Source organism: Halomonas sp. DP3Y7-2 (genome assembly GCF_019800795.1).
In the GTDB taxonomy this organism is placed as follows: domain Bacteria; phylum Pseudomonadota; class Gammaproteobacteria; order Pseudomonadales; family Halomonadaceae; genus Halomonas; species Halomonas litopenaei_A.
Window position 1 is genome coordinate 230,687 of the sequence record NZ_JAHVKJ010000011.1, and the last position, 57,671, is coordinate 288,357.

Below are 57,671 nucleotides of genomic sequence, written 5' to 3' on the forward strand. Positions count from 1 at the left end.
GTGGGACAGCTCGACATCGGGATACTCTGGTGCCAGACGCTCCATGACCTCACGCCACAGAATGGTGACTTCCAGCACGTTGGCCTTGTCCACGCTGCACAGTTTCTTGCCGCGCTTCTGAGCCATCTCGAACGCGACACGCCCGATGCGCTCGATCTCGCTTTCGCTGTACACATAGGTATTGAAACCGACCCGCTCACCGCCACGTTCTTCGACACCACGGGGCTGACCGAAGTAGATCCCGCCCGTCAGTTCACGCACGATCATGATGTCGAGCCCAGACACAACGTCAGGCTTGAGCGTTGAGGCTTCTGCCAGCTGCGGATACAGGATCGCGGGGCGCAGGTTGCCGAACAGGCCCAGCTCCTTGCGCAGGCCCAAGAGCCCCTTCTCCGGGCGCTTGCTGAGGTCCTCGATGGTATCCCACTGAGGGCCTCCCACCGCCCCCAGCAGAATGGCGTCGGCCTGTCGCGCCTTGGACAGCGTCTCGTCAGGCAGCGGCACCCCATGCACGTCATAGGCACCACCACCCACCAGCCCCTGCTCGACCTCGACGTCCAGCCCTTTCGCCTTCAGGGCGTCCAGCACGCGAGTGGCCTGGGCGGTAATTTCCGGTCCGATGCCATCACCGGGAAGGACAAGAATCTTGCGGGTCATAACCATGTATTCCTGAGACAGTGCAAACAGTCACCCGGCCTGCTCCAGGCCGGGCGGTAAATCGCCTAGGCCTTGGCGGGCTCGCGGAACAGCCACGGACGAGCGGCCCGATGGCGAGACTCAAAGGCCGCGATGGCGTCTTCATCCTGGAGGGTGATGCCAATGTCATCCAGCCCTTCAAGCAGACAGTGCTTACGGAACGCATCTACCTCGAACTCGAGAATCTCGCCACTGGGTGTCGTCACCCGCTGGTGCTCAAGATCCACATCGAGGCAGTACCCCTCGTTGGCGTGCACTTCAGCAAACAGACGATCCACCTGATCTTCACTCAACGTGATCAACAGGATGCCGTTCTTGAAGGCATTGTTGTAGAAGATATCGGCAAAGCTCGGCGCGATGACAACGCGGAAGCCGAAGTCCTCCAGCGCCCAGGGCGCATGCTCGCGCGAACTCCCGCAACCAAAGTTACGGCGCGCAAGCAACACCTTGGCCCCCTGGTAGCGCGGCTGATTGAGCACGAAGTCCGGATTCAAGGGACGCTGACTGACGTCCTGACCCGGCTGCCCTTCGTCCAGGTAGCGCAGTTCGTCAAACAAGTTGACGCCAAAGCCGGTGCGCTTGATCGACTTGAGAAACTGCTTGGGAATAATCAGGTCGGTGTCGACATTGGCGCGATCCATTGGCGCCACCAGACCTTCGAGGCGTTCGAACTTTTGCATGGCTCAGGCCTCCTGGCGAGCGGTAGTGGAATCAAAGCTGCGCACGTCGACAAAGTGTCCGGCGATCGCAGCGGCGGCGGCCATGGCCGGGCTCACCAGGTGGGTGCGACCGCCATACCCTTGGCGACCTTCGAAGTTACGGTTGGAGGTGGAGGCACAATGCTCTCCCGCACCCAGCTTGTCGGCATTCATCGCCAGGCACATGGAACAGCCGGGCTCGCGCCATTCAAATCCCGCCTCGATAAATACCTTGTCGAGACCTTCCTGTTCGGCCTGACGTTTCACCAGACCGGAGCCGGGCACGACCATGGCCAGCTGAACGCTGTCCGCCACCTTGCGGCCACGGGCCACCTTGGCCGCTTCGCGCAAATCCTCGATGCGCGAGTTGGTGCAGGAGCCGATGAATACCTTGTCGAGCCGGATATCGGTAATCTTCTGACGTGGCGCAAGGCCCATGTATTCCAGCGCACGGGTGATGCCGGTGCGTGCGGTGTCGTCTGCCGCCTGAGCGGGATCCGGCACCTCGCCACTGACTCCGGTCACCATTTCCGGGCTGGTACCCCAGCTGACCTGAGGCTCGATGCTCTCGGCGGCGATGGTCACTACCTTGTCGAAAGCGGCATCGGCATCAGACACCAGCTGGCGCCAGTCAGCCACCGCTGCCTCCCACTGCTCGGCGGTAGGTGCGAAGGGACGTCCGGCGAGATAGTCGATGGTGGTATCGTCGACGGCAATCAGCCCAACCCGTGCTCCTGCCTCGATGGCCATATTGCAGACTGTCATGCGCCCTTCCATGGTCAGGCTCTGGATCGCACTACCCGCAAACTCGATCGCATACCCGGTACCGCCAGCGGTGCCGATCTCGCCGATGATGGCAAGCACCACGTCCTTGGCGGTGACGCCCTGACCCAAGGTGCCCTCGACACGCACCTGCATGTTCTTCATCTTCTGCGCCAGCAGACACTGGGTCGCCAGCACGTGCTCGACCTCAGAGGTACCGATCCCGTGGGCGAGCGCGGCAAAGGCGCCATGGGTGGCCGTGTGAGAGTCACCACACACCACGGTCATGCCGGGCAGGGTTGCACCCTGCTCAGGGCCGACCACATGCACGATGCCTTGACGCGGATCATTGATGCGGAATTCCTCGATGCCAAACGCATCGCAGTTGTCATCCAGCGTCTGGACCTGGATCAACGACACTGGATCCTTGATCCCGGTATTGCCCTCGGCCCGTTCTTTTACGGTCGTTGGCACGTTGTGATCGGGGGTTGCCAGGTTGGCATCCAGGCGCCAGGGCTGGCGACCGGCGATCCTGAGCCCCTCGAACGCCTGGGGCGAGGTCACCTCGTGGAGCAGCTGCCGATCAATGTAGATCAGCGCCGTGCCGTCGTCGCGCTCTTTCACCAAGTGCTGCTGCCACAACTTGTCGTAAAGCGTCTGGCCTGCCATGCGGAATCTCCTGCCTCAAGTCCTGCCTCGAGCGTTTGCGTCAAGGTCTGTCTAAGCGTTGCGGAGGCTTGCCACGGACCGCCATGTCGGCTGGCTCGGCATCCGTGTGTCATGCCTCTCTGCGTGCTGCCACGGTGTAAGGGTATCGCTGATCTTTCTAGTGCCACTGCCCAGTGGCTTGTGCTGTGACCGGGTCGTGTCATCGCCACCAGGTGCCCTGCCGGGTCATTCTGCCGGGTCATTCTACCGGGCTATCCGGGCACGTCGCGCTGGCGATAGGACGAGTCTCGCGCCACTCGCCAATAAAATCAATTCATGTTATTTATTCAAACGATTCCTGTATGGAATACATCTTTTTCTGGAGCCCGTCATGGATACGCAAAGTCTGCAGGCGTTCCTGGCGGTGGCGGACAGCGGCAGCTTCTCTCGCGCCGCGGAACAGCTGCATCTGACGCAGCCGGCTGTCAGCAAGCGCATCGCCACCCTGGAAACCCTGACCCGTGCGCGCCTGTTCGACCGTATCGGCAGGCGCGTCAGCCTGACCGAAGCGGGACGCCTGCTATTGCCCAGGGCGCGCCAGATCCTGGTCATGGTCGACGACAGTCGCCGGGCGCTTGGCAATCTTACCGGCGATGTCTCGGGCGCCCTGATTCTAGCGACCAGCCATCACATTGGCCTTCACCGCTTGCCGCCTATTCTGGAGGACTACGTCAGGCGTTTTCCCAAGGTGCGGCTGGACCTGCGCTTTCTGGACTCGGAACAGGCCTATCAGGGCGTGCTGGACGGCGACATCGAGGTCGCACTGGTCACGCTGTCTGCCGCGCCAGACAGCCAGCTGCATGCTCGCCAACTGTGGACGGACGAGCTGAGCTTTGTCGCGTCTCCTGAACATCCGCTGTCTCGAGAGCACCCGCTGGACCTGGCGTCCCTGGCACGCCACGACGCACTTCTGCCGGGCCCGCTGACCTTCACCCGGCAGCTGATCCTCGAGCGGCTGGCCGCCCATGGCCTGGTGCCTACCGTAGGACAGTCGACCAACTATCTGGAAACGCTGAAAATGATGGCTACCGCTGGGCTAGGCTGGACCCTCTTGCCGGACTCCATGGTCAGGCGCGAGATTGTCGATGGACGGCTCGTTAGACTGATGCCAGACGCCCAGCCTATCCATCGTCCCCTCGGCTACCTGACCCACCGGGACCGGACGCTCTCCAATGCGGCCCGCTCACTGCTGGAGCTGTTCGACACGCATGCAGAAACGCCTGCTGCCGCTGCCGATTGACACCTGATCGTCGTAAGGTGCCTCGCTTCATGACAGCGCACCTTGCCAACAGACCTAACTCGCCAGCAGACCGAACTCGTCACTCGACCCACTTCGCCACTCGACCCAACAGGACCACCAACGCCAAAGGGACTCAGGCATGCACACCTCATCCGCCGCGAACACGCCTCCGCTGCCCCCCTTGCGCCATCGCCTGGCGGCGCTACTGCTGCTTACCGGCTTGGCCATGCAGGTTGCGAGCATGCTGGCGCCATGGCTGCCGAGCGTGAGCGTCAGCCTCCCGTTCTGGCTCGCCAGCGCCCTGCTATGGCCGGATATCCCTCGGCGAAACCAGTGGCAGGCGGGTGTTCTGGCGCTACTCGGCGTCCTCTTTCTGGCCGTGGCAATGACGCTGTTCGATGCGCGCCCAGCGCTGATGACGTTGCTGGACGGTAACGCCTTCGTGGTGGCCATGTTGACCGGCGTCAGCTTCATCGCGCTGATCGGACGCCCGCCAACGCGCGAGCCCACAAGTCAGCCCGTCACGGGTCGCAGGGGGTTGATCGGGACCTGGCTAGGGGTCCATCTGCTCGGTGGCATCCTCAATCTGTCCACCGTCTTCATGGTCGGTGATCGCCTTGAACGGCGCGGCCCTTTGTCGGAGCCTCAACTGCTTGGGCTCAACCGTGGATTGTCCAGCGCAGCGCTGTGGTCACCCTTCTTCGCCGCCATGGGTGTCGTGCTGTCCCTGGCGCCGTCACTCCAGTACACCACCCTGCTCAGCGTTGGCCTTCCGCTGGCCTTCGCTGGAGGGCTCTACAGCGTGATTGAACTGTCACGTCGCTTCGACGTGTCGACGGTGCCAGGCTTCTCACTATCCCCTGCTAGCCTGTTGATGCCGGCCGTCATCGCCGCCCTGGTCATGTTGTTCCACTTCGTCGTGACACCGTCACTGACGATCGTCAGCATCATCACCTTTCTTATGCCCCTACTGGCTATCGTGACGAATCTTGCACGGGGACTGAGCGTGGCCCGCGAACGCATGGTCCGGCACTTCCACTACCGACTGCCGGGCATGCGCGGGGAGATCACCCTGTTTCTCTGCGCCGGTCTGTTGACCAAGGGACTGTCGGTACTGGTGGATGCGGCAACGGCGGGCAACTGGACGCTCTTCCCGGAGTTTGGCGCGCTCGCCGCGGCCTCAAGCTACCTGGCCATCGTCATCAGCGCGATCGCTGGCCTGCACCCGATCATTGGCGTGTCGGTACTGGCCTCCATGCTGGAACTGGACGGCCCCCACCAGACCCTATTTGGCTTTGTCGCGCTTGCCTCCTGGGCCGTAGGCACCAGCGTCGGCCCACTGTCGGGCATCAACCTCTCGCTGCAGGGACGCTACGGGGTCAGCGGTTACCGCATGATGCGACACAACTTGCGTTACGCGCTGGTCATGTCACTGCTGGTGCTGGCCGCCATCGCCTGGCTCGGCCACGCTGTGGCGGCCTGAGCCCGGTCCAGGTCGCAAGGGCGCGCATTCACTCAGCGAAGGGGCCGACGCCCCTTCGCCCAAGCATTGTCACCCGACACCCGTACGCCTCAGGCAGCGCGCACGAAATAGCGATGCCCGCATTGGTGGCATGGTTCAATGCGCGTGACGCCGTGCAGCTCGACCGCCGCATCGCAGTGCACGCAGGACATCCGTCCCGGCGCGGCAAGTTCGCCCGCCGTATAGTCGGCACGGGACGCCTCCAGGTCGTCTTCAAGCCTCTCGCGCTCGATGACGCTGCGGTCGGCAATGGACAACAGCGAATCCACCACCTTTCTCGACAGAATGGTCAGGTCAATCCCCAACCAGCTGGCGACCCCCTCTCCCCCGGCGGCCAGGTAGCGGCGCATGTCTCTCAAGTCACGCTCGACCCAGGCTCGCAGCAGCGCCAGCTCATCCTTGGTGTATTCCTCAAGCTCTGCCTCGAATTCGACCGCGTCGTCCAGATCCTTCTGCAGGTTGTCCCAGGTCAGGTCCTCGGCGCCTTCCTTGAGGCGCGCAAGCATCCGCTCATAGCCGTCCCTCAGCCGATGCTCTCCTGGATTGGAATGCTGTTCACTCATGACCGTATCCTCCTTGAGATGAACGTTGCTGCCCGGGCTTACCAGGCGCAACACAAGCGGCCCACCATAGCCGGACCCCAGGCAGCTGGGGTATCCTTGCGTGCATCATTGCCGCGCCGGTGGTCGCCGCGCTAACTGTTGATTCTGCACAACCCTGCCACCGGACGATACCCACACCCTGCGCGCCGCCTTGGGCGCGCCTTGATTGCAAGGTACTCGAAGACCGCGATGGACGCCCAGTACAAGCCCCACGAAATCGAACGCGACGCTCAGACATTCTGGAACGACAATCAGTGCTTCAAGGCACTAGAGGACGCGAACCGGGAAAAGTTCTACTGCCTGTCGATGTTCCCCTACCCCAGCGGCAAGCTGCACATGGGGCATGTACGCAACTACACCATCGGCGACGTGGTAACACGCTTCCAGCGCATGCAAGGCAAGAATGTGATGCAGCCTATGGGCTGGGACGCCTTTGGCATGCCCGCCGAAAACGCCGCGATCAAGAACCAGGTCCCCCCCGCCAAGTGGACCTACGAGAACATCGACTATATGCGGGCACAGCTCAAGGCGCTGGGCTTCGCCTACGACTGGGACCGCGAGTTCGCCACCTGCGACAGCGACTACTATCGCTGGGAGCAGTGGTTCTTCACCAAGCTGGTCGAGAAGGGCCTGGTCTACAAGAAGATGTCCACCGTCAACTGGGATCCGGTCGATCAGACGGTCCTGGCCAACGAACAGGTCATCGATGGCTGCGGTTGGCGCTCCGGCGCGCCGGTCGAGCGCAAGGAAATCCCGCTGTGGTTCCTCAAGATCACCGACTACGCAGATGAATTGCTGGCAGACCTCGACAAGGTCGAGTGGCCTGAGCAGGTCAAGACCATGCAGCGCAACTGGATCGGCAAGTCCCGCGGCGTGGAGCTGGCCTTCGATGTGGCTGGCGACGACCCGCTGCGCGTCTACACCACCCGTCCTGACACGCTGATGGGGGTGACCTACGTGGCCGTGGCCGCCGGTCACCCGCTGGCCATCAAGGCAGCCAGCGACAAGCCCGAACTGGCCGCCTTTATCGAAGAGTGTGCCCAAGGGGGAACGTCCGAGGCCGAGCTTGCCACCATGGAAAAGCGTGGCATGGCCACAGGCTACGAGGCGATTCATCCGCTGACCGGCGATCGCGTGCCGGTATACGTGGCCAACTTTGTGCTGATGGAGTACGGCACCGGCGCCGTCATGGCCGTGCCTGGCCACGACCAGCGCGACTGGGAGTTCGCGACCAAGTACCAGCTGCCGATCCGCGCGGTGATTGCCGACGCTGACGGCAACGCCCCCGACCTGTCCGCAGGCGCCTGGGTCGAGCACGGCCCCCTGATCAACTCTGGTGAGTTCGACGGCCTCGACTTCCAGGCCGCCTTCGATGCCATCGCCGCTCGCCTCGAGCAGGAGGGTCGTGGCAACGTCAAGACCAACTACCGCCTGCGCGACTGGGGCGTCGCTCGTCAGCGCTACTGGGGCGCCCCGATTCCGGTCAAGTACGGTCCTGAAGGCCAGACCGTGCCGCTCACCGATGACGAACTGCCGGTCGCCTTGCCGCTGGAAGTCACCGTGGACGCGTCAGGCTCGCCGCTCAAGAAGATGCCCGCCTTCAGCGACCTGGGCGACGGCTGGACCCGGGAAACCGACACCTTCGACACCTTCATGGAGTCGTCCTGGTACTACGCCCGTTTCTGCTGTGCCGACAACACCGAGGCCATGCTGGATGAACGGGCCAATTACTGGCTGCCTGTCGATCTCTACATCGGCGGCATCGAACACGCCATCCTGCACCTGCTGTACGCGCGCTTCTTCCATAAGCTGATGCGCGACTTTGGCCTGGTCGACTCAGACGAGCCGTTCCAGCGCCTGCTGACCCAGGGCATGGTCATCGCAGAAACCTTCTATCGGCCCCAGTCCAACGGTGGCAAGGAATGGTTCAACCCGGCCGACGTCGAGGTCAAGCGTGACGACAAGGGCCGTCCGCTTAGCGCCACCCTGATCAGCGACGGGCAGCCGGTAGAGATGGGCGGCATCGAAAAGATGTCCAAATCGAAGAACAATGGTGTCGATCCCCAGGCCATGATCGATCGCTTCGGGGCCGACACGGTGCGCCTGTTCATGATGTTCGCCGCACCACCGGAGCAGTCGCTGGAGTGGTCCGACTCTGGCGTTGAGGGCGCACACCGCTTCCTCAAGCGCCTGTGGCGCCAGGTCTCCGAACACCTGGACGCCGGTGCGCCAGGCACGCTTGACCAGGCCACTCTTGAGACGCTCGATGACACCCAGCGGGAACTGCGTCGCAAGACCCACGAAACGATCAAGAAGGCCGGTGACGACATTGGTCGTCGCACCACCTTCAACACCGCCATCGCCGCGGTCATGGAGCTGAGCAACGCGCTCGCCAAGTTCAACGACACCTCCCCGGCCGGCCTGGCTGTGGAGCGGGAGGCCATCGAGGCCTGTGTGTTGCTGCTGGCGCCGATCACCCCCCATGCTTGCCACGCCCTGTGGCAGACACTGGGCCACGAAGGCGCCGTCATCGACGCCAGCTGGCCTGAAGTGGACGACAGCGCCCTCGCTCGCGACAGTATCGAGCTGGTGGTACAGGTCAACGGAAAGCTGCGAGCGCGCCTGGAAGTGCCCGCAGACGCCGACAAGGCCCAGGTTGAAGCCCTGGCGCTGGCCAACGACAACGTGCAGCGTCACGTGGATGGGAAGACGTTGCGCAAGGTCATCGTCGTGCCTGGCAAGCTGGTGAATATCGTTGCCAATTGAATGCACTGGCTCCGTCCTGCACGGGGCTCAACGCTAAATGCAGACCGCCGGGGCATCCGCCCCGGCTTCTCCGTATCGCGACAAGGAGTTCACATGCAACGACGCGACTTCCTCGGCCTGGCTCTGGCCTCAGGCGCAGGACTTTTGTTGGCCGGTTGCGGTTTTCACCTCAGGGGCGTCGGCGGCGAGGTGCTGGCACTCGACAGCCTGGCGCTGGAAGGTGCCGACACTGACTTTGCCAAGCAGTTGGCCTCGCGCCTTGAAAACCTCGGCACTCGCATCGACGCCGATGCCCCGCTGCGCCTCAACCTGGGTGGGGAAGATATCATCACCCGTCAGGTGGGTGTGCTGGATACCGGCTCACAGGACCAGGAGCTTGTCCTGCGAGTGCCATACTCCATCCAGCGAGCCAGCGACGGCGCCTACGTGGCGGACCGCCAGGCGGTGGAAGTGATCCAGGAGTTCTCGATCACCGACGACAACCTGCTGTCCCAGGACGAACTGCGTAACGATGCTCTCGAGGATGCCCGCCGCGAGGCCGTGCGTCAGATGATTGATCGCCTGCGCGCCATCCAGGAAATCTGAGTCGTTCATGAAGGTTTTCGCCGACAAGCTGCCTGACGCCCTGGCAAAATCCATTCCCCCGGTGATCATCGTCGCCGGGGATGAACCTCTGCAGCATATGGAAGCCTGTGACCTGGTACGAGCCAAGGCCAAGGACAGCGGCGTCGAGGAACGCGACGTGCTCCACGTGGAAGCCAATTTCGCCTGGGGTCGGCTGATCGAATCTGCTGCCAGCATGTCGCTGTTTGCCTCGCACAAGCTGATCGAGTTGCGTCTCGGCAGCGCCAAGCCCGGTCAGGAAGGTGGCAAGGCGCTGAAGGAGTACGCGGAGCAGGCCCAGGGCAGTGACAACATACTGCTGGTCAGCTGTGCCAAGCTCGATGCCAGAGAGCAGAAAAGCGCCTGGTTCAAGGCCCTCGACAAGCTGGGTCTGTTTGTACCGGTGTGGCCGGTTGATGCCTCCCGTCTAGGTTTCTGGCTCAGGGACCGCGCCCAGCGACACGGCCTGTCCATGTCAATGGACGCCGCCCGGCTGCTGGGCGAGCGCACCGAAGGTAACTTGCTGGCAGCAGACCAGGAGCTGCAGAAGCTCGCCCTGATCCTGCCCGCCGGCACACAGATATCGCCACGGGAGGTGGCTGGAGGGGTCGAAAGCAGCGCCCGCTACGACGTATTCACCCTGGTGGATGCCTGTCTCAAGGCAGAACGTGAACGCGTGCTGCGGATCCTGGCTGGCCTGGCGGCCGAGGGCACTGAACCCCCCATCATCCTGTGGGCCCTGACCCGGGAAATTCGCACGCTCCTCTCCCTGCATCAGCACCTCGATCAGGGCCAGAGCTTCGAACACGCCTGCAAGGCGCAGAAGCCCCCCATCTTTGACCGTCGACGACCCGCCTATCAGGAAGCGATTCGACGATTGCCGCTGAAACGTCTTCACAAGCTGCTGATGTTCGCTCAGCGCCTTGACCTGGCCATCAAGGGCGCCGCAGACCTGCCCCTGGAGCAAGGCATTCAGGACCTTACCCTGACGCTGGCCGGCGGACGTGGCCTACTGGCCGAAATGCCCTGGGCCTACCGGGTAGCGCAGTAGTCGTTTGCGGGCACCTCTACGCTGCCAGACGACTGACAGATCGTCTGGCTGGTCGGCTGACAGATCTGCTGACCGTTCTGTTGCCAGGGCCGTCGATGCTGACAGCGGGCCTGCCCGCTGCATCAGTGCTGGTGGTAGCGACGGTGATGGGTACTGACGTCGCCGCTGGGGCTACAGGTTCAGGCCCAGAAGAGGTAGTGGCCCGCAGCGTGGCACAGAAGGCGTAGACTGAGGCAATTCCCGCTTCCCTCTTGCCCACTGAACAGCGGTCCGCCAGCGTATGAACTCTCCCGCCCCCTCCCTCAAGCGGGCCGTCATCATGCCCCTGACCATCGCCGCCACCCTGGTCCTGGCGATGGCCGCTCTACTGCTGATCTGGCACCTCGGCGAAAATCGACAGCTGCTGGGGGCCAACCACAATGCCTTGATGGTCGACGTCGCCAGGGCCCAAGAAGAAGCGATCCGGCTACGGGCGTTGCTCAATATTCGCGATAGTGACGACGTCAGCTACTTCGAGGAAATGCAAAAGGTGGTGGTCCTGGTTGGGCATCGGCTGCATCGACTCGGTGACTCCATGTCCATGGTCGCCGCCCCCCAGGATGACGACTTCTCCCTCCACGTCTCAAGCTTGAGCGATCAACTCAGTGAGGCCGATGGGCTACAGCAACGTCTGGCCCAGGCGTTGTCTCATCCGCCGGAGCCGCTGACACCAGATACCCTCAAGGCACACACCCTGACGCCGGAAACCCTGATGCTGGCCGAGCGCCTGGAGCTGGCGCTGGAAGATATCTACACCGAGCTGGACAAACGCCTGCACGCGAGTGGCGCCCACCTGATCGAAACCAATCGCGACCTGGCGCTGGCCGTCATTTTACTGGTCTGCATGGTGCTGGCGGTTAGCATGGGACTCCTCATCACCTGCCTGCGGCTGCGACGCTACAGCCACTCGCTGCGCCAGCTGGCCATGACCGACGAACTGACGCAGCTCAGCAATCGCCGCCAGTGGTTGGGTCAGGTGCACCGGCAGCTCGCCATGCGTCAACCACCGGATAGCCCCGTGGCACTGCTGCTTCTCGACCTCGACCACTTCAAACAGGTCAACGATACCTTCGGACACCCCACGGGGGACAATGTCCTGGCGGCCTTTGGCATCATGCTCAAACGCCTGGCTCGCCGCGGAGACCTGGCGGCGCGTCTTGGTGGCGAGGAATTTGGCCTGCTGCTCGCCAACAGCAATGCCCACAGCGCCGAGGTAGTGGCTGAACGCATTCGCTGCGAGACCGAACGATTTACCCTGCCCGAACCTGCCCACCGCATGCAGCTGACCGTCAGCATCGGGATTGCGGTGTCTGGCCATCGCGACGACGACTTCGGCACCTTGTATCGACGTGCTGATCAAGCTCTGTACAGCGCCAAACAGGAAGGCAGAAACTGCGTTCGCCTGGGCTAGCGTGCCGCCGCTGTCAGCAATGACGACCGCTTTACCTTGACGGGGGCATGACGGACTCCGCTTTGCCACGCTGAGCACAGACTGGCGTTGCCTGGGCGTGGAATTCATCCTTCCTAGCCACATGAAAAAACTGGTGCATCTTGGTTATACTCCCCCTGTCGCGCGATATCGACGCACAGGAGGTTCGTCGCTATCGGTCGCCATCACAGAACGCTCAACAAGACACCCAGCCCTACAAGGAAGCCGCTATGACCCTTACACTTCGCCGACTGCTGTGTACTGCCCTGATGGTCTGCCTGACCCTTGGCACCGCCAGCGCCAGTGCCGCCACTGCCGTCTCAATGGCCTCGACCAGCGACGTGCTGGCAAGCCAGCAGACACAAGATGCCCGCGAGCGCATCCACAGCGTGCTGGCCCGTGACGATGTCCGCCAGCAGCTGGAGCTGCAGGGTGTCGATCCTGCCGATGTCGAACAGCGTGTCGCCGCCCTGTCCGATCAGGAAGCCCAGCAAATGGCTGACCAGCTTGACCAGATGCCTGCCGGCGCCAGCGTTATCGGTGTGCTGTTTGCGGTTTTCGTGATCTTGCTGGTCACTGACATCCTCGGCCTGACAGACGTCTATCCGTTCACGCGGTAAGCCCATGTCTGTCTCGCACGTGATCATGTCGAGCGCCCGCCTGGCGGGCGCTCTTGCGTTGTTGGCTGTGCTCTCAGGCTGTGCCGCTGCACCCGACCTGGATACCAGCCGCACGCAATCACTGTCGGCCCAGCGACTGCTGGACGACGTTCCCTTTCACCCCCAGCGTGACTACCAGTGCGGACCGGCGACCCTGGCCATGTCGCTCAACCATACTGGCGTCGATGTCAGCGTCGACGATCTGATCCCGGATATCTACGTTCCGGCTCGCAAGGGCAGCTACCAGCCGGAAATGCTGGCCGCAACGCGGCGCCATGGGCGCATCCCCTTTGTGCTGGCACCGCGCCTGGAGTCTCTGCTTGAGGAAGTCGACGCCGGGCGTCCCGTGGTGGTGCTCCAGAACCTGTCACTACCCGCCTTTCCTCTGTGGCACTTCGCCATCGTCAATGGCTACGATCTGAATCAGCAGGTGCTGCGACTACGCACGGGCGTAACGCGCCAGGACAGTACCGAGTTTGGGCGTTTTGACGCCACCTGGCAGCGTTCCGATCGCTGGGCCTTCGTTGCCCTGCCGCCAGGCCAGCTGCCGGTTTCCCTCTCGGCCAGCGAGGCGATCCAGGCCACCTCCGATTTTGAACGTGTGCAGGGCGCTGGCAATGCGTTACCGGCCTGGGAGGCCGTCGTGGAGCGTTTCCCGGACGCGGCCATGGCGCGCTTTGGCCAAGCGAACGCCTATCACGCGCAAGGCCGGTTGGAAGATGCCGTCGATGCCTGGAGGGCTGCGACGCAATACGACCCGGAGCTCGCCCCCGCCTGGCTCAACCTGGGTCTCACCCTGGCCTCTCAAGATGAACCTCAGGAGGCGGTACAGGCGCTGCAGCGGGCGGCAGCATTGCCAGGACCCTGGCAGGCCAGCGCACAGGAGGCACTGATCGAGCTGGAGGGCACACCATGATGCGCTACGACATCGTCATCAAGCGCGTCTACCAGTCCCCGGCGGAAAACGACGGCGCGCGGGTATTGGTCGACCGGCTCTGGCCCCGAGGATGTCGACGGGAGTCACTGGCGCTGACCGACTGGTATCGAGAGGCCTCCCCCAGCCAGGCTCTGCGACGCCAGTACCATCAAGGCGAGATCAGCCGTGCGGTGTTCGAGATCCGCTATCGCGGCGAGCTACGGGACCACCCGCATAAACTGCTGCCGCTGATGCGACTGGCACGCCGCGGGCGCCTGACGCTGCTGACGGCCACCCGTGAACTCGACGCTTCCTATCTGGCGCAGCTGCGCGAGCGCCTGCTGGAAGCCCTGCAGCAGGAAGACAGGGAAGACCTCGAGCCAGCGTCGCCGCCATGCATGGCCCACTTGCTTGGCGACAACGACTAGCCGGCACCCGCTCAGCCCATGCGGGGCGAACCCCGCCTGCAGGGGCATCCCGTAGACCCAAAAAAAGGTGCCTGTTGGCACCTTTTCTGGTCATGGCCGCTGGCGTCAGAAGACTCGGTTCAAACCATTCTGAGCTGCCACCCGGTAGGCCTCGGCCATCGTCGGGTAGTTGAACGTGGTGCTGACGAAGTACTTCAGCGTGTTCGCCTCACCTTCCTGCTGCATGATGGCCTGGCCAATGTGCACGATCTCCGACGCCTGGTCACCAAAGCAATGAATGCCGTAGATCTCGAGAGTGTCCTGATCGAACAGGATCTTCAACATCCCCACCGTATCTCCGGTGATCTGCGCACGAGCGGTATCCTTGAAAAAGGCGTGTCCCACCTCGTAGGGCACCTTGGCTTCTGTCAGCTCTCGCTCGGAACGGCCAAAGGAGCTGATTTCCGGAATGGTATAGATACCGGTAGGCACCTCGGTCACATAGCGGAAATCCCGATCCAGCAGCTCGTCGCAGGCATTCAGCCCCTGGTCATAAGCCGCGCTGGCAAGACTCGGCCAGCCCACCACGTCGCCCGCTGCATAGATGTGCGGTAGCGCCGTGCGATAGTGTTCATCGACCTGCAACTGTCCACGACCATTCGCGGTGAGACCAATGTTCTCAAGCCCCAGCTGGTCGGTATTCCCGGTGCGTCCGTTGGCCCACAGGAAGGCGTCCGCGCGCAACCGCTTGCCTGACTTCAGGTGAACGGTGACCCCATGCTCGTCACCCTCGACGCGCTCGTACTCTTCGTTATGACGAATCAACACACCATGCTTGCGCAGGTGGTAGGACAGCGCATCACTGATTTCATCGTCCAGAAACGACAGCAGGCTGCCGCGGTTATTGATCAGGTCCACCTTGAGCCCAAGGCCGGAAAAGATCGACGCGTATTCACAGCCGATAACTCCAGCGCCAAAGATAATCAGCGTGCGCGGCGTATGCTGAAGGCTGAGTATGGTGTCCGAGCAGTAGATCCGCGGGTGTCGAAAATCGATATCCGCCGGGCGGTAAGGACGTGACCCAGTGGCGATGATCACCTTGTCGGCGATCAGTTCTTCCTGGTTGTCTCCCTGCCCGCGCACCGTCAAGGTATGCTCGTCCTTGAAGCGGGCAATGCCGTGATACAGATCGATGCGGTTACGCGCGTAGAAGTTGGTACGCATCGCCACCTGCTGATCGATCGTCACCCGGGAACGTTCGCGGACCTTGGGAAAGGAAAACCAGCGGGGTTCACCGATGTCGCGAAACATCGTATTGGTGTTGAACGACATGATCTGGCGAACCTGATGACGCAGCGCCTTGGACGGGATGGTGCCCCAATGGGTGCAGTTACCGCCCACGCGCGCCTGCTTCTCGATCACTGCCACTCGCTTACCGTGCTTCGCGGCGTTGATCGCGGCGCTTTCGCCGGCGGGGCCTGTACCGATCACCACTACGTCGTAGTTGTGCACTGCCATCGTGTCATCCTTATCCTGGAAAAGTCCCTCGACCGTACAAGGGACAGCATCATCATGCAGACGGCGCCCACAGGGCGCCGTCACGGTCAGGCAAACCAAAGCATGCGTCACGCATACCGGTAGGCGCAGGCTTCTCGCTGCAACGCCTTATCGGCGGGTGGCGTCGTAGCCCAGATCAAGCCCGCGATTCTCATCGGAGCGGCGACGTGCGCTGGCGGCGCGCTTCTTCGACTCCTCCTCACACACGTCGTCCTTACCGCCACAAATCTCGCAGCCATCCTTGAGGCCAAGCTGGTTAAGCCCGCCGCAGGAGCCGGCGATCGGCTTGCGTCCAAGGATGACGCCGATGGCCATGGCGCCGATAATCAGCAACATGGCGCCAAATACGATCAGGTAGGTGGTCATACGAGTGTCCTCTTGATGGAACGACAGGCCTGCCGAAGTGAGTAGCACACAGCTGCGTGAACCTTGCACCGCATCGGTCTGGGATCAGCCTTCACATGCTCGGCACACGGGACCTGCCCCAGCAACACGACCGACCGCCCTGAAGCCGTCGAGTCGCACGCCCTGTCGACCAAAGGATTATGCCAGATTTATCCTCTGGGCAGAAACCGTCATGGCGCCTACTGCCCTTTCCGTTCTTTCATGGCACTTTCACGGCGCCTCCAAGACACTTTCCCAGCGTCACCGGGACCGATAAACGAAAACCTCGCCACGAGGGCGAGGTTTTCGACATGCCATGGTAGGCAAGGCATCAGCCGCCAAAGTCATCCAGCATGATGTTCTCGGGCTCGACACCCAAGTCCAGCAGCATCTTGATGACAGAAGCGTTCATCATGGGGGGCCCACACATGTAGTACTCGCAATCCTCAGGCGCCGGATGGTCCTTGAGGTACATGTCGTAGAGCACGTTATGGATGAAGCCGGTCGGCCCCTCCCAGTTATCCTCGGGCTGGGGATCTGACAATGCCAGATGCCAGTCGAAGTTGTCGTGCTCTTCAGCCAGCTTGTCGTATTCTTCGTTGTAGAACGTTTCACGCCAGGAGCGTGCACCGTACCAGAACGTCATCTTGCGCTTGGTATCAAGACGCTTGAGCTGGTCGAAGATGTGGCTGCGCATCGGTGCCATGCCGGCACCACCGCCGATGAAGACCATCTCGGCGTCAGTGTCCTTGGCGAAGAACTCACCGAACGGCCCCATCACCGTCACCTTGTCACCAGGCTTGAGACTGAACACGTAAGTGGACATCAGGCCGGGCGGGTGACTGGAATTGGGGGGCGGCGTGGCGATCCGGATATTGAACTTGAGAATGCCCTTCTCTTCCGGATAGTTGGCCATTGAGTAGGCGCGAATGACCTCCTCAGTGTTCTTGTGGGAGACGTTGAACAGGCCAAACTTCTCCCAGTCACCACGGTACTCTTCCTCGATATCGAAGTCGGAGAACTTGATATCGTAGGCAGGAGCCACCAGCTGCACATAGCCGCCAGCGCGGAAGGCGACTTCCTCGCCCTCAGGCAGCTTGAGGTTCAGCTCCTTGATGAAGGTGGCGACGTTGGGGTTCTCGATGACCTCGCATTCCCACTTCTTGACGCCGAAGACCTCTTCAGGGACCTGGATCTTCATGTCCTGCTTGACCGGCACCTGGCAGGACAGACGCCAGCCCACCTTCTTCTCACGCAGGGTGAAGTGACTCTCTTCCGTGGGCAGGATGGAACCGCCCCCTTCTTCGACGCGGCACTTGCACTGGGCACAGGAGCCACCGCCGCCGCAGGCGGAAGAAAGGAAGATGCCGTTGGCTGCCAAGGTGTTGAGCAGCTTGCCGCCGGCCTGGGTGGTCAGGGTGTTCTCGGGATCGTCGTTGATCTCGATGGTCACATCGCCCGAGCTCACGAGCTTGGAGCGGGCCGCCAGAATCACCGCCGTCAGACTGATGACGATGACGGTGAACATGACGACGCCGAGCACGATGACTGTTGTATCAACCATGTCGGTTTCCTATTGCTAGCGTTCGGAACCGAGAAGAGTGCTCTGGCACCCTTCCCGTCTCACTCAGAGCTGGATGCCGGAGAAGGACATGAAGCCCAGGGACATCAGACCCACGGTAATGAAGGTGATGCCCAGCCCCTGCAACGAGGCAGGCACGTCACTGTACTTCAGCTTCTCACGAATTCCAGCCAGCGCAGTAATGGCAAGTGCCCAGCCAACACCAGCGCCCAGGCCATAGACCACGGACTCGCCGAAGTTGTAGCTACGCTCGACCATGAACAGGGTGCCACCGAGGATGGCGCAGTTCACGGTGATCAGCGGCAGGAAGACGCCAAGCGCGTTGTAGAGCGAGGGCACGAACTTGTCCAGGAACATCTCGAGGATCTGCACCAGAGCGGCGATAACGCCAATGTAGGACAGCAGACCCAGGAAGGTCAGATCGATGTTCTCGGCACCGGCGATACCGGTCCAGGACAGGGCTCCCTCCGCCAGCAGGTACTTCAGGATCAGATTGTTGACCGGAACGGTGATGGTCAGAACCGCGACCACCGCGATGCCCAGGCCAATGGCAGAGGACACCTTCTTCGATACCGCCATGAAGGTACACATGCCCAGGAAGAACGCCAGGGCCATGTTCTCGACGAAGACCGAGGCAACGAAAAGGCTCAGATAGTGTTCCATCTTACACGGCCTCCTTCGGCTGGGTGTTTTCCTTCATCACGAACTCGTTGTCCTCGACCTGCTCCGGGTTCAGGCTACGCAGCACCCAGATAATCAGACCAATGATGAAGAAGGCAGACGGCGGCAGCAGCAGCAGGCCGTTCGGTACGTACCAGCCACCGTTCTGCACGGTCTCGAGGATGGTCACGCCAAACAGGCTGCCGGAACCGAACAGCTCACGGAAGAAGCCGACCGTCATCAGGATGAAGCCGTAACCAAGACCGTTACCCACGCCATCCAGGAACGACAGCGCAGGCGTGTTGGTCATGGCAAAGCCTTCAGCGCGACCCATCACGATGCAGTTGGTGATGATCAGGCCAACAAAGACCGACAGCTGCTTGGACATCTCATAGGCAAACGCCTTGAGGATCTGGTCCACCACGATGACCAGCGACGCAATGATGGTCATCTGCACGATGATACGGATAGAGGACGGAATATGATTCCGAATCAGCGAGACGAACATGCTGGAGAATGCCGTCACGAAGATAACCGCCAGACTCATGACCAGAGATACGCTGAGACTGGAGGTCACCGCCAGCGCCGAGCAGATGCCAAGGATCTGCAGGGCGATGGGGTTGTTCTTGAAGATCGGCGTCAGGATAACGCCCTTGGTTGTCGGTGCGGACATCGTCAGACTCCTTCGCTGTCGTCAGAGGGGCTGGCGCTGGCAGTCGCCTGGCTGTCACCACCTTCGCGGAAGTGCTCCAGGTAGGGGCCAAAGCCTTCTTCGCCCAGCCAGAATTGCACCAGATGCGTCACCCCACGGCTGGTCAGGGAAGCACCGGACAGTGCGTCGACCTCAGTGGAATCGCTGGCGCCACCCTTCACCAGCTCGATGGCCGGATCCATGGAGTCGCTGGAGGCGTAGATTTCCTTGCCTTCCCACTGCGCTTTCCAGCGCGGGTTGTCGACCTCACCACCCAGTCCGGGTGTCTCGGAGTGGGAATAGAAGGTGATGCCACCGATGGTATTGCCATCGCCCTGCACGGACAGGTAACCACGCATCAGGCCCCACAGGCCCTGACCGCGGATCGGCAGCACGATCTGCTCGGGGTTCTCCTCGTCACCGACCAGGTAGACGGTAGAGTACTTTTCCTGACGACCGATGCCTGCGACGTCACGCTCGCCGGACAGGGTGCGCGACTGTGCAGGATCCTTGGCCGCCTGGAAGCCGTCGTAGGTCTCGGGGTCGACCGCGTCGGTATACTCACCGGTTTCCAGGTCGACGACCTTGGCGGTCACGGCCTGGGAGAACTCCTTGCCGACGTCCATCCCGGGCTCGTAAAGGTCCGCCACGGCCAGGATGTTGGACTTGCGGTCCAGCTCCTGGTTGCGTTCCTGACGCGCCTTGAGCCCCACTGCCGCCGTCGACACGATGATCGAGCAAACGATACACAGGGAGAAGGCGACCGTAAGGATCTTCTTGATGGAATTGTTGCCTTGTGCCATCAGGTGGTCTCCTCAGCCACAACCGCCGTGCGCTTGACGCGACGCTTGATGTTGGCCTGAACAAAGAAGTGATCGATCAGCGGGGCAAACAGGTTGGCAAACAGAATCGCCAGCATGATGCCTTCCGGGAAGGCCGGGTTGACCACGCGAATCAGGACCGTCATCACACCGATCAGGGCACCGAACAGGAAGCGACCCGGGTTGGTCATGGACGCAGACACAGGGTCAGTGGCCATGAACACCATGCCGAAGGCAAAGCCGCCCACCACCAGATGCCAGTACCAGGGCATCGCAAACATGGCGTTGGTGTCGGAGCCGATCAGGTTGAGAATCGAGCTCATCGCCACCATCCCCAGGAACACCCCGAGCACGATGCGCCAGGAGGCAATTCGCATGCCCAGCAACACAACGGCACCGATCAGGATCGCCAGGGTCGAGGTCTCACCCACCGAACCAGGGATGAAGCCGAGGAAGGCGTCCCACCAGCTGAACTGATCCTGCAGGGCTGCCATGCCGCTCTGATAGGCCGTGGACAGTGCAGTGGCACCGGTATAGCCGTCTGCCGCGACCCAAACCGAGTCACCAGAGATCTGGGCCGGATAGGCGAAGTAGAGGAAGGCACGACCGGTCAGCGCCGGGTTGAGGAAGTTCTTGCCGGTACCGCCGAAGATTTCCTTGCCGATCACCACACCGAAGGTGATGCCCAGTGCGACCTGCCACAGGGGAATGGTGGCCGGAAGAATCAGGGCGTAGAGCACGGAGGTGACGAAGAAGCCTTCGTTGACCTCATGGCCGCGCTTGATCGCGAACAGCACTTCCCAGAAGCCACCGATGGCAAACGTCACCAGGTAGATGGGCAGGAAGTAGGTCGCACCCAGCACGAAGTTCGACCACAGGCTGCCTGCGTCATGACCACCCGCCAGGGTCAGCAGGATCATTTCGCGCCAGCCACCCATGGAGTCGTAGCCCGCGGCAATCGCTTCGTTGGCCTGCCAGCCGGCGTTCCACATGCCGAAGAACATGGCCGGGAAGGTGCAGAACCAGACGGTGATCATGATGCGCTTGAGGTCAATACCGTCGCGCACGTGAGCCGTGGTCTTGGTCACGCTGGGGGGAGAATAGAAAATCGTGTCTACCGCCTCGTAGAGCGGATAGAACTTCTCGTATTTGCCGCCCTTGTGGAAGTGCGGCTCGAGATTGTCGAGTGTCTGTCGAATACCCATCATCAGGCCTCTTTCTCGATCATGGTGAGGTTGTCACGCAGGATGGGACCGTACTCGTACTTGCCCGGGCACACATAGGTGCACAGCGCCAGGTCTTCTTCATCCAGCTCCAGACACCCCAGCTGCATGGCAGTCTCGATGTCACCGACGATCAGCGAACGCAGCAGCTGCGTGGGCATGATGTCCAGCGGCATGATCTTCTCGTAAGCACCTACCGGTACCATCGCGCGCTCGGAGCCGTTGGTAGAGGTAGTCGGTGCATAGTTGCTCAGCCCCTTGAGGCTGGAGAGGTAGATCCCGAGCACCGAGTGACGGTTGCCACCTGGGGACAGCCAGCCCATGAAGGCACGCTTGTTACCCTCTTCCAGCAGGCTCAGCTGGGTGTGGAAACGGCCCAGGTAGCGCAGGCTGCCCTCGGCAGTAAAGCCAGAGAACACACCACCGCTGATCACCCGGGTGTCGTCCGGAGACTTCACTTCATGATCGAGCAGCTCATCGGTGCTGGCGCCCAGGCGCGTGCGTACCAGACGCGGACGTTCTGCACGCGGACCTGCGACGGCCACCACACGACTCATGTCCAGCTTGCCTTCTGCAAACAGCTTGCCGAACGCAATCACGTCCTGATAGCCGATGTGCCAGACGCGACGCTGCAGCGACACCGGGGACAGGAAATGGATATGGGTACCGACCAGACCAGCCGGGTGGGGACCAGCAAAGCTCTCGTGCTTGACGCCCTTGACCTTGGTGCCAGGAATCTGCGCGTCCGTTGCGGTGCACAGGAACACCTGGCCCTTGGTCAGGCGCGACAGCACCGTCAGGCCATCTTCGAAGGCTTGCGCCTGCTCGTTGATGACCACGGCCGGATCGGCAGCCAGCGGCTGGGTATCCACCGCGGTGACAAAGATATCGGTAGGCTCAGCATCCAGCGCCGGAGTCCGCGAGAACGGGCGAGTTCGCAACGCGGTCCACAGGCCGGATTCCACCAATTGGTCGACCACCGTCTGACGTTCCAACGACGCCAGCACATCACGCCCATGGGCCGTGAAGGTTTCGGCTTCTTCGCTCTCGTCGACCTTGATCACCACCGACAGCAGCTTGCGTTTCTCACCGCGGTTGATCGCCACCACTTCACCGGCCGCCGGAGAAGTGAAGCGTACACCGTCGATCTTCTTGTCGGTAAACAGGAGTTGGCCCAGCTTGACCTTGTCCCCCTCCTTGACCTCCATAGTCGGCTTCATGCCGATATAGTCGGTGCCCAGGAGCGCCACGTGGCGCACCGGTCGCGCATCCTCGATACGCTGCTCCGGTGCTCCCGTGATGGGGAGATCCAGGCCTTTCTTGACTTCGATCATAGACTCGCCCAGTTGATGGATCGTAGATAATGGACGGAGGTTCGGTGGAAATGAGAGGAATTCTTGTTATTGACCACGCATCACCAGTCACGCCGAGGCGACATCGAACCACCCCGAAAAATCCCCAGCATTATAAAGACAAGCCAGTGAATTGACCACATGATCGAACGTAGCAGAAATGACTGTTTCGGCAGATCAGGGCCCCGACAGAAAGAAAAAACCCCTTGCCAAACAAGGTTGGCAAGGGGTTATTGAGATACCTAAAAACGGGCCGTTCCGCCCGCGCGACGCGGCTTAGGCGTGGCTGCGCGGCAGCTTGCAGAAGGACACGTTGGAAATCTGCTGCAGGATACGAATGACCTGGCAGCTGTAGCCAAACTCGTTGTCGTACCACACATAGACCACCGCATGACGGCCCTGGGCGATGGTGGCCTTGGCATCGACGATGCCCGCATGGCGATTGCCGACGAAGTCTGTGGACACGACTTCTGGAGAGTCGACGTAGTCGATCTGCTTCTGGAAAGCAGAATCGATAGACATGCGACGCAAGTAGTCGTTGAGCGACGCGGCATCGGTCTCGCGCTTGAGCGACAGGTTGAGAATCGCCATCGACACATTCGGCGTCGGCACCCGGATGGCGTTGCCGGTCAGCTTGCCACCCAACTCGGGCAGCGCCTTGGCCACTGCCTTGGCGGCACCGGTCTCGGTCAGCACCATGTTCAACGGAGCACTGCGCCCGCGACGGTCACCCTTGTGATAGTTATCAATCAGGTTCTGGTCGTTGGTGTAGGAGTGAACGGTCTCCACGTGACCATGCTCGATGCCGTACTCGTCATTCATCACCTTCAGCACCGGCACGATGGCGTTGGTGGTGCAGGAAGCGGCCGAGATGATGCGATCATCGGCAGTGATATCGGAGTGGTTGATGCCGTAGACGATATTCTTGAGGTCACCCTTGCCCGGCGCGGTCAGCAGCGCCTTGGACACTCCCTTGCACTGCAGGTGCTGGCCGAGGCCGGCCTCATCGCGCCAGATGCCGGTGTTGTCCACGACGACCGCATTGTTGATACCGTAAGCGGTGTAGTCGACATCACTCGGTGAGTCAGCGTAGATCACCTGGATGACGTTGCCGTTGGCGGTCAGGGTGCGAGATTCAGCGCAGACACTGATGGTGCCATCGAACGGACCATGGACGCTGTCGCGGCGCAGCAGGCTGGCACGCTTCTCCAGATCCTTGGCGATATCGCCGCGCCCACGCACCACGATGGCCTTGAGCCGCAGCAGGTTGCCGCCGCCGGCCTTCTCGATCAGTACGCGCGCCAGAATGCGACCAATGCGACCGAAGCCGTACAGCACCACGTCCTTGGGTTCGCCGTTACCCGCATCCGGGTCGTGGCTGTCGACGATGTCGGCCAGCTGCTCGCGCATAAAGGCCAGGGCGTCACCACCACCCTGCTTCTTGAACGCCACCCCGAGCTTGCCCACGTCAACGTGCGCCGGCCCCAGGTTGAGCTGGGTCATCGCCTGAACCAGCGGGAAGGTGTCCTGAACCGACAGCTCAGTCCCTTCAATCTTCCGCACGAAGCGATGATCCTTGAGAATTCTGATCACGCTACGGTTGAACAGGGAGCGACCGAACATGGTCGTCACCACGTTGTTGCGACGATACAGGCTGCCAATCAGCGGGATCATCTGCTCGGCCACGGCCTGGTTGTCGTGCCACTCCTGGAAGACGATGTCGGGTTGCTGGCTCACGAGAGACCTCTAAGTCTGTTGGGAAACCCGAGTATTATCTGCGCCCCCATGAGGCGGGGCAATGCCTGTATGGTCGCACTCCATGTAGGCTCGTTACAGAAATCCCAGTTTGACTACACGACCAAGATGGGGCTGGTATGATGCCTGCTCGCCCACTGAACGCCAGCGAAACGACACCGTCTATGCCTACCTTTTCGCCGCTTGACCCGCCGTTGCCTCAAGGAGTTCGCGACACCCTGTTCCTGACGACGCCTCCAGGCAGCGCTGCCGCGCTTGCCCTGGCGCGACTGGCCTCTCGGGAGCCGCTACTGGTGGTCACTCAGGACACCGCTGAAGCGCTGAGACTCGAACAGGAGCTGGCCTTCTTCGCTGACGTGCCGGTACTGCCCTTTCCCGATTGGGAAACCTTGCCCTACGACAGCTTCTCGCCACACCAGGACATCGTCTCCTCGCGACTGCGAACCCTGAGACAGCTTCAGGATGGCGTGCACGGCATCGTGCTGGTCCCCATCAATACGCTGATGCAGCGCCTGCCGCCGGTCGACTACATTGCTGGCCGCGTACTGACACTGGAAGTGGGCGCCACTCTGGAGCGAGAGGCGTTTCGAGAAACCTTGTCCCGTGCAGGCTATCGCGCGGTCGAGACCGTCTTCGAGCCTGGCGAGTATGCCCTGCGCGGTGCCTTGATCGACCTCTTCCCCATGGGCGCGGAACATCCCCTGCGCATCGATCTGTTCGACAATGAGATCGATACGCTGCGCAGCTTTGATCCAGACACCCAGCGCAGCCTCGACAAGGTAGAACGCATCGAGCTTCTACCTGCTCACGAATATTCGCTGTCGCGCTCTGCCATTGCCTGTTTTCGCGAGGGCTTCGAGACGCTTTTCGACGTCGACCCGCGCCAATGCCCGCTATACGTCGATGCCCTCAAGGGCATTCCGTCGGCGGGACTAGAGCAATATCTGCCGTTGTTCTTCGAGACAACGGCTTCCCTGTTCGACCACCTGCCGGACGGCACCCACGTGGTCATGATGGCTGGCTGCCGCGACGCTGCTCAGCACCACTGGCAGTCCATCAGCAGTCGCTATGAAAACCTCGGCGTGGACCCCACCCGTCCGCTGTTGCCACCCCATCGAGCCTTTATTCCCGAGGCAGAGCTGTTTGCGCTGATCAAGGCCCACCCACGGATCGAACTGACCGACGCCACCGATCACCCCCATGCCCATCGCTGCCAGGCCCAGGCCGCACCCGACGTCGCCATCAACGCGCGCGCCAAGGAGCCACTGGCCGCACTAAAGCGTTTTCTCGAACAGCACTCGCAACAGCGCGTGCTGTTCGTGGCCGAGTCACGCGGTCGCCGGGAAGCCCTGGAAGACACCCTGGCGCCGGTCACCGGTGCGCTGCCGGCAAGCACCGGCTTCCTGGAATTCCTCGATGGCGACATGGCACTCGCCATCGCTGAAGGTCAGCTCGCCAACGGGCTGCTGCTCGAGCAACCGGCGCTGACCGTCATCACCGAGACCGAGCTGTTCGGTGACGTGGTGCGCCAGACCCGGCGTCAGGCCAAGGCGACGGACGACAATGAGCTCGCGGTCCGCCACCTGTCCGAACTCAAGGCAGGCGCGCCAGTGGTCCACCAGGCCCATGGCGTCGGCCGCTATCGTGGACTGGAAACCCTGGAGGCAGGCGGCCAGGCCGCCGAATTTGTCAGCCTCGAATACGCCGACGGCGCCAAGCTCTATGTGCCGGTCGACAGCCTGCATCTGATCTCCCGCTATGCCGGCGCCGACGATGAGCTGGCCCCCCTGCACCGCCTGGGCTCGGAGCAGTGGGACAAGGCCAAGCGCAAGGCCGCCGAGAAGATTCGCGATACCGCGGCAGAACTGCTCGACATCTATGCCCGGAGAGAGGCCCGCGAAGGCTTTGCCTGCGCGCCCCCGGATGACGAGTACGCCCGCTTCGTGGCCAACTTCCCGTTCGAGGAGACGCCGGACCAGCGGGTGACCATTCAGGCGGTGATTCAAGACATGACCGCGCCACGCCCCATGGACCGTGTGGTCTGCGGCGACGTCGGCTTCGGCAAGACAGAGGTGGCCATGCGCGCCGCCTTCCTGGCCGTCCAGTCAGAACGGCAGGTGGTGGTGCTGGTGCCCACCACGCTGCTGGCCCGCCAGCACTACGAGAACTTCCGCGACCGCTTCGCCGATACTGCTGTCGATATCGAGCTACTGTCTCGCTTTACCAGCAGCGGCGGTCAGACCGAGACCTTCAAGCGTATCCGAGAGGGCAAGGTCGACATCGTCATCGGCACCCACAAGCTGCTGTCCCGTCAGCTCGATTTCCCTCAGCTCGGCCTGGTCATCATCGATGAGGAACACCGCTTCGGCGTCGCTCAGAAGGAGCGCCTGAAGAGCCTGCGCGCCGAGGTCGATGTATTGACCATGACCGCCACCCCCATCCCCCGCACCCTGAACATGGCCATGAGCGGCATTCGCGATCTGTCGATCATCGCGACGCCCCCTGCCCGACGACTATCGGTGAAGACCTTCGTCCAGCAGCGCGAGGAAGCCGTCATCAAGGAAGCGTTGCTGCGTGAAATCCTGCGCGGTGGCCAGGTCTACTACCTGCACAACGAAGTGAAGACCATCGAGACCGCTGCCGAGAAGGTCCGAGAACTGGTGCCGGAAGCTCGCGTCGCGGTGGCTCACGGCCAGCTGCCGGAACGTTCGTTGGAGCGCGTGATGTCCGACTTCTATCACAAGCGCTTCAACGTCCTGGTGTGCTCGACCATCATCGAAACTGGCATCGACGTACCCAGCGCCAACACCATCATCATCGAACGCGCCGACAAGTTCGGCCTGGCCCAACTCCACCAGCTGCGTGGCCGGGTTGGCCGCAGTCACCACCAGGCCTACGCCTACCTGCTGGCCCCTCCCCCGCGTTCGATGACACGGGACGCGGTAAAGCGCCTGGAAGCCATTGGCCAGGCCGAGGATCTGGGCGCTGGCTTCACCCTGGCCAGCCACGACATGGAAATCCGTGGCGCGGGCGAGTTGTTGGGTGACGAGCAGAGCGGTCAGATGGAAGCGGTTGGCTACAGCCTCTACATGGAAATGCTGGACCGCGCCGTCACGGCCATACGCGAGGGTCGCACGCCCAACATTGAGTCACCCCTTCAGGACGGCGTGGAAGTCAGCCTCAACTTGCCTGCGCTGATTCCCGACGACTACCTGCATGACGTGCAGCAACGCCTGGTCATGTACAAGCGCATTGCCAACGCCAGCAATGAGGCGGAACTCAAGGAACTGCGGGTCGAAATGATCGATCGCTTTGGCCTGCTGCCGGGGCCGGTCAAGACACTGCTGCGCCAGACCCACCTGCGACAACGCGCTGAACGACTGGGCATCACTCGCCTGGAAGCCGGCGCCGAGCGCGGCAGGATCCTGTTTGGCGGCCAGACCGCCGTGGACCCCCTGACCCTGGTCGAGCTCATCCAAAGCGACCCCCAGAGGTATCGACTCGAGGGTGCTGACACGCTTCGCTTCAGCGTCGACATGGCTGACGAAGAGGCACGCTTCGAAGCGATCGAAGCCCTGCTCGAACGGCTCAACCGAAAGGCTCAGGCCGCCTGACATTTGCTCTGTAAAGACTGGCGCAAAGACGCATTAGCGGGCAATCTATAGCTATCGACACACTGCCACCTGTGGCCGGGTGATCCCCGGCCCTCACACAACATCGAGACTGTTGCAATGACTTCGATTTCACTTCGCCGACCGTTAGCTCGCGCCGCCACCCTGTGTGGCCTGCTCGGCGTGCTGGCGACTCCTCTGGTGGCGGCGGACGAACTGCCCAGGGGACACTACCTGCTGCCCGAAGACGGGGACCTTATCGGCGAGGTCTACACCGTGGAAGCGGACGAAGACGACACCCTCATCGATATTGGTCACGACCATGGCATTGGCTTCAATGCAATCACTCGCGCCAATCCCGACGTCAGTATCTGGTATCCCGGAGAAGGCACCGAGGTCGTCATTCCCGCCCAGTTCATCCTGCCCGACGCACCGCGCACGGGCATCGTGGTGAACGTCGCCGAGATGCGCCTCTACTACTATCCTCCGGCCAAGGAGGGAGAACCGCGCACGGTCCAGACCTACCCGATCGCCGTCGGGCGCATGGACTGGAAAACGCCGCTGGGCTCTACCACCATCACCGAGATGGTCAAGAATCCTTCCTGGTACCCGCCCGCCTCCATTCGCCGCGAGCACGCTGAAGCCGGCAACCCGCTCCCCGGCGTGGTACCGCCAGGTCCGGAAAACCCCATGGGCACCCGCAAGATGCGCCTAGGTATTCCTGGCTACCTGATCCACGGCACCAACAAGCCTGAAGGCGTGGGCATGCGCGTCACCCACGGCTGCATTCGCATGCTGCCTGATGACGTCGAGAACCTGTTTGACCAGGTCTCCGTCGGTACGCGTGTACGCCTGGTCAACGAGCCTCTCAAGCTTGGCTGGTCTGATGAGCACCTGTATGTGCAGGCGTATCCCTATCTGGACGAGGAAGAAGGCGCGCCCATTGAGGACATGACTGCCGCCATCGAAGAAGTGGAATCCGCCGTCGAGGACAAGGATTACAGCGTCGACTTTGCACGCCTGAGAGCCGCCATGGAGACCCCCAGCGGACTGCCCGTAGCGATGCAGGCGACAGCACCGGAACGCCCGACTCCCCTGCCTGGCAGTCTTTACGACCACATCGAACTGGTCGCTGGAGAACCCCCGCTGCTTAGCCAGGCAAGCCAGGGAGAGTAAAACCTCCGCTCCCTGCATGTCCGTCCAAAGGCGCCCTTGTGGCGCCTTTTTTTCGCTCTCATCAGGCTCGGTCATCTGAGCAAAGTGACCGACAGAGTTGGGTCCCACGCGGCTGCTATTGCATCTGTCATGAGATCGAACAGCCGCGGCGACTTGCGCACCTGAGACGCGGATAAGGCCTGGCGCGCAGGGACATCAGAGCCATTTTCGTCAGCGTTCACCTAGGCCAGCGGCGCTTTAGTGAGCGCGCTACACCTGCCCCTTTCAGCCTGCCAGTGGCCCATTGAGCAGCCCCCGTTAACGCCACCACATGGCGCCGAGCCGCGCCTACCAGCGCCTGCAGGTATGACGTTGATGCAGGAGGTCCTGCGCCAGCACGCAGGTCCCAAAACGGCCATTGCCATCGTCGATCAAGGTATTTGCCGCTGCTGCATGCCTTCACCATGCAGAGCCGTGACACTGACCCAAAAACGACTGAGGCCCAACCTTTCGGTTGGGCCTCAGCCTATCGCTTCACGACCTGGCGGACGGACAATGTCCGCACCGTTCAGGTCATCCCCCGAGGGGGCAAGGAAACGATTACTTGCGCATGGAGCGCTCGAACATGCGGTTCATCTCTTCACGGTTCTGCTGAGACAGCTGCAGAGCCGCTTGAGCGTCACGCTGTGCCTGGTTGGCAGTGTTCTGAGCCTGAGTGGCGATGCTGCGAGCTTCAGCAGCGTCGGCCTGAGCGGACTCAGCAGTCATGCGAACTTCTTCCAGAGCGCTGGAGGAAGCACAGCCAGCCAGAACGGCCAGAGAAGCGGCGGCGGCGGTCAGCTTCAGGGTAGTCTTCAGAGTCATGGTGTTCTCCTTGAGTCTTCCTTGGTACTGCGATAATGACGTCTACATGCCCCTTGGGGGAATGCATCCATCAGGCTTCCTGCAAAGGCAGGCCTTTCTTGCAGCGACTTGTGCTGCTAAGCACAGGAGTCAAACGCTGTTTTATAATACACAACGGCGCTTGTCCATAGTCTTGAACGTCCCTAGTCCACAGTCTTGAACGTCCCTAGCGCCCCTAAAGACTAGCGGATGACGACGCGAGTGCCAACACCAATCAGGCCAGAGAGTTCTCGAATTTCCTGATTGGTCACGGCGACACATCCGTTGGTCCAGTCAAAGTTGCGGTGAATATCCATATCTCCATCGCCGACACCGTGTATCCCGATATAGCCACCGAGAACCGTCTGCTGCGGAGGGCTGCGATGCCGCCGATAGTAGTCGAAATACTCGTCGTAGTCTTGCTGAGAGTAGAGCCCCGACTCAAGCGCCATTCTCGCATGGGTCGGGGTGGGATAGTCCAGCCCGATGAAGATGTCGAATTTGCTGTCGAAATTGAAGCGATCGACGTGGAATTCCCCACGCGGCGTCGTCTTGTCACCCATCACTCGCTGTGATTTTGCACCACCCCTACCCACCGATATCGGCGAGTAGCGGGCCAGTTCCACCCCACCACGATAGACCGTGAGACGTGACTCCTGATTGTCGATGAGCACCCACACCTCACTCGAGGAATCGGGCACGATGGCTCGCCTAAGCTGATCCTCGACCATATCGAAGCTGGCAAGGACTGCGGTGGGGAGTAGCAGCCAGGCACCAAGTATCATTTGGATAAAACGACGACGATGACCCCGCTGGAACATGACAAGACTCACTGTGTGTAAAAGAAATGATTGGTGACTGAGTGTAAACCACGCTCTGCGAGGCATCATCAACTATCTGGCAGACACTAGTGCGCCATGGACAACCAGGACATCCCCTGCCTATTCATCTCAGGCCCGGCGTCTCCCTTTGGCGACACATCGCCTTTACCATTCCTCACTCGTCTGCCTTAGCGTCGCTATCTCTGCCTTTGCCATCGTTAGACAATCTCTCAAATCCTGTCGGAGATCGCGCCGACCGCCGACAGCAATAACGCCAGGAGGCCCCACGGAAGTTCCCTGACTTGCTCCCCCATCACTCTCCAGCGCGTCCAGATATGAGATCAATCGACCTAACCAACTGTCACGATCATTGGCGAGCTCACGCAAACGACGAACTTCCGCTATGTCGGGATAACGATCGCCCACCAGCATCGTATGCCAGTCGTGCTCGACCAGGTGAGCATGCTCGCTGACATCACGCAGCAGTGCATCCAGCGCCAAACCAAATAGCGCCAGCGCGCCCTCCTCGCAGGCGCGCCGGTGGGCGTCTTGGTGCTCATCGTCCCGGACTGGTGTCGCAAGCAGCAACTCCACCTGGTACAGCAACTGGTTGGTACGCGCTCTGGGGGTCACTTGCGCTTGTCCTCGACCTGCCATGAGGAGCCGTCCCAGCTTGCCTTCCATCCGCTGGCCTTGCCGTTATCACCATCCGTCATCACGAACTGCTCCTTGAGCTTGCGTGAAAAACGGATCTGCGCGGGGCGGCCATCGGGGTCCTGCTCGGGCGCGCTAAGAAGGTAGTGATACTTCTCGGGCAACTCCTCGGCGTGAGGCTTCAGCTCCTTGACCAACGGCGGGCGCGTTTCGCGATTCTTGGGAAACTTGCTCGCCGCGAGGAACAGGCCACTCGCACCATCGCGCAGCACATAATGGTCCTCGACCTTCTGACACGCCAGCTCGGGCATCGGGATGGGATCCATCTTTGGCGGTGCGACTTCCCCGTTGCGCAGCAGCTTGCGAGTATTCTTGCAGCTGTCATTGGTGCAGCCGAAGTACTTGCCGAAGCGCCCCGACTTGAGCTGCATCTCGGAGCCACACTTGTCACACTCGATGACAGGACCATCATAGCCCTTGATCCGGAACTTGCCTTCCTCGATCTTGTAGCCTTCGCAGTCCGGGCTGTTACCGCAGATATGCAGCTTGCGGCCCTCGTCGATCAGGTAGCTGTCCATGGCGGTGGCACACAGCGGACAGCGCTCCTTGGCGCGCAACGCGTCGGTTTCCGCCTCTTCACCCGCGTCGGCCGCTACGGCCTCTTCACCGGGAAGCAGGTCGATCGTGGTCTTGCAGCGCTCCTTCGGCGGCAGGTTATACCCACTGCAGCCAAGGAAGACGCCGGTGGACGCGGTACGGATCTGCATCTTGCGCCCACAGCTGGGACAGTCGATGTCCGTCGGCACGGGCTGGTTGGGACGCATGCCGTCCTCACTTTCCGCCTTCGCCAACTCCTCACGAAACTCCTGATAGAACGCATCCAGCAGCTCGCGCCAGCTGCGCTCGCCCTCGGCAATCTCGTCGAGACTATCCTCCATGCGCGCGGTGAAGGAGTAATCCATCAGGTCAGGGAAGGACTCCTTGAGACGCTCGGTGACAATGTCACCCAGCTTCTCGGCATAGAAGCGCCGATTCTCCAGCTTCACGTAGCCGCGATCCTGAATGGTCGAGATGATCGCCGCGTAGGTCGACGGACGACCGATGCCGCGTTTCTCGAGCTCCTTGACCAGACTCGCCTCGGTGTAGCGTGCCGGCGGCTTGGTAAAGTGCTGCTTCGGGTCGAGGGCGTCCAACGCCATCGGCGTACCCTCACCCAGGTCAGGCAAGGCCTGATCGTCTTCCTTGCGCCCCATGGGCGTCATGACGCGGGTATAGCCGTCAAACTTGAGCACACGACCCTTGGCCTTGAGCTCGTAACCGTCCACCGCCACGGTCAGCGTCGACGACAAGTACTCGGCAGGGGTCATCTGACAGGCCACAAACTGACGCCAGATCAGCTCATACAGACGCTCTGCATCGCGCTCCATGCCAGCAAGGTCGGTAGACCTGCGAGTCACCTCGGAGGGGCGAATCGCTTCGTGGGCCTCCTGGGCCCCTTCCTTGCTCGAGTAGCGATTCGGCGCCTCGGGCAGGTAACGATCACCATATTCGCTGCCGATGTACTCGCGCACGCTTTCCACCGCGTCTCTGGACAAGTTGGTCGAGTCCGTACGCATATAGGTGATGTAGCCCGCCTCGTAGAGCCGCTGAGCCAGCGTCATGGTCTTCTTCACCGAGAAGCCCAGGCGACCACTGGCAGCCTGCTGCAGGGTCGAGGTGATAAAAGGCGCGTTCGGCTTGGAACGGGTGGGCTTGTCTTCACGGGCCGAGATGGCAAGGGTTGCCTTGCGCAGCGCAGCGATCCGCTTTTCGGTCTCTGCCTCACTGGTGGGGCGAAACGCCTTGCCGTCCTGACGCACCAGCTCGAAGCGAATCGCCTCGCCCTCTGGCGTCACCAGATCAGCATGCACATCCCAGAACTCCTCCGGCACGAAGGCCCGGATCTCGCTCTCACGCTCGCTGATCAGTCGCATGGCGACGGATTGAACGCGCCCTGCCGACAGGCCTCGCGCCACCTTGGCCCACAGCAGCGGGGACAGCATGAAGCCCACCACCCGGTCGAGGAAGCGCCGTGCCTGCTGGGCTTCGACTCGCGGGATATTCAGGCTTCCCGGATCGGTAAACGCCTCCTGGATGGCATTCTTGGTGATCTCGTTGAACACCACTCGACGATAGCGTTGCTCATCCCCTCCGATGGTCTCGCGAAGGTGCCAGGCAATGGCTTCTCCTTCGCGATCAAGGTCGGTCGCGAGATAGACGGTATCGGCTTTCTCAGCCAGCTTCTTGAGCTCGGCAACGACCTTTTCCTTGCCTGGCAGCACCTCATAATTGGCCTGCCAGCCATTGTCAGGATCGATACCCATACGCCGGATGAGCTGCGTATGCGCCTTCTGGCGCTGATACACCGCCTTCTCCTCCGCCGACATCTTGCGTGTCGCGGCCGCCTGGCGAGCCCGCTCCTTAGGATCGGAGGCCGCCTTGCCAGAGCCGCTGGTCGGCAGGTCACGGATGTGGCCCACACTCGACTTCACGATGAAATCGTTGCCGAGATATTTATTGATCGTCTTGGCCTTGGCAGGCGACTCGACGATGACCAGAGACTTGCCCATAGTACTCCACGAAAGTCAGGGCGCCGCGCTCCTTGGCGTACGCCAGTATGTAACATACCCGCCGAAGCTTGACGGGGAAAAATGCGCTTACCCTAACCCAGTGCCGAACATCGCGCCAGTCACATCGACGGTTGCCCCTGGAACAGTGCTGGTCGTGTCACGGATCACGCGGCGCCTTCTGTACGGCGCCCGACTCGCATGGGCAAGAGACTAGCCTTAACCCCGTCGTCCGACAAGCAGCGGCCACATAACGACCTTGCCCCCGCTGGGCGGGGGCAAGGACATAGCGAGAATACGCCACAGGGCCGATCGAACGTGGCAATCAGCGCAGCGCCATAGTCACGAGCGCCGCGTCTGTCCCCGCGAGCGACTGGTCGAGCGCCGACGCGAAGCCGCAGGTGTCGCCTCTGCGCCCTCGGGCTTGGCCGCCCCCGCAGGCTCTGACGTCGTTGCAGCAGCTCCAGCGCTGTCGGACTTCGTGCTGTCCGCCTTCGTGCCGGACGCCGAGGTACCGGCGCCTGAACCACTGGACATCCTGGCGTCGCCGGACACCTCGGGAGCACTGGATGCCTTGGTAGCGCTGGACGCCTCGGAAGCGCTGGACGACTTCGCCGTGCTCGGCTCTTTGGAGGCGCTGGGCGCCTCGGAAGCACTGGATGCCTTGGTAGCGCTGGACGTCTTGGAGGCAGTGGATGCCTTGGTAGCGCTGGACGCCTTGGTAGCGCTGGACGCCTTGGTAGCGCTGGACGCCTTGGTAGCGCTGGACGCCTTGGTAGCGCTGGACGCCTTGGTAGCGCTGGACGCCTTCGAAGCAGTGGATGCCTTGGGAGCGCTAGTGGCCTTGGAAGCACTGGATGCCTTGGATGCGCTAGATGCCTTGGACGCGCTGGGCGGCTTGCCACTGCCGCTGGTGTTTCCACCCGCACCGCCATCAGAGGATGACGACCGTGTTGACCTGCGACGGCTGGCCGGCCTCGCCTTGAGGAACAACGACTTGATTCGCTCAAAGCGAGCGGCCGCGTGCTCGCTCAAGTCACCGCTGGCCGCCAGAACGTGCTCCATATGCTCGATATGGCTGTCAATTTCCTTGGCATCAAGGCCCTCAAGCAACGCAGGCACTGCCTCAAGGGCGGCTTCACGATCCTGTTTCAGAATGAAGAACTGATCGCGCATCAAGTGCTTGAAGTCCTGCAGCTGAAGCTCGGGCTCCAGCTCGCTCCGGGAGGCTTGCAGCCGGCGGAAATTACGTCCATCGGTGGCCGGAGCACCGCCAAGGACGAAGATGATCGACCTCATGACCGCTTCATGAGCTCCACCACGGGCGACCTGAGCACGGATTTCGTCGCGACGACGCTGGATGAAACGACGGCGTTCAGGTTCGGCGCCCGGCAGCCTTCGATCCGCGTCCACGGCACCGCGCAAGCCGACCAGAGACTGCAACAGGGGCTGGCCATAGATATCCAGAAATGCCTTCTCGATGGAACGGTCACGCAGCACACGCCAGGCATCAAGACTACGGGAGATCAGGCTTGAACCGATGTCTTCGTACACCCGGAAAACGTTGTCGTCGCTAAGCGCACGGCGACGTTCGCGCACCATTTCTGCCAACACCGGCAGTGGCGCCATCAGCGGGTTGCGGTCCGACAGCAGGCGATAGCCCATGCGATTGGGATGCATCCGACGCATCCAATGGGCAGACTCCGGCGTGGAAAGCGCCCGAATCCACGGCTGCAGGAACTGACGGTACAGACCAAGATTGATCTCGGACACTCTGGCCACCGTCGCAAAGCGACGATCATCCTGAGGCTGAGGCTTGACGACCTCGTCCAGGTCATCCAGGTCACGGGTAGAGAACTCAAGCAGGTAATCGCGCTCGATAAGCTCCGCATCAGGACGGTCGCTGGCCTTGGATACCGTGGTCTCATACAGCCCTGGCGGCAAGACGTCGATGTAGTCCATGTTGGCCGTGAACTCGGCGTGCTCCTTGCGCGACACGCTGCCCGAGACAAAGATGCCGAGGTGACCCGTCTTGTCGTGCACGCAGTAGACAATGGTCTGCTCGTTGGCAATGATGTCGTCGACACCGCCATACAGATCACGCACCCACCCCAACGCCTGGGGTGGCGGCGTAATGTCATCACCCTGGGAGCAGAACACGATCACCGGGGAGCGCACGTTGCGCAGATCAATGCGACGACCGTCTGACGTCACCAGCTGCGCCGTCGACAGCCGATTACCGACGAACAGATTATCGACGATGTACTGGATCTCCTCTCCCCCCAGTACCACGTGTCCGCCCCACCAGCGTTCGAACTGAAGATAGCGTTCGGCTTCGGTATCGACATGGGCATATAGGTGGTATTGCTTGTCCCACCAGGTGTTGGCCGGGTTGAGCCGCTCGAAATTCTGTACCAGCCAGGCACCATCGAACACCCCATCCCCCATGTCCGACAGCATGTGGGTCGCCCAGCTGCCTCCGGTCATGCCGCCGGTATAGCGCATCGGCGCCTTGCCGCGCTCACCGGCCCAGTAGGACAGTGGAGCCCCGGCAATCAGGATCGGCCCAAACACTTCCGGCTCCAGCGCGGCGGCCATCATGATCTGCCAGCCAGCCTGGCAGTTGCCGACCACCATCGGCTTCTCGCTGTCAGGGTGAAGCTCGTTGACGTGGCGCAGGAAGGTGACCTCGGCCTCGACCACATCCTCGACCCGCTGCCCCGGAATCGGGTACGGCATAAAGGCGATGAAGTAGCACGGATGGCCAGCCCGCAGCGCCACGCCAATCTCGCTGTCAGGCTTGAAGCCACCGATCCCCGGGCCATGCCCTGCACGGGGGTCGACCACCACGAAAGGACGTGCGAGCTCATCCGTTTCGACGCCTTCCGGGGGATGCACGCGCAGTAACTCATAGTTGACGGGACGTGGCAGCTCTTCCCCGAGCATGACGATGTCGGTATCGAAACCGAGCACCGAGGGACGGGTCTTTTCGATATGCTCGAGGTACTCGTTGCCGCGCTGCCGCATCACATCCCAATAGAGGATGCTGCGCTCGACGCTATCGCGCCAGTAATCGGCGGCGGCGCGTCCGAAACCAAAGGGATCGAGCAACGGTGCAAAGGGTTCCGCCATCGCGAACAGCGGCGCGGCAGCGCCAGGCATCAACGCATTCATAGGGACTCCTGGGGTTGCGTGACGCGCAGGAGGCGATCCGTGCGCCTGCGCACTTGTTGCACTGCAATATAGCGCATTCCCCCTGGGACTGCGAAGCCCCCGCACCATGCCACGGCACATAAGGTAGGAGTAGGCGCAAAAACACGTAAGCTAAAACGCACAATGCCCGGCATTACCGGGCATTGCTTTCATCTAACGCTGCGCATCGAACCGTTACTTGACCTCGATGCCATGGGCCTGCTGGTCGGCGTGATAGGACGACCGCACCAGAGGACCAGACGCCACGTGGGTGAAGCCCATGGCTCGACCTTGCTCGGCAAACCAGTCAAAGGTCGCCGGCGGGACCCAACGGTCCACTGGCAGGTGATTGCGAGACGGCTGCATGTACTGACCCAGCGTCAGCATATCGACATTGTGGGCTCGCAGATCCTTCATGACCTCGATCACCTGCTCGTCGGCTTCACCCACCCCGAGCATCAGGCCAGACTTGGTCATGACCTCCGGACGGCGCTCCTTGTAGCCCTTGAGCAGATCCAGAGACCACTGGTAGTCGGCACCAGGGCGCACCTTGCGATACAGGCTGGGCACCGTCTCCAGGTTGTGATTGAAGACGTTGGGCGGCGTGGTTTCGAGGATCTCCAGCGCGACCTCCATACGTCCCCTGAAGTCCGGCACCAGCACTTCGATCTCGATGCTCGGGCTGTCGCGGCGAATCTCGCGAATACAGTCAGCGAAATGCTGGGCACCGCCATCGCGCAGGTCGTCACGGTCAACCGAGGTCACTACCACGTACTTCAGTCGCATCTCGGCGATCGCCTCGGCGAGCTCTCGCGGCTCACGGTCATTCAAGGCATTGGGCCTGCCGTGGGCAACATCACAGAACGGACAACGACGGGTGCAGATGTCGCCCATGATCATGAAGGTGGCGGTGCCCCCGTGGAAGCACTCCCCCAGGTTGGGGCAAGACGCTTCTTCGCAGACCGTGTGCAGGCCGTGGCGACGCAGCGTGTCCTTGATGCGGGTGACTTCCTTGGATACCGGCATGCGTACCCGAAGCCAGTCGGGCTTGCGCGGGATCTCCTCGGTGGGAATCACCTTCACCGGAATCCGGGCCACCTTCTCGGCACCACGCAGCTTGACACCTCTTTCGCTGCGAGCACTTTTCTTGGCCTTGGCGGCGGCGGCCGCCGCCTGGATGGCGGAGCTGTCAGTCATGTCTCTATCCTGTGGAAGATCGCCGTCACGACTCCAGGGCGATCAATCAAAATGTTGGCCGTGGAAAGCCTCTGGCTGACCAGAACGCTCAACCAGTTCACGTTGCCCCAGCCGAAGGGCCAAGGCATCCAATAGTCGCTGCGCCTCGAGCCTGGCATCCACGTCAGTAGACGTCAGGTCGGCGAGCCGGGTCATCTCTAGCCCCGCATAGCCGCAGGGATTGATGAAGCTGAACGGCGTCAAATCCAGGTCCAGATTGACGGCGATGCCGTGAAAACTCGCGCCACGCCGAATCCTCAACCCCAGGGAGGCAATCTTGCGCTCCCCGACGTAGACACCGGGTGCATCTGGCCGGGCATGAGCCTCAATGCCATGCTGCCCCAGGGCATCGACAACGCTGTCTTCCAACGCGCTTACCAGGTCCCTGACCCCCAGTCGCGCGCGCTTGACGTCGATCAGGGGATACAGCACCAACTGACCCGGTCCATGGTAGGTAATCTGACCACCACGGTCCGTCTCCACCAAGGGGATCTCGCTGGGCATCAGCAGATGCTCTGCCTTGCCGGCCTGTCCCTGAGTGAACACCGGGGGATGCTGGACCACCCAGATCTGGTCGGGCGTCGTGCCGTCCCGCTGATCGGTCAGCTCACGCATTGCTTGCCATACGGGCTGGTAGGGCACTAGCCCAAGATGATAGACCTCGATGGGCTCCATCACACCACCATGTGCACGCGACCGGTCGCCTTGAGCTCCTCGAACAGCGCATTGAGCTGGGTTTCACCCGTGGCACGCAGGGTCAAGCGCACAGACTGAAAACGTCCGTTGCGGCTATCGATGACCTCGAGGCTGTTCCCGGTAAAACTCGGATCATGCTTGAGCACGATCTGACTCACCGTCGCGGCAAAGTCTTCAGACGCATCACCGACCACCTTGATCGGGTAGTCACAGGGAAACGTGATGGTCACATCTGTCGGATCAGGCCCAGCTTGTGAGCGAAGATCCCGGAAGGTTCGATCGTTCATCCGATGACCCTTTGAGTGGATACCCGACTATTCTACTCAACCTTGGCGACTCGACCAAGCCAGGCGACTCGACCAAGCCGTGCGCATCGCACCCGGCTGCCCCCTCGTCGGCGGCGGACTCTGCCCGCTCACCGATCGGGTCACCTGCTCGATCGCGACAGCTTCAGTCGAACCAGCCACCCACCAGGTCACTGAAGAAACGCTGAACCTTGTCGATCATGCGCTTGAAGAAGCCACCCTCCTCGACCGCCTCCAGGGCCACCAGGTCGCGCTCGCCAACCACTTCGTCGCCCAGTCGCACTTCCATGGTGCCAACCCGCTGCCCCGCAGCAATCGGCGCCACCAGGCCGCTGTCGATGTCCAGGCGCGCAGTCAGCTCTCCATTGCGGTTACGCGGCACGGTCATGTAGACGCCATTGTCGACGCCTACCTTGAGCTCATTGGTCGCACCTTCCCAGACACGCGGGGTATTGAGCACCGCGCCACGATCATAGAGTTTCAGGGTCTCGTAATAGCGGAAACCGTAGCTCAACAGCTTTTGCGTTTCCTGTGCCCTCGCTTCATCGGAGTTGGTACCCATCACCACAGAAATCAGGCGCATGTCATCGCGCTTGCCCGACGACACCAGGCAGTAGCCGGCTTCTTCGGTCCAGCCCGTCTTCAGGCCATCGACGCTCGGATCGCGCCACAGCAGGCGGTTGCGGTTCGGCTGTTCGATACCGTTGTAGGTAAAGTGCTTCTGGCTATAGATCGCGTAGTGTTCCGGGTAGTCCAGAATGATGTGACGGGCCAGACGCATCAGGTCACGGGCAGACGAGTAATGGTTTTCGCCGGGCAGACCGGTGGCATTCTCGTAGTGGGTATTTTCCATGCCCAACTGGGTGGCATGCTGGTTCATCAGGTCGGCGAATGGCTCCTCACCGCCGGCCAGATACTCGGCCATGGCAACGCTGGCGTCGTTGCCGGAGACGATGACGATCCCGTGCAGCAGCTCTTCTACCGGCACCCGGGTGCCGACCTCGACGAACATCTTGGAACCGCCGGTGCGCCACGCCTTCTCGCTGATAGGCACCATGTCATCGCCCTGGATATTACCGCGGTCGAGTTCACGTTCGACCAGGTAGGCGGTCATCAGCTTGGTCAGGCTGGCCGGCGGCAGACGCTGATCAGAGTTGTGTTCAGCCAACACGCGACCACTGTTGGCGTCGATCAGAATCCAGGACTTTGCAGCGAGCTGCGGCGGAGCAGGAATCATGACCTGGGGCTCGGGCATGTCCGGCGTGGGAGCGTCAGGCTGCTGGGCACTGGTCAAGGGAGCCACCAGGGCCGCACACACAAAAGCAACTGGCAAATAGCGGCGAGAAAGAGATGACTTGAAAATCATGGTGAACGTCTCGTTACAACAGTCGGGGAAAGCGGCGTTAAACGTCGCCGCACAATTTTAATCACACATCGATACCCGCGAACTTCACCGTGGCGCCGGCTTAACGGCGCCCACGGCTAGCGCCCATCGACGACAAAGGTCTGCTCAAAACCGGCCTGACGCAAGCGTTCTCTGATCGGCTCCGCCTGGCCTCGACTGGCCAACGGCCCAACCTGCACCTTGTGCAGGCCAGCGTCACTGGCCACCCGCACATCCTGGTTCAAGCGCTGCTCCAGGTCTGACTTGAGGTCTCGAGCGCTGGTCGCGGAACCCAATGCCGCCACCTGAATGTAGACACCCTCGGCAGCACCCGCACTCGCCGGCGCTGGGGCCTCTTGTCGGGCACCACGCTGAGCTACCGCGGGAGCCTGTGCCGCAGAGCGGGACGGCGTCGCAGCTGGCGGTGCTGATGTTTGCTGAGCTGATGTTTGCCGAGCCTGGGCTTGGGACGCAACAGCCCCGGACGACGCCTCAGCACCACGCCCACCGTTGGCCTGCCACTGACCAGCATCGATGGCACTGACGCGCACTCGACCAGTGCCATTATCGAGGATGTCCAGGCGCGCTGCCGCCGCATAGGACAGGTCGATCTCGCGGTCATCATGAAACGGGCCGCGGTCATTGACCCGCACGATGACCGAGCGACCGTTATCCAGATTGGTCACGCGAGCAAAGGTCGGCAGCGGCAGTGACTTGTGGGCGGCGGTCATCTTGTACATGTCATAGATTTCGCCGTTGGAGGTGGCATAGCCATGGAACTTCTGGCCGTACCAGGAGGCTGTGCCTTCGCGCTGATACCCGCTCGGGTCGTCCATCACGTGATAGGTCTTGCCCCACACCTCATAGGTCGACCGGTTGCCTGCACGGGAGCGCGGCTCATTGCGCGGTACCGCGTCCGGCACCTGACTGACATCAGGTGGGCTTTGAGGATACGCATCACCACTCATGGCGTAGCGGCCCCCACTGGAACTGGGCGCCTCACTCTGGGTGGCCGCCCCGTCCGCACTTGGCGCATTGCCGGGACCACCGCTGGCACACCCTCCCAGGGCGACCAACAGCGACATGGTGGGCAGCAAGCGCGATCGCAGGCTCATGTGGTCGCCTCCAGCTCCAGCGCATTCCACCACTGGCGCTTTCCCAGGTCACGCACCTGGGCGATGGCCTCGGCAAGCTCGGTCACCGCCATGGCGTACAGATGGCTGTGATTGTACCGGGTGATCACGTAAAAATTGGTATCGGCAAGGCGATAGCGCACGCTGCCATCTTCGCTGTCGAGTGCCAGCGGAATCACCTTGCGATCGCCCGCCAGTGGCTCCTGCGGGCGAATGCCCTGGGCTTCCAGTGCGGAGACCTGCACGTAAGGGCGCTGGGTACGATTGAAATTGATCGCAGCAGGTGTGGTCGCAGGACCCTGCGCTTCCCAGTACACCTCGCCGCCGGGCTGCCAACGGTGCTCGGCAAAGTAGTTGCCAACGCTCCCAATGGCATCGACGGGGTCGGTCCACAGGTTGCGATGCCCATCGCCGTCAAAGTCCACGGCGTAGGCTTGATAGCTGGTAGGAATAAACTGGGGATAGCCCATGGCACCGGCATAGGAGCCTTTCAGGCTGCCAGGATCCACGCCCTGCTCGTAGGCGATATCGAGAAAGGCCTCCAGCTCGCCCTCGAAGAACTCTCCCCGACGCGGATGGTGGAAGGCCAGCGTCGACAAGGAGTCCAGCACTCGGTGGTCGCCAGTAATCCTGCCATAGCGGGTCTCGACGCCAATGATGGCAGCGATGACCTCCGGTGGAACTCCGTAGCGCTGCTCGGCCCGCTCAAAGGCATCAAGATGGGTCTCGATAAAGGCGGCACCCTCGTTGATGCGCTCCTCTCCGAGGAAGATATTGCGATAGCGCTCCCAGGTCATATGATGCTCGGCGGCACCACTCATGGCTTCGAGCACCGACGGCTGGAACTGCGCGCTGGCCATGGTCTGCTCAAGCCATTCCCGGGAGATCCCCTGCCGCTCCAGGCGTCCCATCATGTCGTTGACGTCGGGGGTCGCGAAGTCCTGAGCCGCCGCCGACAGCGACAGCGTCGCAAGCAGGCCGCCCAACACGCTGCCCAGCCAGCCACGGCGTGTCGCACCAACGCCTTCCCTTCCCTGGATCAGGGGTACTGTCATCAATCTTCTCCCTTGGAACACGCCGTGTCGCCTGCCAGCACTATCGCAAATGCGATGGCGAACAGGGTGGCGACGGCTGTCGCACGCCCATGTGCGCTCTCTGGCGGCGATCTGGCATGAACCCGTAAGCCTGTTCATCGACGCTATCGAGGCAGCAGTCGACGGTGTGCATTGACCGCCATGAGAATACCGAAACCGGCCATCAAGGTCACGCTGGACGTCCCTCCGTAACTGACCAGAGGAAGCGGCACGCCGACCACGGGAAGAATCCCGCTGACCATGCCGATGTTCACAAACACATAGATGAAGAACGTCAACATGATGCCACCGCCCAGCAAGCGGCCAAAGGTGTCTTGCGCCGCGCCAGCGAGCCACAGCCCCCGCGCAACAATCAGCAGGTAGAGCACCAGAAAGGCCAGCATGCCTACCAGGCCGAATTCCTCACCCAGCACCGCGACGATAAAGTCCGTATGTCGCTCCGGCAGAAACTCGAGCTGCGACTGGGTCCCCTCTAGCCAGCCCTTGCCCCAGATACCGCCGCTGCCGATGGCCGTGGTCGACTGGATGATGTTCCAACCAGCGCCGAGCGGATCGCTCTCGGGGTCCAGAAAGGTCAATACCCGCTGCCGCTGATAATTGTGCATGTTCATCCACAATAGCGGTAAGGCGGCCCCCGCCAGGGCCACCATGGCACCGATGAACTTCCACGAAAGGCCCGCCAGCAAGATGACAAACACCGCCGCCGAAGCCACCAGCAACGAGGTACCAAGATCGGGCTGACGGGCGATCAGCCCCACCGGCAAGGCGATCAGCAATGCGCAGCCCGCCAGCACCCTCCAGTTCGGGGGCAACTCGTGCCGACTGATCCAGGCAGCGATCATCATCGGCATGGCGATCTTCATCATTTCCGAGGGCTGGAAGCGCACCACGCCAGGAATCACCAGCCAGCGCTGCGCCCCCATACCGATGTCACCGAGAATCTCGACCGCCACCAGCATGACCACACCGGTCATGTAGGCGGGCAGCGCCCAGCGCATCAAGGTCGCCGGAGAAAACTGAGCGAGCACCAGCATCACGGTCCAGGCCACACCGAAGCGAATTGCCTGGGCGGTGACCACCCGCATGTTCTCGCCGCTGGCGCTATACAACACCGCCAGGCCGCTGACCATCAGCAGCAGCAGCATCGCCAGCAGCCACGGATCGATATGCAGCCGCTGCCACAGAGAAATGCGCCTGGCGATGCCGCTGGCGGGGGGGCGTACCGGATGACCACGCAATGATCGCACGAAATCGACGGCCATCAGTCGGCCTCCTCTGGGTCATCTTGCAGCGGATCGCTATCGTCGGATACCGGCTTGCCGGCGTTGTGATCCAGGATCCAAGCATCCGCCATGGCTCTGGCAAGACCGGCGGCGTGGGTCGAGCCACCGCCGGCGTTTTCGACGATCACCGCGATGGCAATCTGGGGGTCTTCCACCGGAGCGAAGGCCATGAACAAGGCATGGTCGCGCAGACGTTCGCGCAGCTCGGCGGCGTTGTACTTCTGGTTCTGGCCCAGCGAGAACACCTGGGCGGTGCCGGACTTGCCGGCCATGCGATACTGAAGCCCTGCCCCCGTGCGCCGGGCGGTGCCCTCGCGACCGGACAGCACCTTCTCCATGCCATTGAAGACCCGTGTCCAATAGGCATCGGGAGCATCGATATCCGCTGGCGTGTCCGGCAAGTCGACCGGCACATCTTCCGCGCCAATGCGCTTGGCCAGGCGCGGGCGCACCCAATGCCCGCGATTGGCCAGTACCGCGGTGGCCGACGCCAGCTGTAGCGGCGTGATCTGCAGGTATCCCTGCCCAATGCCTACCGACAGCGTCTCCCCGGGATACCAGGGCTGGTTGAAGCGCGCACGTTTCCAGTCGCGGGACGGCAGCAGGCCATCACCCTGGCCCGCCACATCGGCGGCAACGCGAGTACCGAAGCCGAACGCGCCCAGGTTGGCGTCGATCCGATCGATGCCGAGCTCGTGTGCCAGGGAATAGAAGTAGGTGTTGTTGGACACCGCCAAGGCACGTTCGAGATTGACCCGACCGTGGCCCCAGCGCAGCCAGTTGCGATAGCGGCGCTCATCATTGGGCAGCTGGTAATAGCCAGGATCGTAGATCACTTCATCTGGCGTGACGGCGCCCTCGATCAACCCGGCCATGGCCATGAACGGCTTGATCGTGGAGCCGGCGGGATAGCTGCCGCGAGTGGCCCGGTCGAACAGCGGCAGATCGATATCGTTCTGCAGGCCACGATAGGAAGCGACATCGATACCGGTCACGAACTGATTGGTATCAAAGCCCGGCACCGATGCCATGGCCAGGATCTCGCCGGTCTGGGGGGCAATCGCGACGATGGCACCGCGGCGGTCATCCAGAAGGTCCACCGCGAGCTGCTGCATGTCCATGTCCAGGGTAAGGGTCAGGTCCTGCCCCGGTTCAGGATCGGTGTGCCCAAGCTCGCGCAACACCCTGCCGCGGGCGTTGGTCTCCACCTTGCGAAGTCCCGCTCGCCCATGCAGCTGGTCCTCGTAGAACCGTTCCACGCCAGTCTTGCCAATGAAGTGCGTCCCGGCGTAGTTGCCCGGGTCAAGAGACTCCAGCTCCTCGGCATTGATTCGCCCGACATAGCCCAGGGCGTGGGACATGATTTCGGCATCGGGATAGAAACGCAGCAACTGCGCCTGGACCTCTACCCCTGGCAAGCGGTGGCGGTTGACCGCCAGTCGCGCAATCTGCGCTTCCGTCAGATCACTCATCAGCAGCGCCGGCTGGTAGGGCCGCTGCCGCTGACGTGAGCGCACCTTGAACGCCTCGACCTCTTCTGCCGGCAGATCCAGCAGGTCGACCAACAGCTCGAGAGTGGCGTCGAGATCGTCCACCCGCTCGCGCACCAGGGTCAGGTTATAGGTGGGACGGTTTTCTGCCAGCAGCTGACCGTTGCGGTCGTAGATCAGGCCCCGCGTGGGCGGCAGGGGCTCGACCCTGACGCGATTTTTCTCGGAACGCGTGCTGTAGACCTCGTGCTGAACGATCTGCAGGTAGCAAAGGCGGCCAACCAGCAGGCCCGACAGCAGTACCACCACGACGCCAGCGAGGCTTGCTCGCATGCGGAAGATGCGTAGCGCTTGCTCGGGATTCTTTAGGGTGTCTCGACGCTTACGCATGCGAGGGGCAATCCTTGTCTGGCTCAGAAGCCGTCACCGATGGTAGGGATGCCCCACCATCAGCGTCCAGGCACGATAGAGTTGCTCGGCCAGTACCAGCCGAACCAGAGGGTGAGGCAGGGTCAAGGGGGACAATGACCAGCGCTGATGAGCCCGCGCCGACAGCGCGGGATCGAGACCATCAGGACCACCTACCAGCAACACGACGTCACGGCCACCGTGGCGCCATTGATCGGCGTGCTCTGCCAGGACTTCCGTCGTCCAGGGCTTGCCCAGCACTTCCAGCGCCACCAGGTGCTCGTCTCCACGCAGGCGCGCGTCGATACGTTCTGCTTCCTGGGTGATCGCGCGTGCCGTATCGGCATTCTTGCCACGATGCCCCGGGGCAATCTCTTCAATCTCGAGGCGAAAGTCCTTGGGGAGACGCTTGCGGTACTCCTCGACGCCATCAGTGACCCAGCCTGGCATGCGTGTACCGACCGCCAGCAGGCGGACCCTCATGCCTTGGCCTCTTCCTCTGGTGCCGGGCTGTCGCTGGGCAAGTCTGACCACAGGCGCTCTAGGTCATACAGCGCGCGGGTGTCAGGCATCATCACATGCACCACCACGCTACCGAGATCCACCAGCACCCAGTCAGCACCGTTGTCGCCTTCCACGCCAAGCGGCTGCACACCCTGCTCCTTGGCGTTGGTAATCACGCTGTTGGCCAGGGCCGCCACATGCCGTGTCGAGGTGCCGCTGGCCACCACCATCCAATCCGTTACGCTGGTCAATCGCGACACGTCGAGCACTTCGACGTCCTTCGCCTTGATATCGTCTAGCGACTCGATTACGAGCGCTTTCAATGCTTCAATCTGCATAGCCCCTCATCACTGGGTATTCATCGACCGTCTATTGTACCCGCTGACGCGCCTTATGGCAGTGCGATTCCAGCGCTTCCACGAATTTCTCACTCAGCGCCGAAAATCGCTGGATTCCGATACAGTCCCCGGGACTCGATACGCTGCACCACCGGCTCGGGCAGGAGATAACGCACGCTCTCGCCCTGAGCCAGGCGCTCACGCACAAAGGTGGCGGATATGGCCATGCGTGATGGCAGCGACAGCCGCAGCAAACGGCCCTGAGCCTCTTCCATCAGTGCTTGGCAGTCATTGACCTCACGACCGGCTATCAGTTCCTCAAGAGCCGCCGGCAACGCGCCGATATGGTCTGGACGGTCGATCACGACCACATGAGCCAGGTCGAACAGCTGCTCGGGCCGATGCCACTGCGCGAGCTTCAAAAATGCATCATGTCCCAGCGCCATGACGATCCGCGCCTTTTCACCGTAGCGCTGTCGCAATGATGCCAGGGTCAGAGCGCTGTAGGACGGCCCTTCTCGCTCCAGCTCGCACGGGTCCGCCAGCAGACCCGGGGTGTCTCCGATCCCCAACCGCAGCAGCGCCAGGCGCTCCTGAGCCGACACCTGTGGACGGCCCCTCAAGGGCGGCTGCGCCGCCGGAATCATGTGCACGCCGTCCAGGCCGAGCACGTCCCTCAGCTCTACCGCCATGCGTAGATGACCGTGATGCACCGGGTCGAAGGTCCCCCCCAGCATGCCGATGCGTGCGGGCCCATCGGTGATGGAAAACGACACCTGCTCACTCACTGGCGAATCTGACCATCACCCAGCACCACGTACTTGCGCGTAGTGAGGCCTTCGAGACCGACGGGGCCGCGGGCGTGCAAGCGGTCAGTGGAAATGCCGATCTCGGCACCCAACCCGTACTCGAATCCGTCGGCAAAGCGAGTGGACGCATTGACGATCACTGAGCTTGAGTCAACCTCGGCCAGGAAGCGCCGCGCCAGGGTATAGTTCTCGGTGACGATCGCTTCCGTGTGTCCGGAGCTGTACTGCTCGATATGCGCCATCGCAGCGTCGATGCCATCGACCACCTTGACCGCCAGGATCGGCGCCAGATATTCGGTCGCCCAGTCCTCATCGCTGGCAGGCAACCAGCTGTCCACCACTTCGCGGGCACGCTCACAGCCGCGCACTTCCACCCCTTTTTCCGCGTAGACACCCGCGAGCCTCGGCAGCAGAACGTCGGCCACTGCCACGTCCACCAGCAGGGTCTCCATCGCGTTACACACACCGTAGCGATGGGTCTTGGCATTCACCGCAATTGCCTCGGCCTTGTCGAGATCCGCATGGGCATCCACGTAGACGTGGCAGATACCGTCCAGGTGCTTGATCACCGGCACCCTGGCCTCCCGACTGATGCGCTCGATCAAGGACTTTCCACCGCGGGGTATGATCACATCAACGTAGTCAGGCATGCTGATCAGATGGCCCACCGCAGCGCGGTCAGTGGTCGCCACACACTGCACCGCAGCGTCCGGCATGCCCGCTTCAGCAAGCCCCTTGGCGATGCACTGCGCCAACGCAAGGTTGGAGGCGCTGGCCTCGGAACCGCCACGAAGAATGCAGGCGTTGCCCGATTTGAGGCAGAGACTGGCCGCTTCCAGCGTGACGTTGGGACGCGATTCATAGATGATACCGATAACGCCAAGGGGGACGCGCATCTTGCCCACCTGGATACCACTTGGCCTGGCGGACAGATCACTGATCTCGCCGACCGGGTCAGGGAGAGCCGCGACCTGGTGCAGCCCTTCGATCATCGCATCGATACGTGCATCGTTCAGCGCCAGGCGGTCGAGCAGCGCGTCATCGAGCCCCTTGTCACGACCACGCGCCATGTCATCACGATTAGCCGCCAGAATCTCTGGTCGCGCCTCATCCAGTGCCTTCGCCATAGCCTTCAGCGCATGATTCTTGGCGGCCGGAGTCACACGGCGCATGGCAGAGGCAGCCTGCCGGGCACGCTGGCCGACGGCATTCATGTAAGCACTGACATCGTCGATGGTGGCGGAGGTGGCGCTGGCAGAGTCGGACACGATGGGAAGTTCTCCTTGACGTGTTCTACCCCCCAAACTGGACACCAGCTAGGGGGCAGGGGAAAGCGTGGGGCGGGTCAGGAACCACTGAAGAGGCCATAGTAAGACAGCATGCGGATCAAGTACAAAGTCGGACTGTTCAAGCTGAATATCTTTGCCGCTGCCGGGCTGCTGGCAGCCTGCGCGCTGCTGTCCGACCAACCTTGGGACGGCATCTTGCTGAGCCTGGCCGCCCTGTGGTTTGCCTTGACCGGCCTGGCCCTGGAGTTCAGCCATCGGCGGCATGCCTACCGCCCCTGGCTCGCGGTCGCCAGCCTTCTGCTGGCGGCCCTGGTCATGCTGCCAGGACATACCAACGCTGCCTGGCTATGGGCCTGGCCGTGCCTGCTCGCACTGCCTCAGCCGCGCTGGATGCAGCTGCTCAATGCTTCCCTCGCCGGCCTCAGCTGGTGGAGCCTGATCGACCGACTCAGTCCTCATCATTGGATCCTGGTAGGACTCCTGCTCACCTGCTTATGCCTATTCGCCATCAGCCGCTCATTGCCTGGTGGGCACTCGCTGCGGCTGGTACGCAAGCGAGCCCGGCTGGCGCCAGGCCTGGCGCTGTGGTCGGCAGAGCAGCTCGAGCGCGATCTGGTCAAGGAAAATAGCCGTGCCGCCCGTGACGACGTCCACGCCGAGCTGCTGCTGATCCACGTCCAGGGACGGCAGCTGTGGCGCATCGCTCAAGAGGTATGCAGCCAGATCAAGTCCTTCGAAAACGCTTACCAGCTGGACCAGAAAACTCTCGGCGTGCTGTTGACCAGCCGCGACGCAGACCAGGCAAGACAGCGCCGCCAGGAGCTGCTGGATGCTATCGACGCACCCACGCAGTCACGCGCCGAGCCCCTTACGCGACTGGATAATCTGCCGCGAATCCTGGCGACCCTCGGCCAACAGCGTCCTTCCCCCCAGGTGGTGGAGGAAGCGCATGACTGAACACCCGCAGTGGCGACGCTCCTGGCGTCTGCTCGCCGACCTGCTCGCTGCCCTGCTGCTTGCCGCCGTCGCGCTATGGCACTACCTGATTGGTCAGTACGAATACATCCTGCTGCCTGCCGTGCTGTGCTGTCTGGTCGGCGTCATCGCCTACCTGGATGCCCGGCGCAACTCGCGACTTACTCATTACCTGCTGCTGATATGCGCCTGCCTGATGCTGTATGACCAGGCACTCATCCACTCAACCCTCGACCCGATCTGGACGAGTCTGCCGATTGCCCTGGTCTTGCTGCTGCTGCCACTGGGACCCGCCTTGGTGCTGTCGTGCCTGGCCCTTCCCCTCTGGCTATTCATCCACAGTCAGATGACCCCGGACGTGGCCCAGGTCATCAGCATGCTGACCTTCCTGGCGTGCTGCACCCTGGCTAGCTGGGAGCATCTACGCCAACGGGACCTCGCTCGCGCTACCGACCCGAGCGATGCCGACTGCGACGCCCTCAATCACGCCACCCTGCACGAGCGTCTGACCGGAGAGCTTGAACGCGCCCAGCACCTGGACCAGCGTCTCGCCGTGGTCATTCTGCATCTGCCTCAGCTTGAGGTAGCCAGCGAGCAGCACGGCTCACGTCTACAGCTGTCACAGCTCGATCAGCTCTGTCGTGCGGTCCACCTGCACTGCCGCGACCACGACATCCTGGGCAGGCACTGCGCCGACACCTTCTGGCTGATCCTCCCTAACACCACGGAAAGCGGCGCCTTGCTGGTCACCAAGCGACTCGAACAGGCCTTATCCGAGGTTCGCCTGGCGGACCTGGGTCCGCTGACCCTTCGCTCGCAATTGTGTGCCCTCAAGCCGGAAGAGGACTGGCAGGTCTTCCTGGAGCGCTTGCAGCGACGCACCCAGACCATGACGGCGGACTGACCGGTCAGCCAATGCCCAGCGGCTCGCGACTGTGGCATCATGCCGCCTCGCCGCCAAGCAAAGGAGAGTAAGGGTGGGAAATGCCGGGGACTGGCTGATTCAATGGGCGCCTTCGCCTGGCCTGCTACTGCTATCCGTGTTCGCCATCGCGCTAGTGGAATCACTGGCCCTGGTGGGGGTGGTGGTGCCAGGCGTGGTCCTGATCACCGCAGCAGCGTCGCTTGCAGGCCATCAGGAAATCGCGGTGGGCTGGGTCATGGCGTGCGCGTTTGCCGGCGCGATCGTTGGCGATGGGGTCAGCTATACCATTGGCTACCGCTATCGGGAGCAGGTCACCACCATGTGGCCGCTGTCCCACCATCCGGAATGGCTGTCACGGGGCGCCCGCTTCTTCCAGCGCCACGGCCCACTATCGGTACTGCTGGGCAGGTTCGTCGGTCCCGTAAGGCCGATCGTGCCGCTGGTTGCGGGCATACTGCACATGCCACCCGCGACCTTCACCTGGGCCAACGTAGGCTCGGCCGCACTGTGGGCGCCAGCCTACATCCTGCCTGGCTATCTGCTGGGGCGTACCTGGCAACAGTGGCTTGCCCTGCCCCAGGACCTGCATCCCTGGCTCACCGCTCTGGGCATCACGGTTGTCGCGCTCGCCATCATCTTCTCCTTGGTCCGCCACCATGCGTCACCGCCAGGGTTCCTCTTTCGCAGCCTTTCCTGGCTGACCCTGCGCCTGCCGGGTGGCCAGCGCCTGTGGCGCTGGCTCGCCCCGACCCACGAGGACGAGCCACCACTGGCTACCTGGCTATTGCTGCTGGGAAGCCTCACCGCGCTGTGCGCCTGGACCCTGGTGGTGCTCCAGGCGGACGGCCCACTGCCCATGGACGAACGCCTCAACGCACTGGTCAGCAGTCTCGACATCCCCCACCTAGCCACCCTGTCTACGAGCCTGGCCAAGGCAGGCGACACGCTCGGGGTCATCGTTCTGGCGCTGCCCTGGCTGGGCTGGCTACTGTGGCGTCGCCGCTGGGCGGCGCTGAGCCACATCGCCGCGGGGCTTGCGGGCATCGGCCTGCTCAACACCCTGGGCAAGAGCGTCATTGGCCGACTGCGCCCGGATGCACCGGACTATCTGGCGGACTCCCTGTCCTACCCCAGCGCCCACACCTCCACGGCCGTCGTGCTCTACGGCCTCGCCGCTGCCTTCATTGCCCAGCGACTCCCCCACCATCGGCGCTTCTGGCCCTACTGGGTGGCGATTGCCATCATCGTTCCCATGGCCCTGTCACGTATTGTGCTGGGGGTACACTGGTTAAGCGACCTGATCGGCGGCGCCCTGCTGGGTCTGGTGGTGTGCGCGATGGTGCAGCTGTCATGGCTGAGGCGCGAGAGGCCTGGCTTTGCGGGCTGCCCAGGCGCATACCTGGGGCTGGCGTCCTTTGTGCTGATCAGCGCCCGGATGCTGTGGCTGCCGCCCGTATAGCCAGGTATCACCGCGTCAGTGTCAGCGCTGGCCATTGCCGCTGGCCATTAGCACGTCTATCACCGATGACGGCTACCCCAGCGCCAGCCAGAAGCCGACGCCGATCATCAAGGTCCCGGCAATACGGTTGAGCAGCCTGACGCTACCGCCCCGAGCCAGCAGGTGGCGAAGGCTCTTGCCACCACTCGCGTAGAGCAGCAGGCAGCTGAACTCGAGGCTCAGAATAATCACCACAAGCCCCGCCAACTGTCCCATCAGCGGCCGCGAAGGCTCAAGGAACGGCGGCAACAGCGCGACGAAGAAGGCCCAGCCCTTGGGGTTGGCTACCGCAGTGACAAAGCCCTGCATCGCCAGTTCCCGTCGCGCCGGAGGGGCCGCCGCGTCGATCTCATCGGGGATCGCCATGCGCCCGCGGGAGCGCCACATCAGCACCCCCAGGTAAACCAGGTAAGCGCCGCCCAGCCACTTGAACAGCGCAAACAGCGCCGGCAGCTTGAGCATCAGGGCAGCAACGCCAGCACCGGCCGAGAACGCAACCAGGCCGACGCCGACCAGCTCACCCAGCATCATCCAGAGAGCGCGCCTGACGCCTTGGGTCATGCCCAGCACCATCGCCAGCGTCATGCACATGCCAGGGGTAAGCGAGACCAGGAAAAACGTAGGGATAAAGACAGAAAGTACCGAAAGGCTGGGCATGGGTTTCCTTTCCCATAGGATTCAAAGAACAGGCGGACCTTCAATCGCCGGATGTTGGCTCGCCCCAGCGCGGCATCAAGCGATGATCGATGCCTAGCTGATTCAGGATTCGCGCCACGATAAAGTCCACCAGATCATCGATGCTCTGTGGCTGGTGATAGAACCCGGGAGCCGCTGGCAGCACGATGGCCCCCATGCGCGTCAGGCTCAGCATATGCTCGAGATGAATGGCGGACAGCGGCGTCTCGCGAGGGACCAGCACCAGCTTGCGGCGCTCCTTCAGCGCCACATCGGCGGCACGCTCGATGAGGTTGTTGCTGGCACCACAGGCCACCGCGGACAGCGTACCGGTGGAGCAGGGACAGATCACCATGGCACTACTGGCGCCAGATCCAGAGGCCACCGGCGACATCCAGTCCTCCCGCCCGAAACAGCGAATCTGCCCCTTTTGGGCCGCAAAGCGCGAGGTCAACGCCTCCTCCAGCAACGCTGGACGTGGCGGCAGTGACTCCTCGGTCTCGGTGGCGATCACCAGGAGCGCCGCCTTGGAGATCATGACCCACACCTCATGCCCGGCGCTTACCAGCACATCGATCAGCCGCAGCCCGTACTGGGCACCCGAGGCACCCGTGATGGCAACGGTGACGGGCGACTTGAAGTCCTCAGCCATGAGCGCGCTCCAACGCATCCAGCAACAGCTGATGAATGCCGCCAAACCCGCCGTTCGACATCACAACGATACGATCATAAGGCCGCGCCTCGGCGACCACTGCCGCGACCAGAGCCTCGATGTCAGTTGCCAGGTGGGCGGTGACCGGTGACGCCTCGACCACACTGTTGAGCGACCAGTCGAGCCCCGCGGGCTGATACCACCAGACCTGGTCGGCCGAGGCTACGCTGGCGGCCAGGTGGTCGCGCAGGGTGCCCAGACGCATGGTGTTGGAGCGTGGCTCGATCACCGCCAGCAGCCGTCCGCGCTGGGTGGACGCCTGCAACCCCGACAGGGTGGCTTCTATCGCGGTGGGGTGATGGGCGAAGTCATCAATGACCTGAATATTGGCGATCTCGCCCCGCACTTCCTGGCGCCGCTTGGGGGTTTCGAAGCGAGACAGTGCCGCCGCTCCACGAGCAAGATCGACATCGAAGTAGCGGGCGGCGGCCAGCGCTGCCAGCGCATTGTGTGCGTTGTAGCTGCCGGTCAACCCCCAGTCGACCACCGCGTCTTCCTCGACACCCTGGGGGTCGCGATGAATGACCCGGAAACGGCTGGCGTCTTCGCGCTCCAGCTCGATTCGCCAAGGCGACGTCGTGGCCTGCCCCATGCGCTCCACCGGCGTCCAGCACCCTGCTGCCAGCACTCTCTCCAGTGCATCGTTGTCGTCGCCGACCAGCAGCAGGCCGCGACCGGGAACGGTACGCACAAGATGGTGAAACTGCCGCTCGATAGCCGCCAGATCAGGAAAGATGTCGGCGTGATCGAATTCCAGGTTGTTGAGCACGGCGACCAATGGGCGGTAATGCACGAACTTAGAGCGTTTGTCGAAAAAGGCGGTGTCGTACTCATCGGCTTCCACCACAAAGGGGGCCGACGCCTCGCCCAACCTGGCGGACACGCCAAAGTTACGCGGTACACCGCCGATCAGGAACCCAGGCTCGAGCCCTGCGCTGTCGAGCAACCAGGCCAGCAGACTGGCGGTGGTGGTCTTGCCGTGAGTCCCTGCCACGGCCACCACGGGACGTCCCGGCAGCACGTGTTCGGCGAGCCATTGCGCCCCTGACACGTAGGGCAAGCCCTGATCCAGCACCGCCTCGACTTCAGGATTGCCCCGCGACAAAGCGTTGCCAATGACCACGAGGTCCGGTGCAGGCGTCAGGTGATCCCCGCTAAAGCCGTTCTGCAGCGCGATACCTGCTGCTTCCAACTGGGTGCTCATGGGCGGATAGACATTGGCATCCGAACCGCTGACCTGATGGCCCAGCTCACGGGCCAGCAACGCCAGGCTACCCATGAAGGTGCCACAGATACCGATGATGTGAAGATGCATGTCGCCTCCATCGCTCCGCCTGACTCACCCCGACCCCCGCCCACAAGGCTCAGGGAGCGCCATGGCGACGTTAAGTTGGCGGCAGACTAGCACGCCGTGACCAAGGCCTCCAGAGCCACCCGGACAGCGGGGCGTGTTGCCTGTCACCCACCAATTTACTTTGTGTTGCCCTCGCCCACCCTTGGCAGCGCGTCACCGCCGATCTACAGTCGCCCTCGATCCGGCAACGCCCTGGCCAGTCACAGCGCCAGGGGGTACACGCCAGGGGTGATCCCTTGCGGGCCAGCCTAATGGACTGGCACCGATGGCACCTATTGCCACAGCAGCACGCACTCAGGGTGCAGGGGACCGGGTGATCGGATAAAATCGCCGACCATGCCGGCGACCCACGCCACAGCGGCTGCACCGCAGGCTGTGCATGTCGCACTCGGAGACGGCGGCCAACCACGGCCCGACACGGACGCGACACGGCCTCCGCCTGTCCCGGGATCATCCTTCTTTCCGACCCTAGCAACCCAGGAGCCCCACGCCTCATGGCCCAGCACAATGCTTTCTACGCCCAGTCCGGTGGCGTCACCGCGGTCATCAACGCCAGCGCCTGCGGCGTCATCGAGACCTGCCGCCGCCACAGCGACCGTATCGGAAAGGTCTATGCAGGCCATAATGGCATCATCGGCGCCCTGACCGAGGATCTGATCGACGTCAGCCAGGAGTCAGACGACACCATTGCTGCGCTGCGCCACACCCCGGGCGGCGCCTTCGGCTCCTGCCGTTACAAGCTCAAGGACATCGAGAGCCACCGGGCCCAGTACGAGCGTCTGATCGAGGTGTTCAAGGCCCACGACATCCGCTACTTCTTCTACAACGGCGGCGGCGACAGTGCCGATACCTGCCTCAAGGTGTCGCAGCTCTCTGAAAAAATGGGCTATCCACTGACCGCCATCCACGTTCCCAAGACCGTGGATAACGACCTGCCCATTACCGACAACAGCCCGGGCTTTGGCAGCGTCGCCAAGTACATCGCCACCTCCACCCTGGAAGCCTCCATGGACATCGCCTCCATGTGCGCCACCTCCACCAAGGTGTTCGTACTCGAGGTCATGGGACGCCACGCGGGCTGGATCGCCGGCGCAGGCGGCCTGGCGGGACAAGGGGAAGGCGAGCCGCCCCACCTCATCATCTTCCCCGAGATCCCCTTTGACCGTCGCCAGGTCATGGAGCGCGTCGAGTACGCCGTCAAGAACTACGGCTACTGCGTCATTGTTGTCTCCGAGGGGGCACGCTACGAAGACGGCACCTTCCTTGCCGACTCCGGCAACACGGATGCCTTTGGGCATCGCCAACTGGGCGGTGTGGCACCGACACTGGCCGGCATGGTCAAGCAGGACCTGGGCTACAAGTATCACTGGGCCGTGGCAGATTACCTGCAGCGTGCAGCACGCCACCTTGGCGCCAAGACTGACGTCGAGCAGGCCTACGCTGTCGGAGTCAAGGCGGTCGAACTGGCGCTGGACGGCCACAATGCCCAGATGCCCGCCATCAAGCGGGTCAGCGAGAACCCCTACCGCTGGGACATCGAGGCCGCGCCCCTGGCGGACGTAGCCAACCGCGAGAAATTCATGCCCCGCGACTATATTCGCGAGGACGGCTTTGGCATCAGTGAAGCGGGTCGTACCTACCTGGCCCCCCTGATCCAGGGCGAAGACTTCCCGCCTTTCGAGAATGGGCTGCCAAAAATGGCCAAGCTGAAGCTCGCCCGGGTCGCCAAGCGCCTGCCAGAGTTCAGCCTTTAAGCCACGCCCCAAGACACACCCGAGGCTCTGCCTCGGGTTTTTTTTGTGCGCACGATTCGGTGCCACCTGAGTAGCTTCTTTGTCTAAGGGCGCCGTCTAGCACCTGGACAATGCCGTTCGTTCTCTCCCCCAGAGAAACGTGACGTTCTGTGGCGTGAGGCCACGGCGTCTGATCGCAGCTTAGCCCTTGCCAGCCTCAACCTAGAATGCCGCGTCTGGGGAATTGTCAGCGCCAGCAAAACTCCGATGCCGCAAGCTCTCGATGTCGCGTTTGGGAGGTGCGCCAAACAGGCGACTGTACTCGCGGCTAAACTGCGACGGGCTCTCGTAACCCACCTGAAACGCGGCGGCGGCGGCATCATAAGCGTCGTTCAGCATCAAGCGCCTGGCTTCGCTAAGGCGTAGCCACTTCTGATACTGCAAGGGGCTCATCCCCGTCAGCTGACGAAAATATTGGTGCAGACTCGATGTGCTCATCTGCGCTTGGGTCGCGAGCTCAGCGGTGCGCAGCGGCTGTGTGTAATTCGCCTTCAACCAATCAATGGCTCTGGCAATCCGCTGGCTTTGGCTACCAACCGACGCAATCTGCCACAGACGTGGTGCCAGATCGCTTTTAAGCAGACGGTAGTGGATCTCACGCTCGATCAGTGGCGCGAGCACCGCCATGTCAGCGGGCTCGTCGAGTAGCCCGAGCAGACGCCTGAAGGGCTCCAACAGCTCAGGGGTGAGCGTGCCGATAGACGTGCCCGCCTCGCTGGCACGAGC

Annotated in this window: 49 protein-coding genes (2 of these 49 running past the window's edge); 15 read left to right on the forward strand and 34 right to left on the reverse strand. The window is 62.2% G+C overall.

Translation table 11 applies throughout. The annotated features are described in order from the left end of the window. From leuB to leuC, 3 genes are all read right to left on the reverse strand, one after another. Nucleotides 1-657 carry the 5' portion of a 3-isopropylmalate dehydrogenase gene (gene leuB, locus KUV45_RS16635; protein ID WP_206943232.1) on the reverse strand. Its footprint begins 417 nt before the window's first position, so the window shows 657 of its 1,074 coding nt (coding positions 1-657); it begins with the start codon at nt 655-657; its stop codon lies off the left edge, out of view. A gap of 65 nt (nt 658-722) precedes the next feature. After that, nucleotides 723-1,376: a 3-isopropylmalate dehydratase small subunit gene (leuD, locus tag KUV45_RS16640; RefSeq protein WP_222163427.1), complete on the reverse strand. Its 654-nt coding sequence runs from the start codon at nt 1,374-1,376 to the stop codon at nt 723-725. A 3-nt stretch (nt 1,377-1,379) separates the two neighbouring features. Further along, the gene (gene leuC / locus KUV45_RS16645; RefSeq protein ID WP_206943236.1) at nt 1,380-2,825 is read right to left on the reverse strand and encodes a 3-isopropylmalate dehydratase large subunit; all 1,446 of its coding nucleotides are present in this window, start codon (nt 2,823-2,825) and stop codon (nt 1,380-1,382) included. Nucleotides 2,826-3,195: 370 nt separating this feature from the next. On the opposite strand from leuC, the gene KUV45_RS16650 reads away from it, so the two are divergent. After that, on the forward strand, nt 3,196-4,104 hold the full coding sequence (locus tag KUV45_RS16650; protein WP_206943238.1) for a LysR family transcriptional regulator: 909 nt from the start codon (nt 3,196-3,198) through the stop codon (nt 4,102-4,104). A gap of 139 nt (nt 4,105-4,243) precedes the next feature. Beyond that, nucleotides 4,244-5,587 carry a hypothetical protein gene (locus tag KUV45_RS16655; protein WP_222163428.1) on the forward strand — a complete coding sequence of 448 codons (1,344 nt, stop codon included), beginning with the start codon at nt 4,244-4,246 and terminating at the stop codon, nt 5,585-5,587. An 89-nt stretch (nt 5,588-5,676) separates the two neighbouring features. Here KUV45_RS16655 and KUV45_RS16660 read toward each other — a convergent pair whose 3' ends face one another. Continuing rightward, the gene (locus tag KUV45_RS16660; protein ID WP_206943242.1) at nt 5,677-6,189 is read right to left on the reverse strand and encodes a zinc ribbon-containing protein; all 513 of its coding nucleotides are present in this window, start codon (nt 6,187-6,189) and stop codon (nt 5,677-5,679) included. A 228-nt stretch (nt 6,190-6,417) separates the two neighbouring features. Between KUV45_RS16660 and leuS the strand changes: the two genes are divergently transcribed. The 7 genes from leuS to KUV45_RS16695 all read left to right on the forward strand — a co-directional run bounded on the left by leuS (nt 6,418) and on the right by KUV45_RS16695 (nt 14,119). Further along, the gene (gene leuS, locus KUV45_RS16665) at nt 6,418-8,994 is read left to right on the forward strand and encodes a leucine--tRNA ligase (RefSeq protein ID WP_222163429.1); all 2,577 of its coding nucleotides are present in this window, start codon (nt 6,418-6,420) and stop codon (nt 8,992-8,994) included. Nucleotides 8,995-9,087: 93 nt separating this feature from the next. Then, complete coding sequence (gene lptE / locus KUV45_RS16670; RefSeq protein WP_222163430.1) at nt 9,088-9,579, forward strand: LPS assembly lipoprotein LptE; 492 nt, start codon at nt 9,088-9,090, stop codon at nt 9,577-9,579. 7 nt (nt 9,580-9,586) lie between these two features. Beyond that, a complete protein-coding gene (holA, locus tag KUV45_RS16675) occupies nt 9,587-10,648 on the forward strand; it encodes a DNA polymerase III subunit delta (protein ID WP_222163431.1) in 1,062 nt (353 codons plus the stop codon). A 280-nt stretch (nt 10,649-10,928) separates the two neighbouring features. Beyond that, complete coding sequence (locus KUV45_RS16680) at nt 10,929-12,098, forward strand: GGDEF domain-containing protein (protein WP_222163433.1); 1,170 nt, start codon at nt 10,929-10,931, stop codon at nt 12,096-12,098. Between the two features lie 248 nt (nt 12,099-12,346). Continuing rightward, entirely contained in the window at nt 12,347-12,736 is a 390-nt protein-coding gene (locus KUV45_RS16685) for a PA2779 family protein (protein WP_206943250.1), read from the forward strand. Between the two features lie 4 nt (nt 12,737-12,740). Continuing rightward, complete coding sequence (locus tag KUV45_RS16690; protein WP_222163434.1) at nt 12,741-13,691, forward strand: PA2778 family cysteine peptidase; 951 nt, start codon at nt 12,741-12,743, stop codon at nt 13,689-13,691. Then, complete coding sequence (locus KUV45_RS16695) at nt 13,688-14,119, forward strand: DUF488 family protein (RefSeq protein WP_308126720.1); 432 nt, start codon at nt 13,688-13,690, stop codon at nt 14,117-14,119. The genes KUV45_RS16690 and KUV45_RS16695 overlap by 4 nt, the downstream gene beginning before the upstream one ends. Nucleotides 14,120-14,224: 105 nt before the next feature. Here KUV45_RS16695 and sthA read toward each other — a convergent pair whose 3' ends face one another. From sthA to KUV45_RS16740, 9 genes are all read right to left on the reverse strand, one after another. Next, complete coding sequence (sthA, locus tag KUV45_RS16700) at nt 14,225-15,616, reverse strand: Si-specific NAD(P)(+) transhydrogenase (RefSeq protein WP_206943252.1); 1,392 nt, start codon at nt 15,614-15,616, stop codon at nt 14,225-14,227. 147 nt (nt 15,617-15,763) lie between these two features. Further along, nucleotides 15,764-16,021 (reverse strand): (Na+)-NQR maturation NqrM, encoded by a 258-nt coding sequence (gene nqrM, locus KUV45_RS16705; RefSeq protein WP_206943253.1) that lies wholly within the window; start codon nt 16,019-16,021, stop codon nt 15,764-15,766. A gap of 349 nt (nt 16,022-16,370) precedes the next feature. After that, nucleotides 16,371-17,603, reverse strand: a complete 1,233-nt coding sequence (gene nqrF, locus KUV45_RS16710) for an NADH:ubiquinone reductase (Na(+)-transporting) subunit F (RefSeq protein ID WP_222163435.1) — start codon at nt 17,601-17,603, stop codon at nt 16,371-16,373. A 63-nt stretch (nt 17,604-17,666) separates the two neighbouring features. Next, complete coding sequence (gene nqrE, locus KUV45_RS16715; RefSeq protein WP_206943255.1) at nt 17,667-18,284, reverse strand: NADH:ubiquinone reductase (Na(+)-transporting) subunit E; 618 nt, start codon at nt 18,282-18,284, stop codon at nt 17,667-17,669. A 1-nt stretch (nt 18,285) separates the two neighbouring features. Further along, nucleotides 18,286-18,954: an NADH:ubiquinone reductase (Na(+)-transporting) subunit D gene (locus KUV45_RS16720; protein ID WP_206943256.1), complete on the reverse strand. Its 669-nt coding sequence runs from the start codon at nt 18,952-18,954 to the stop codon at nt 18,286-18,288. A 2-nt stretch (nt 18,955-18,956) separates the two neighbouring features. Next, complete coding sequence (locus KUV45_RS16725) at nt 18,957-19,775, reverse strand: Na(+)-translocating NADH-quinone reductase subunit C (protein WP_206943257.1); 819 nt, start codon at nt 19,773-19,775, stop codon at nt 18,957-18,959. Then, entirely contained in the window at nt 19,775-21,001 is a 1,227-nt protein-coding gene (locus KUV45_RS16730) for an NADH:ubiquinone reductase (Na(+)-transporting) subunit B (RefSeq protein ID WP_222163437.1), read from the reverse strand. Before KUV45_RS16730 ends, KUV45_RS16725 begins: the two co-directional genes overlap by 1 nt. Next, nucleotides 21,001-22,350 carry a Na(+)-translocating NADH-quinone reductase subunit A gene (locus KUV45_RS16735; RefSeq protein WP_222163439.1) on the reverse strand — a complete coding sequence of 450 codons (1,350 nt, stop codon included), beginning with the start codon at nt 22,348-22,350 and terminating at the stop codon, nt 21,001-21,003. Before KUV45_RS16735 ends, KUV45_RS16730 begins: the two co-directional genes overlap by 1 nt. 294 nt (nt 22,351-22,644) lie before the next feature. Next, nucleotides 22,645-24,105: a glyceraldehyde-3-phosphate dehydrogenase gene (locus KUV45_RS16740; protein ID WP_206943261.1), complete on the reverse strand. Its 1,461-nt coding sequence runs from the start codon at nt 24,103-24,105 to the stop codon at nt 22,645-22,647. Between the two features lie 182 nt (nt 24,106-24,287). On the opposite strand from KUV45_RS16740, the gene mfd reads away from it, so the two are divergent. Continuing rightward, the gene (gene mfd, locus KUV45_RS16745) at nt 24,288-27,737 is read left to right on the forward strand and encodes a transcription-repair coupling factor (RefSeq protein ID WP_222163441.1); all 3,450 of its coding nucleotides are present in this window, start codon (nt 24,288-24,290) and stop codon (nt 27,735-27,737) included. Nucleotides 27,738-27,854: 117 nt separating this feature from the next. Then, nucleotides 27,855-28,910, forward strand: coding sequence for a L,D-transpeptidase family protein (locus KUV45_RS16750; RefSeq protein WP_206943263.1), 1,056 nt, complete (start codon nt 27,855-27,857; stop codon nt 28,908-28,910). A gap of 579 nt (nt 28,911-29,489) precedes the next feature. On the opposite strand, the gene KUV45_RS16755 is transcribed toward KUV45_RS16750, so the two are convergent. The 17 genes from KUV45_RS16755 to KUV45_RS16835 form a co-directional block, all read right to left on the reverse strand. Next, nucleotides 29,490-29,753 carry an Lpp/OprI family alanine-zipper lipoprotein gene (locus tag KUV45_RS16755; RefSeq protein WP_045992670.1) on the reverse strand — a complete coding sequence of 88 codons (264 nt, stop codon included), beginning with the start codon at nt 29,751-29,753 and terminating at the stop codon, nt 29,490-29,492. Nucleotides 29,754-29,974: 221 nt separating this feature from the next. After that, the gene (locus KUV45_RS16760; RefSeq protein WP_206943264.1) at nt 29,975-30,592 is read right to left on the reverse strand and encodes a murein L,D-transpeptidase family protein; all 618 of its coding nucleotides are present in this window, start codon (nt 30,590-30,592) and stop codon (nt 29,975-29,977) included. Between the two features lie 165 nt (nt 30,593-30,757). Beyond that, nucleotides 30,758-31,276 (reverse strand): DUF6586 family protein, encoded by a 519-nt coding sequence (locus tag KUV45_RS16765; protein WP_224852068.1) that lies wholly within the window; start codon nt 31,274-31,276, stop codon nt 30,758-30,760. After that, nucleotides 31,222-33,855 (reverse strand): type I DNA topoisomerase, encoded by a 2,634-nt coding sequence (gene topA, locus KUV45_RS16770; RefSeq protein WP_206943265.1) that lies wholly within the window; start codon nt 33,853-33,855, stop codon nt 31,222-31,224. The genes KUV45_RS16765 and topA overlap by 55 nt, the downstream gene beginning before the upstream one ends. Nucleotides 33,856-34,194: 339 nt before the next feature. Next, nucleotides 34,195-37,026, reverse strand: a complete 2,832-nt coding sequence (locus tag KUV45_RS16775; protein WP_222163445.1) for a DUF3141 domain-containing protein — start codon at nt 37,024-37,026, stop codon at nt 34,195-34,197. A 213-nt stretch (nt 37,027-37,239) separates the two neighbouring features. Next, nucleotides 37,240-38,241 carry a lipoyl synthase gene (gene lipA / locus KUV45_RS16780; protein WP_222163446.1) on the reverse strand — a complete coding sequence of 334 codons (1,002 nt, stop codon included), beginning with the start codon at nt 38,239-38,241 and terminating at the stop codon, nt 37,240-37,242. A gap of 42 nt (nt 38,242-38,283) precedes the next feature. After that, nucleotides 38,284-38,955 carry a lipoyl(octanoyl) transferase LipB gene (lipB, locus tag KUV45_RS16785; protein ID WP_206943268.1) on the reverse strand — a complete coding sequence of 224 codons (672 nt, stop codon included), beginning with the start codon at nt 38,953-38,955 and terminating at the stop codon, nt 38,284-38,286. Next, nucleotides 38,955-39,263, reverse strand: a complete 309-nt coding sequence (locus tag KUV45_RS16790; protein ID WP_222163448.1) for a YbeD family protein — start codon at nt 39,261-39,263, stop codon at nt 38,955-38,957. The genes lipB and KUV45_RS16790 overlap by 1 nt, the downstream gene beginning before the upstream one ends. Before the next feature lie 163 nt (nt 39,264-39,426). Next, nucleotides 39,427-40,647, reverse strand: a complete 1,221-nt coding sequence (locus KUV45_RS16795; RefSeq protein WP_206943271.1) for a D-alanyl-D-alanine carboxypeptidase family protein — start codon at nt 40,645-40,647, stop codon at nt 39,427-39,429. Between the two features lie 116 nt (nt 40,648-40,763). Continuing rightward, nucleotides 40,764-41,780, reverse strand: a complete 1,017-nt coding sequence (locus KUV45_RS16800) for a septal ring lytic transglycosylase RlpA family protein (protein ID WP_222163454.1) — start codon at nt 41,778-41,780, stop codon at nt 40,764-40,766. Continuing rightward, nucleotides 41,777-42,853, reverse strand: a complete 1,077-nt coding sequence (mltB, locus tag KUV45_RS16805) for a lytic murein transglycosylase B (RefSeq protein WP_222163455.1) — start codon at nt 42,851-42,853, stop codon at nt 41,777-41,779. Before mltB ends, KUV45_RS16800 begins: the two co-directional genes overlap by 4 nt. 143 nt (nt 42,854-42,996) lie before the next feature. After that, entirely contained in the window at nt 42,997-44,154 is a 1,158-nt protein-coding gene (rodA, locus tag KUV45_RS16810; protein WP_206943277.1) for a rod shape-determining protein RodA, read from the reverse strand. Then, nucleotides 44,154-46,055 carry a penicillin-binding protein 2 gene (mrdA, locus tag KUV45_RS16815; RefSeq protein ID WP_206943279.1) on the reverse strand — a complete coding sequence of 634 codons (1,902 nt, stop codon included), beginning with the start codon at nt 46,053-46,055 and terminating at the stop codon, nt 44,154-44,156. Before mrdA ends, rodA begins: the two co-directional genes overlap by 1 nt. 33 nt (nt 46,056-46,088) lie before the next feature. Next, complete coding sequence (gene rlmH / locus KUV45_RS16820) at nt 46,089-46,556, reverse strand: 23S rRNA (pseudouridine(1915)-N(3))-methyltransferase RlmH (RefSeq protein ID WP_222163457.1); 468 nt, start codon at nt 46,554-46,556, stop codon at nt 46,089-46,091. Then, complete coding sequence (gene rsfS / locus KUV45_RS16825) at nt 46,553-46,915, reverse strand: ribosome silencing factor (protein ID WP_206943283.1); 363 nt, start codon at nt 46,913-46,915, stop codon at nt 46,553-46,555. Before rsfS ends, rlmH begins: the two co-directional genes overlap by 4 nt. 89 nt (nt 46,916-47,004) lie before the next feature. After that, nucleotides 47,005-47,652 (reverse strand): nicotinate-nucleotide adenylyltransferase, encoded by a 648-nt coding sequence (nadD, locus tag KUV45_RS16830; protein WP_222163699.1) that lies wholly within the window; start codon nt 47,650-47,652, stop codon nt 47,005-47,007. A gap of 47 nt (nt 47,653-47,699) precedes the next feature. Next, nucleotides 47,700-48,938, reverse strand: coding sequence for a glutamate-5-semialdehyde dehydrogenase (locus KUV45_RS16835; RefSeq protein ID WP_222163700.1), 1,239 nt, complete (start codon nt 48,936-48,938; stop codon nt 47,700-47,702). A gap of 165 nt (nt 48,939-49,103) precedes the next feature. On the opposite strand from KUV45_RS16835, the gene KUV45_RS16840 reads away from it, so the two are divergent. The 3 genes from KUV45_RS16840 to KUV45_RS16850 all read left to right on the forward strand — a co-directional run bounded on the left by KUV45_RS16840 (nt 49,104) and on the right by KUV45_RS16850 (nt 52,372). Then, on the forward strand, nt 49,104-49,970 hold the full coding sequence (locus KUV45_RS16840; RefSeq protein WP_222163458.1) for a hypothetical protein: 867 nt from the start codon (nt 49,104-49,106) through the stop codon (nt 49,968-49,970). Beyond that, nucleotides 49,963-50,892 (forward strand): diguanylate cyclase domain-containing protein, encoded by a 930-nt coding sequence (locus tag KUV45_RS16845; protein ID WP_222163465.1) that lies wholly within the window; start codon nt 49,963-49,965, stop codon nt 50,890-50,892. Before KUV45_RS16840 ends, KUV45_RS16845 begins: the two co-directional genes overlap by 8 nt. A 73-nt stretch (nt 50,893-50,965) precedes the next feature. Beyond that, nucleotides 50,966-52,372 (forward strand): bifunctional DedA family/phosphatase PAP2 family protein, encoded by a 1,407-nt coding sequence (locus KUV45_RS16850; RefSeq protein WP_222163473.1) that lies wholly within the window; start codon nt 50,966-50,968, stop codon nt 52,370-52,372. A gap of 72 nt (nt 52,373-52,444) precedes the next feature. Here KUV45_RS16850 and KUV45_RS16855 read toward each other — a convergent pair whose 3' ends face one another. From KUV45_RS16855 to mpl, 3 genes are read right to left on the reverse strand one after another with little or no spacing between them, the layout of a single operon-like run. After that, complete coding sequence (locus KUV45_RS16855) at nt 52,445-53,068, reverse strand: LysE family translocator (RefSeq protein ID WP_206943293.1); 624 nt, start codon at nt 53,066-53,068, stop codon at nt 52,445-52,447. A gap of 40 nt (nt 53,069-53,108) precedes the next feature. Then, nucleotides 53,109-53,738, reverse strand: coding sequence for a flavin prenyltransferase UbiX (locus KUV45_RS16860; RefSeq protein ID WP_222163475.1), 630 nt, complete (start codon nt 53,736-53,738; stop codon nt 53,109-53,111). Continuing rightward, nucleotides 53,731-55,113 carry a UDP-N-acetylmuramate:L-alanyl-gamma-D-glutamyl-meso-diaminopimelate ligase gene (mpl, locus tag KUV45_RS16865; RefSeq protein ID WP_222163477.1) on the reverse strand — a complete coding sequence of 461 codons (1,383 nt, stop codon included), beginning with the start codon at nt 55,111-55,113 and terminating at the stop codon, nt 53,731-53,733. Before mpl ends, KUV45_RS16860 begins: the two co-directional genes overlap by 8 nt. 533 nt (nt 55,114-55,646) lie before the next feature. Between mpl and KUV45_RS16870 the strand changes: the two genes are divergently transcribed. Beyond that, nucleotides 55,647-56,906 (forward strand): 6-phosphofructokinase, encoded by a 1,260-nt coding sequence (locus KUV45_RS16870; RefSeq protein ID WP_206943299.1) that lies wholly within the window; start codon nt 55,647-55,649, stop codon nt 56,904-56,906. 201 nt (nt 56,907-57,107) lie between these two features. Here the strand turns inward: KUV45_RS16870 and KUV45_RS16875 are convergent, their stop codons facing one another. Beyond that, nucleotides 57,108-57,671 carry the 3' portion of an AraC family transcriptional regulator gene (locus tag KUV45_RS16875; RefSeq protein ID WP_224852067.1) on the reverse strand. Its footprint extends 402 nt past the window's final position, so only the last 564 of its 966 coding nucleotides appear in the window; its start codon lies off the right edge, out of view; its stop codon occupies nt 57,108-57,110.

Bases quoted from the DNA above. Each gene is read 5' to 3' on its own strand.
- mpl (WP_222163477.1), bottom strand. From the start codon at position 55,113: ATGCATCTTCACATCATCGGTATCTGTGGCACCTTCATGGGTAGCCTG.
- lipA (WP_222163446.1), bottom strand. From the start codon at position 38,241: ATGACTGACAGCTCCGCCATCCAGGCGGCGGCCGCCGCCGCCAAGGCC.
- KUV45_RS16775 (WP_222163445.1), bottom strand. From the start codon at position 37,026: ATGAATGCGTTGATGCCTGGCGCTGCCGCGCCGCTGTTCGCGATGGCG.
- nadD (WP_222163699.1), bottom strand. From the start codon at position 47,652: ATGCTGGGGGGGACCTTCGACCCGGTGCATCACGGTCATCTACGCATG.
- KUV45_RS16655 (WP_222163428.1), top strand. From the start codon at position 4,244: ATGCACACCTCATCCGCCGCGAACACGCCTCCGCTGCCCCCCTTGCGC.
- KUV45_RS16730 (WP_222163437.1), bottom strand. From the start codon at position 21,001: ATGATGGGTATTCGACAGACACTCGACAATCTCGAGCCGCACTTCCAC.
- mfd (WP_222163441.1), top strand. From the start codon at position 24,288: ATGCCTACCTTTTCGCCGCTTGACCCGCCGTTGCCTCAAGGAGTTCGC.
- lipB (WP_206943268.1), bottom strand. From the start codon at position 38,955: ATGGAGCCCATCGAGGTCTATCATCTTGGGCTAGTGCCCTACCAGCCC.
- KUV45_RS16690 (WP_222163434.1), top strand. From the start codon at position 12,741: ATGTCTGTCTCGCACGTGATCATGTCGAGCGCCCGCCTGGCGGGCGCT.
- lptE (WP_222163430.1), top strand. From the start codon at position 9,088: ATGCAACGACGCGACTTCCTCGGCCTGGCTCTGGCCTCAGGCGCAGGA.
- KUV45_RS16750 (WP_206943263.1), top strand. From the start codon at position 27,855: ATGACTTCGATTTCACTTCGCCGACCGTTAGCTCGCGCCGCCACCCTG.
- nqrF (WP_222163435.1), bottom strand. From the start codon at position 17,603: ATGGTTGATACAACAGTCATCGTGCTCGGCGTCGTCATGTTCACCGTC.
- KUV45_RS16755 (WP_045992670.1), bottom strand. From the start codon at position 29,753: ATGACTCTGAAGACTACCCTGAAGCTGACCGCCGCCGCCGCTTCTCTG.
- KUV45_RS16720 (WP_206943256.1), bottom strand. From the start codon at position 18,954: ATGTCCGCACCGACAACCAAGGGCGTTATCCTGACGCCGATCTTCAAG.
- KUV45_RS16790 (WP_222163448.1), bottom strand. From the start codon at position 39,263: ATGAACGATCGAACCTTCCGGGATCTTCGCTCACAAGCTGGGCCTGAT.
- KUV45_RS16760 (WP_206943264.1), bottom strand. From the start codon at position 30,592: ATGTTCCAGCGGGGTCATCGTCGTCGTTTTATCCAAATGATACTTGGT.
- KUV45_RS16870 (WP_206943299.1), top strand. From the start codon at position 55,647: ATGGCCCAGCACAATGCTTTCTACGCCCAGTCCGGTGGCGTCACCGCG.
- KUV45_RS16845 (WP_222163465.1), top strand. From the start codon at position 49,963: ATGACTGAACACCCGCAGTGGCGACGCTCCTGGCGTCTGCTCGCCGAC.
- KUV45_RS16650 (WP_206943238.1), top strand. From the start codon at position 3,196: ATGGATACGCAAAGTCTGCAGGCGTTCCTGGCGGTGGCGGACAGCGGC.
- rlmH (WP_222163457.1), bottom strand. From the start codon at position 46,556: ATGAGGGTCCGCCTGCTGGCGGTCGGTACACGCATGCCAGGCTGGGTC.
- mrdA (WP_206943279.1), bottom strand. From the start codon at position 46,055: ATGCGTAAGCGTCGAGACACCCTAAAGAATCCCGAGCAAGCGCTACGC.
- leuC (WP_206943236.1), bottom strand. From the start codon at position 2,825: ATGGCAGGCCAGACGCTTTACGACAAGTTGTGGCAGCAGCACTTGGTG.
- KUV45_RS16660 (WP_206943242.1), bottom strand. From the start codon at position 6,189: ATGAGTGAACAGCATTCCAATCCAGGAGAGCATCGGCTGAGGGACGGC.
- rsfS (WP_206943283.1), bottom strand. From the start codon at position 46,915: ATGCAGATTGAAGCATTGAAAGCGCTCGTAATCGAGTCGCTAGACGAT.
- KUV45_RS16695 (WP_308126720.1), top strand. From the start codon at position 13,688: ATGATGCGCTACGACATCGTCATCAAGCGCGTCTACCAGTCCCCGGCG.
- KUV45_RS16855 (WP_206943293.1), bottom strand. From the start codon at position 53,068: ATGCCCAGCCTTTCGGTACTTTCTGTCTTTATCCCTACGTTTTTCCTG.
- KUV45_RS16800 (WP_222163454.1), bottom strand. From the start codon at position 41,780: ATGAGCCTGCGATCGCGCTTGCTGCCCACCATGTCGCTGTTGGTCGCC.
- KUV45_RS16840 (WP_222163458.1), top strand. From the start codon at position 49,104: ATGCGGATCAAGTACAAAGTCGGACTGTTCAAGCTGAATATCTTTGCC.
- KUV45_RS16735 (WP_222163439.1), bottom strand. From the start codon at position 22,350: ATGATCGAAGTCAAGAAAGGCCTGGATCTCCCCATCACGGGAGCACCG.
- mltB (WP_222163455.1), bottom strand. From the start codon at position 42,853: ATGACAGTACCCCTGATCCAGGGAAGGGAAGGCGTTGGTGCGACACGC.
- sthA (WP_206943252.1), bottom strand. From the start codon at position 15,616: ATGGCAGTGCACAACTACGACGTAGTGGTGATCGGTACAGGCCCCGCC.
- KUV45_RS16685 (WP_206943250.1), top strand. From the start codon at position 12,347: ATGACCCTTACACTTCGCCGACTGCTGTGTACTGCCCTGATGGTCTGC.
- holA (WP_222163431.1), top strand. From the start codon at position 9,587: ATGAAGGTTTTCGCCGACAAGCTGCCTGACGCCCTGGCAAAATCCATT.
- leuS (WP_222163429.1), top strand. From the start codon at position 6,418: ATGGACGCCCAGTACAAGCCCCACGAAATCGAACGCGACGCTCAGACA.
- leuD (WP_222163427.1), bottom strand. From the start codon at position 1,376: ATGCAAAAGTTCGAACGCCTCGAAGGTCTGGTGGCGCCAATGGATCGC.
- KUV45_RS16860 (WP_222163475.1), bottom strand. From the start codon at position 53,738: ATGGCTGAGGACTTCAAGTCGCCCGTCACCGTTGCCATCACGGGTGCC.
- KUV45_RS16680 (WP_222163433.1), top strand. From the start codon at position 10,929: ATGAACTCTCCCGCCCCCTCCCTCAAGCGGGCCGTCATCATGCCCCTG.
- topA (WP_206943265.1), bottom strand. From the start codon at position 33,855: ATGGGCAAGTCTCTGGTCATCGTCGAGTCGCCTGCCAAGGCCAAGACG.
- nqrE (WP_206943255.1), bottom strand. From the start codon at position 18,284: ATGGAACACTATCTGAGCCTTTTCGTTGCCTCGGTCTTCGTCGAGAAC.
- KUV45_RS16725 (WP_206943257.1), bottom strand. From the start codon at position 19,775: ATGGCACAAGGCAACAATTCCATCAAGAAGATCCTTACGGTCGCCTTC.
- KUV45_RS16795 (WP_206943271.1), bottom strand. From the start codon at position 40,647: ATGATTTTCAAGTCATCTCTTTCTCGCCGCTATTTGCCAGTTGCTTTT.
- rodA (WP_206943277.1), bottom strand. From the start codon at position 44,154: ATGGCCGTCGATTTCGTGCGATCATTGCGTGGTCATCCGGTACGCCCC.
- KUV45_RS16765 (WP_224852068.1), bottom strand. From the start codon at position 31,276: ATGGAAGGCAAGCTGGGACGGCTCCTCATGGCAGGTCGAGGACAAGCG.
- nqrM (WP_206943253.1), bottom strand. From the start codon at position 16,021: ATGACCACCTACCTGATCGTATTTGGCGCCATGTTGCTGATTATCGGC.
- KUV45_RS16835 (WP_222163700.1), bottom strand. From the start codon at position 48,938: ATGAATGCCGTCGGCCAGCGTGCCCGGCAGGCTGCCTCTGCCATGCGC.